This window comes from Pseudomonas sp. AF03-9, assembly GCF_020515815.1.
Lineage (GTDB): Bacteria > Pseudomonadota > Gammaproteobacteria > Pseudomonadales > Pseudomonadaceae > Aquipseudomonas.
In genome coordinates this window covers 1-57,671 of record NZ_JAHPJF010000025.1, presented here as the reverse complement: position 1 = coordinate 57,671, position 57,671 = coordinate 1, and the positions used below count along the sequence as shown (strand labels likewise).

Below are 57,671 nucleotides of genomic sequence, written 5' to 3'. Positions count from 1 at the left end.
CACCACCAGCACGAACAGCACGCAGGTGATGTAGAAGCAGATCATCAGCTGGCCCAGTTGCACCAGGGAACCTACGCCATAGGCACCGATGGTGAACGCCATGGCGCCCAGGGCACCGATTGGCGCGAGCTTCATGATCATGTTGATGATGTTGAACATCACGTGGGCGAAGCGATCGATGAAGTCCAGTACCGGCTTGCCGTAGGCACCCAGGCGGTGCAGGGCGAAACCGAAGATCACCGAGAACATCAGCACTTGCAGGATGTCGCCGTTGGCGAAGGCGCCGACGATGGTGTTCGGGATAACGTTGAGGATAAAGCCAACGATGCTCTGGTCTTTACCGGCAGTCACGTAGGCCGCGACTTTCGAAGCGTCCAGGGTAGCCACGTCGATGTGCATGCCGGCGCCCGGTTGCACAACGTTGACCACGACCAGGCCGATCAGCAGCGCGATGGTCGAAACGATTTCGAAGTACAGCAGCGCGTAGCCGCCAGTCTTGCCGACCGATTTCATGCTTTGCATGCCAGCGATGCCGCTGACAACGGTGCAGAAGATGATCGGGGCGATGACCATTTTGATCAGTTTGATGAACCCGTCACCCAATGGCTTGAGGGCCACGCCGGTATCCGGATAGAAGTGACCGAGCAAAATACCGATAACGATTGCAACGATCACCTGGAAATACAGGGATTTGTAGATTGGCTGACGAGTCGTCATTGCAAAATTCCTCAATCGTCCCGTGTGGCAAAGATCCGCCATTGCCCACGACACTTGAATTGCGAACCCTCCTGCACTGGAGGGATTTGTTGTTTGCGAGGCCTGTCGGAGCGGCCTGCGCTGTAATCTATATCGCAAACGTCGTGCCACTTCTCTGAAAAACCCTGAAGGCCTTTAGACATCAGGGCTGAGGCTTTTCAGGCGCCCTCCAGCGCGCCGAATCAGGTGGCGGATTTCCGCCCACTCGTCCAATCACGTCCTACAATTTGGCGGATATCCGCCTTGTCGCCCTCCCCCCGGGCTGGCTACCATCCGCCATTCCATGGACGAGGCCTTCGCATGCGTGAACGTACCATCGCCAGTCATTACGCCCGAGCAGCCCTCGGCGGTGCGCGCCGGGCGGGTTACGACTATTCGGGCCTGCTGCAACAACTGGGCATCACCCCCGAACTGCTGAGCGAACCGCGCGCCCGCATTGCCCCGGAGCAATTTACCCGGCTGCTGCAAATGCTCTGGCTGGGGCTAGATGACGAATACTTGGGCTTTGCCGAAGGCCCGAGCAAGCGCGGCACCTTCGCCATGATGTGCCACGCGCTGATCCACTGCCGCACCCTGGAGAAGGCGCTGGAACGCGGCTTATTATTTTATAGCCTATTCCCACAGGGCCCGCGCTGGCAGCTGACACGCGAAGGCGACATGGCCCGCTTGAGCCTGGACGACTCACAGCTGTGGGACCCGGATCACTTCCTCAGCGAATGCCTGCTGGTGATCTGGCATCGCCTCGGCAGTTGGCTGATCGGGCAGCGCATCCGACTGAACCAGGCCACCTTCAGCTACCCGAGGCCAGCCCATGCCGGAGAGTACGACCTGCTGTTCCCCTGCCCCCTGGTGTTCGGCGCGCCGCACAGCAGCCTGGTGTTTCCCGCGCGCTACCTGAGCCTGCCGCTGTTGCAGGACGAGCGCACGCTCAAGCACTTCCTCGAACGCTCGCCTGCCGACTTGCTGTCACGCCCGGACGAAGGCGACAGCCTCAGCAGCCAACTGCGCCGCTTGCTCAGCCGCGACCGCACGCCCTGGCCGGACCTGGAAGCGGTTGCCCAGCACCTGCACATCAGCCCGCAGACACTGCGGCGGCACCTGCGCGAAGAGGGCACCAGCTTTCAGGCACTCAAGGATGAGCTGCGGCGGGACATCGCCATCTATCACCTGGGACGGGCGGATTTGTCGTTGCAGCAGATTGCCGAGCAGCTGGGGTTTTCCGAGCCGTCGGCGTTTCACCGGGCGTTCAAGAAGTGGACGGGGGTGACGCCAGGGGCTTACCGGGCGCAGGAGAGTTAGAGGTGTGTTGCTTGTACTGGCGTCTTCGCGAGCAAGCCCGCTCCCACACGTGATTGCATTCCAACGTTAGAACTTGGTCGAATGTGGGAGCGGGCTTGCTCGCGAAGAGGCCAGCATGACCAATAAAGATCAAACAGCCGGAAAGTGGATCTTGAAAGCAGCCCCACCCAACGGCGAATCCCCCAAGGTCAGCCGCGCACCGTAGCTCTCAATGATGTCCTTGACCACCGCCAACCCGATCCCCTGCCCCGGATGCTGGCGGTCCAGCCGCTCACCCCGTTGCAGAATCCGTGCACGCTGATCCGGCGGCACGCCCGGCCCGTCATCCTCAACGCACAACTCGATGCCTTCGAGGCTTTCCACCAGACGGATACGCACTTGGCGTACACACAGGCGGTAGGCGTTTTCCAGCAGGTTGCCGAGCAGTTCAAGCAAGGCGCCCTTCTCGATCGGCACATAGCACTCGTCCGGCAAATCGAAGGACACGCTGACGCGCTTGTCGCGGTAGACCTTGTCCAGGGTGTCGCACAGGCTTTGCAGCACCGGTTCCAGACGGACCTGATGGCGCACCAGGCCGCTTTTGCGCAGGCTGGCGCGCTGCAGTTGGTAGCTGATCTGCTGGCTCATGCGCTCGATCTGCGATTGCAGCACCCAGGCCTGGTCGCGGTCTTCCGGGCGCTGGGCCATGTCTTCGCTCACGCCCTGCAGCACAGCGAGCGGGGTTTTCAGGCTGTGGGCCAGGTCGTCGAGGGAATCGCGGTAGCGCGCCCGCTGCTCGCGCTCGCTGGCCAGCAAGCGGTTGAGGGAACCGGTAAGACGCAGCAGTTCGCGGGGGTGTTCTTCGGAAAGGCTTTCACGGGTGCCGCCTTCGATCTGGTCCAGTTCCTGGCTCAAGCGTCGCAAGGCTTGCAGGCCCCAGGTCAGGCCCAGCCACAATAGCGTGAGCAGCACCAGCAAGGCCGCGCCGAAACCCAGATAGAGGTTTTCGCGCAGGCCTTCGAGGGTCAGCTGGTATTCACGCACCGGTTGCAGGGCGACGATACTGAACGCCGCACTCTTGCCACCGAGCAACTTGACCTCGACGTCATAGACAAAGAACTCCTGGCCATTGGCCTCGCGAATCCGCGCAAACTCATTGCCGCGCCCGTCGTAGCGCGGCTTGTAGTTGATGTTCTCTTCTTTGGTCGCCCGCGAGCGCCACACCAGGTGGCCCTCACGGTCGTAGATATAGCCGAGCAGGCGGCTATCGGTGAGGTTGAAGCGCTCGTCCGGCAACTGCGCCGGCATCAGCAGGCGGTTGTTTTCCACACGGGCGGCGGAAATCAGGGTGGTGACATCCGACGCCAAGCGCTGCTCGATGGAATCCTGCAACGCCAGGCTGAACGCGCCTTGCATCGCCGGCAGCAAACCGAGCATAAACAGCACGGCCAGGGTGGCGGCCGCCAGCATCAGGCGCACGCGCAGCGAGCGAATCAAAGGCAGCGCTCATTGAACAGGTAGCCCAGGCCACGCACGGTGTCGATCGGCTTGAACCCGCCCGGGCCTTCCAGCTTGCGGCGCAGGCGGCCGACCAGCACTTCGATCACGTTCGGATCGCGCTCGTCGTCATCCGGATAGAGTTGTTCCATCAGGCGGTCCTTGGCGACCACTTGCTGATGGTGACGCATGAGGTATTCGAGAATCCGATACTCGTAAGCGGTCAACGCCAACGGCTGTTCATCGAGGGACGCTTGCTTGCGATTGAGGTCCAGCAACAAGGGCCCGGCGACGATGGTCGACTGGGTGAACCCGCTGGAGCGGCGCAGCAAGGCGTTCATCCGCGCTTCCAGCTCTTCGAACTGGAACGGTTTGACCACATAGTCGTCGGCCCCGGCGGCCAGGCCTTCGACCTTGTCCTGCCAGTTGCCACGGGCGGTGAGGATCAGGATCGGGAAGGTCTTGGCCTGGGTACGCAGTTGGCGGATCAGATCCAGGCCGCCCATGCCGGGCAGGCCCAGGTCAATGATCGCCAGGTCATGGTTGAATTGGCCGGTCTGGTACAGCGCTTCTTCGGCATTGGCCACGGCCTCGACCACATGCCCGCTGTCGGTCAGGCGGGTCAACAGGTGATGGCGCAGCAGCGCCTCATCTTCCACCACCAGCAATTTCATAAGGCTCTCCAAGGCAAATCAACTGTCCGACAGAGGGACATCATAGCGGCCCTGCAAGTCTTGCGGGCGCAGTTTAGTGCCATTGTAGTGGCCCGTCAGGTGTGCGTAGCCGGCACGGTAGGCCGGTTGCGCGGCGGTCAAGCCCAGGGCCTGGCCCCACGGCGTAGGCTGGCTGCCCGCATCTTCAAAGCTGACACGCTGGATCAGCGTGCTGGATTTCTTGGTTTTTTCGCTACCGAATGCAGCAAAGGCCGCGTCCGAGGCCTGGGCCCCGGCGGTGGCGCTGAGCATGGTTAACGCCAACATCAGCTTTTTGATCGCAGTCATGGTGCTTACCTCTATGCGTTTGGCTGTAGGGCCAGACTACGCAGGCGCCCCTGAACTCCCCCTGAACAGCGGGCTATCCTCTGGCCCGCCAACTCGGCAGAATACCGCCCATGACTCCTTTACCCGCTTGCTGCACCCCACTCGACGCCCATTGGTCGCTGCCCGAACCCTTGCCGGGCACGGTATTGCTCAGCACTCGCTTCGACCCGACCTTACTGGCCGAGGGCGATTTCCAGCGCAGCGCCGTGCCGCCACCGCCGAGCATCCAGCGCTCAGTGGCCAAGCGCCAGGCCGAGTTCCTTGCCGGCCGCTTGTGCGCCCGTGCCGCGTTGCAGCAGCTGGATCAGCTCGATTGCATCCCGGCCATCGGCGAAGACCGTGCCCCCGTGTGGCCTGGGCACATCAGCGGCTCCATCACCCACAGCACCGGGCATGCCGCAGCGATTGTCGGGCACAAGGCGCAGTGGCGCGGGCTGGGGATGGACCTGGAGAACGTGATGCCGCTGGAGCGCGCCGAACGGCTGGCGGGCGAAATCCTCACCGCCGATGAACTCAAGCGCATGGCGCATGTGCCGCGCGAGCAGGTTGCGTTGCTGGTGACGCTGACGTTTTCGGCCAAGGAGAGCTTGTTCAAGGCGCTGTATCCGATTGTGCAGAAGCGCTTTTATTTTGAACACGCCGAGGTGGTGCAGTGGGATGAGTCAGGGGCTGTGCGGTTACGCTTGCTGACGGACCTGTCCAGCGAGTGGTGTTATGGCAAGGAGTTGGTGGGGCAGTTTGTACTGGCGGATGGGCAGTTGTTGAGCCTGGTGGCGGTCGGCGCCTGATAGACCGCTTTCGCGAGCAAGCCCGCTCCCACATTTGAATGCATTCCCCTACTGGAACTCGGTCGAGTGTGGGAGCGGGCTTGCTCGCGAAAGCGGCCTCAAGGTTTCTCCTGATCCCTGGGCCAACTCAAGCTGAAACAAGCCCCACCCAGGTTGTTGCTCTTGCCGATCAACGCCCGCCCGCCATGCCAGTAGATGATCCGCCGCACGATCGACAACCCCAGCCCATGCCCACCGGAAGCACGGGTGCGGCTGTCATCCAAGCGCAGGAACGGCGTGAAGATGCGCTCCCAGGCGCTTTCCGGCACACCCGGTCCGTCATCCTCCACATCGATGCGGCAACGCACCTGGCCCACCTGGTAACTGATCAGCACCTGCCCCTGGGCGTGACGCATGGCGTTGCTCACCAGGTTTTGCAGGGCGCGGTGCAGGTAGCGCGGCTCGGCGTCGACCCAGGCGTCGTCCCAATGCGCCGAGGACAGGCAAATGCCACGGGCGACCGAGACTTGCGGGCGCAGTGGCGATAATTCGCCGATCACCTGATCGAGCAAGGCGTTGAGGTCGACACGCTGGAAATTCAGCTCCGGCGCGCCCTGTTCCAGGCGGGCATAGGTGAGCATTTCATCGACCAGGCCATCGAGATCCTGGATGTCACTGTCCATGCCCTCCAGGTATTTGTGTCGAGCCTCGGGCGTGGTGGCATCGCCCACCATCTCCAGGCCGAAGCGCAGGCGCGCCACCGGGGTGCGCAGTTCGTGGGACACCGCGCGCACCAGTTCGCGCTGGATCGCCAGCAATTGCTGCAAGTGCTCGGCCATGCCATTAAAGGCGGCAGCCAGGCGCCCCACCGAGTCGGCGCCACGGGCCGGCACGCGCACCTCCAGGCTACCTTTGGCGATCCGTGTGGCGGCGGCTTCCAGGCCGCGCAAGCGGCGCTCCAACTGGCGCACCAATAGATAGACGATCAAACCGATCAGGGTCAGGCCGATCAATGCGATCAGGATCAGCCATTGCGCCGGGTACGGGTTCATCTGATACAGCGGGCCGATTTCCAACACCCACGGCGTACCAACCATGCCGGCGAACACGCGGATCGAATCACCGCCCTTGCCAAGGGCCATCACCGTATCGCCTTCCGATACGCGGCGGCGCTGGTCGTCGTCCATATCGGTCTGGTCAAGGGCCATCAGGTGCATCTCGAAGCCAAAACCCTTGGCTTCCTTTATGTCCGCCAGGCGTTGCGGCTGTTCGGCGACCGGAAAACGCACCAGTTCGTCGGCCAGCAGGTAAATGGTCGCCCGGGCCAATTGCTCGCTGATCTGCTGCACTTCGCCGGTCAGTACCAGGGATTCGCGCTCGCTGACCAGGCGCAACACGCGCGCCGCATGGGGGCCGGTCTGCTGCACCAGCACCTGGCCGCGCTGCAGGCGATTGCGTTGGCTGAGGTCCAACTGCGCGTCGCTGAGGCTGCGCAACTCCAGGGGAATACCGAGCAAGCGCTCCCACACCGCCAGGGCGCGCTGGCGCTCGATGGCGCTCATGGGTTGCAGGTTATCGCCCATCAGGGCGAACGTGCCGTGGGCCAGGCGCTCGCGGTACTGGCCGCTGCGCACTTCGTTGAGCAGGTGCAGGGCGAGTACGCCGAGCAGCGCCACCAGGATCAGCGCCGCGCACATGCCGCCGTAGATGCGCAGGAAGATCGAGTTCACAGCGGCATATCGGCAGCGGCTTCGGGGACGAACAGATAGCCTTTGCTGCGGATGGTCTTGATCAGGCGCGGGTGGATCGGGTCATCGCCTATTTTCGGGCGGATGCGCGAGATACGCACATCTATGGAGCGGTCCTGGCCGTCGTAGCCGATGCCGCGCAGGGCGATAAAGATTTCTTCGCGAGACAGAATGCGCCCGGCATTCGCCACCAATAGCCATAACAGGTCGAATTCGGCGCTGGTCAGCTCGATGCCGCCGTCATGCAGCCAGGCTTCGCGCAGGGCGTTGTCCACCACCAACGGGCCGAATTGCAGGCGGCGCTGGTTTTCGACGATGGCCGCTTCGGCCGGTTCGCTGCGCCGCAGCAGGGCCTGGATGCGCGCCAACAAGAGGCGTGGACGCACGGGTTTGCACACGTAGTCGTCGGCGCCCATGTCCAGGCCGAGCACCTGGTCCATGTCGTCGGTACGCGCGGTGAGCATCAGGATCACGCCGTCGTAGCGCTCACGCACCTTACGGCAGATGCTCAGGCCGTCTTCGCCGGGGAGCATGAGGTCGAGGATCACCAGGTCAGGTTGTTCGGCAACGATACGCGCCGCGGCCAGGGCACCGTCGCTTTCCACCGATACGCGCAGGCCGTTGCTTTCCAGGTAATCACGGGTCAACTCGGCCAATCGCTCATCGTCCTCGACGATCAGTATCTGCCAGGCTTCTTGCTCCACGGGCGGTCCTCGTTGTTATTAGACATTCTTCTTACCCAGGGAGATCTGCATGTGGGAGCGGGCTTGCCCGCGAAAGCGCAGTGTCAGTCACCGAATCTGTTGCTGATACATCGCCTTCGCGGGCAAGCCCGCTCCCACAGTTTGATTTCCATCGGTCATACCCTGTTTGTCATGTTTCAGAGGCATAACAAAAGCCGATTGTAGCCATGCTCACGGCCTGTAGCACAAGGCGGGAAATCCATTCGGTGATCGCGATATTTTGTGATAGGGTTCGCGCCCTTCGAAAACGGCCCAGCTGTTTTAGGTCGGAAATATTTCATGACAAACGGTACAACGCAGCAGTAATGCGGCCTACACACACATTCAGCCTTTCATACACATTTTACCCACAGCGTTATCCACAGGTTACTGCGTTGCCAACCCTTCCGAAACGCATTATCTTGTACCTCGGCGACACAGCAGACCCTATATGTAGGGTTTTTGCGCAAAGCGCCCAACCACACAAGTGGTTCGATATTCAAGGGTTTTATTGCTAGCGCAGTAGGGAACCAACCGATTTTTCAGTAGACCAAACCGCTCACGCGGATGGCAGCTGTTTCCCATCCCCGATATGGAAAACGGTACGGGTGTTGCAGGAAAAGCCTGGCACTCGCAATCAAATATAGAACGCGGAGACAACCCCCCATGCAAACCGACACAACTCGCGAGAACCCGCAAGGCTCCGTGCCGCAGGCCGCTGATTCGAACCAGGATCTGTCCGCCACTGCACCAGGCCAATTGCGCGTGATCAAGCGTAACGGCACTGTCGTTCCTTACACCGATGACAAAATCACCGTCGCCATCACCAAAGCGTTCCTTGCAGTTGAAGGCGGCACCGCTGCTGCCTCGTCGCGCATCCACGACACCGTTGCCCGCCTGACCGAACAAGTCACCGCGACCTTCAAGCGTCGCATGCCGTCGGGCGGCACCATCCATATCGAAGAAATCCAGGACCAGGTCGAACTGGCCCTGATGCGTGCCGGCGAACAGAAAGTCGCCCGCGACTACGTGATCTACCGTGACGCCCGCTCCAAGGAACGCGCTGTCCGCACCCCGGCCGAAGACGCCGCGGTACAAGCTCACCCATCGATCCGCATCACCCTGGCCGACGGCACGTTTGCACCGCTGGACCTGGGCCGCCTGAACACCATCGTGACCGAGGCCTGCGAAGGCCTGGAAGAAGTCGACGGTGACCTGATCCAGCGCGAAACCCTGAAGAACCTGTACGACGGTGTAGCCCTGACCGACGTCAACACCGCCCTGGTGATGACCGCCCGTACCTTGGTTGAACGTGAGCCGAACTACTCGTTCGTGACCGCGCGCCTGCTGATGGACACCCTGCGTGCCGAAGGCCTGGGCTTCCTCGGCGTGGCCGACAGCGCGACCCACCACGAGATGGCCGACCTGTACGCCAAGGCCCTGCCGGCCTACATCGCCAAGGGTATCGAATTCGAATTGCTCAACCCGGTCCTGGCCAGCTTCGACCTGGAAAAACTCGGCAAGGCGATCAACCACGAGCGTGACCAGCAGTTCACCTACCTGGGCCTGCAAACCCTGTACGACCGTTACTTCATCCACAAGGACGGTATCCGCTTCGAACTGCCACAAGTGTTCTTCATGCGCGTGGCCATGGGCCTGGCGATCGAAGAGAAGCACAAAGAAGACCGTGCCATCGAGTTCTACAACCTGCTGTCGTCCTTCGACTACATGTCGTCGACCCCGACCCTGTTCAACGCCGGCACCCTGCGTCCACAGCTGTCCAGTTGCTACCTGACCACCGTGCCGGATGACCTGTCGGGCATCTACCACGCGATCCACGACAACGCCATGTTGTCCAAATTCGCCGGCGGCCTGGGCAACGACTGGACACCGGTGCGTGCGCTGGGTTCGTACATCAAGGGCACCAACGGCAAGTCCCAGGGCGTTGTACCGTTCCTGAAAGTGGTGAACGACACCGCCGTTGCGGTTAACCAGGGCGGCAAGCGCAAAGGCGCTGTGTGTGCCTACCTGGAAACCTGGCACATGGACATTGAAGAGTTCATCGAGCTGCGCAAGAACACCGGTGATGATCGTCGTCGTACCCACGACATGAACACCGCCAACTGGATCCCTGACCTGTTCATGAAGCGTGTCTTCGACGACGGCCAGTGGACCCTGTTCTCGCCATCCGAAGTGCCGGACCTGCACGACCTGACCGGCAAGGCCTTCGAAGAGCGCTACGAGTACTACGAAGCCCTGGCCCAGTACCCAGGCAAGATCAAGCTGTTCAAGACCATCCAGGCCAAAGACCTGTGGCGCAAGATGCTGTCCATGCTGTTCGAAACCGGTCACCCATGGCTGACCTTCAAAGACCCGTGCAACCTGCGCAGCCCGCAGCAGCACGTGGGCGTGGTCCACAGTTCGAACCTGTGCACCGAGATCACCTTGAACACCAACAAGGACGAGATCGCCGTTTGCAACCTGGGCTCGATCAACCTGCCGAACCACATCGTCAACGGCAAGCTGGACACCGCCAAGCTGGAACGTACCGTCAACACCGCAGTGCGCATGCTCGATAACGTGATCGACATCAACTACTACTCGGTGCCACAGGCGCAGAACTCCAACTTCAAGCACCGTCCGGTCGGCCTGGGCATCATGGGCTTCCAGGACGCTTTGTACCTGCAGCACATTCCTTACGGTTCGGATGCTGCGGTCGAGTTCGCCGACAAGTCCATGGAAGCGGTCAGCTACTACGCGATCCAGGCTTCCTGCGACCTGGCCGACGAGCGCGGTGCCTACGAGACGTTCCAGGGTTCGCTGTGGTCCAAAGGCATCCTGCCGCTGGATTCGCAACAGATCCTGATCGAGCAACGTGGCCAGAAGTACATCGACGTTGACCTGAACGAATCCCTGGACTGGGCGCCGGTACGTGCCCGCGTGCAGAAAGGCATTCGTAACTCCAACATCATGGCCATCGCGCCGACCGCGACCATCGCCAACATCACCGGCGTATCGCAGTCGATCGAACCGACCTACCAGAACCTGTATGTGAAATCGAACCTGTCGGGCGAATTCACCGTGATCAACCCGTACCTGGTTCGCGACCTAAAGGCCCGCGGCCTGTGGGACTCGGTGATGATCAACGACCTGAAGTACTACGACGGCTCCGTGCAGCAGATCGAGCGCATCCCGCAAGAACTCAAAGAGCTCTATGCGACCGCTTTCGAAGTGGACACCAAGTGGATCGTTGACGCCGCCAGCCGTCGTCAGAAGTGGATCGACCAGGCCCAGTCCCTGAACCTGTACATCGCCGGCGCATCGGGCAAGAAGCTGGACGTAACCTACCGCATGGCGTGGTACCGTGGCCTGAAAACCACTTACTACCTCCGTGCCCTGGCTGCGACCAGCACCGAGAAGTCGACCATCAACACCGGCAAGCTGAACGCTGTTTCCAGCGGCAACCACGGTGATGATTCGGTGCTCGCTGCCCCTGCCGGCCCGGCACCAGTGCCAAAAGCCTGCGCGATTGACGAGCCAGATTGCGAAGCCTGCCAATAAGCTGAGGCGATCCCGGGCGGAATGCCCGGGATTGATAAACCCGATAAACCCCGACTGCATAGGGTTTATCGGTTTTTTTGTTAAGCGCTGCAGTCAGATCAATGCGTACGCGATTCCTTGCTGAGGTCTGCCTCCTTTTTGCCCCCACAACTCGATGTTCCCCCCAATAACAGCCATTGAGTGCAGGTTGTAGGCCACCACCCCTAGTTGACCATTCGCGAGCTCATTGCTCGATGTTCGACGGTAACGGCCTTTCAAACCAAGGCGGTCTAGCGCCTCATGGGGCATTTCACCGTTGTTCAGGCTTTCCATCGCATGTCGAAAGCTGCGCTTGGCATCGTTGGGATTGTCATCCAGACCATTACCCTCAATCTGCGCGCGCTTGGCACTTGCCGCATACAGAAAGTTGGCGTTGGTCAGCATTTCTGGATCATCCCCCTCAAAGCCCGCATATGCTGCCGCCTCCCGCAATTCACTTTTGGACAACTTAAGGTTGAAGCCATCCTTCATCGTGACGTTATAGCCGTCGCCCGTATCAATGACCTTGTCGAAGATGTCCTGAGGGTTCTTGCCGTACTTCATCATCGCCGCCTTGATAGCTGAAACAGTCACACAGCTTCCATTGCCCCCCTGCCTGAAACCACTCCAGATGTTACCAGCCCCGAACTCTGTACTGGGTTTCTCCCCCGGTGTACCGGTGTTGGTCTTGTAGTCGTAGAAGCCAGCCCCCTTGCTGGGCTTTACATTGGACATCGGCTTCGAGTCACCAAAGTCATTTCGGTTGACACCACCGCCACCGCCACCTCCACCTCCACCTCCACCTCCACCTCCACCGCCACCGCCACCCCCACCGTTATCAATCGGTGGAGGTGGTGATCCGTCGTCTGGAAACAGGTCCGGGAACAACGCCTTCAAGAAAGCGAGCCAAGCCTCAGAAGCATTCTTCTTCAGTTGTTCGATGATCTCTTTGAACTTTTCCTCGCCGAGCTTCTTTCGCAGCTCATTGAGTTTGTCGCGCAAGTCCTGCTCGAGCTGAGTCTTGGACGTCTTCTGGGCGTCCTCCAACTCCTTGAGCAGGTTCGAAACGGTGTCTTTATCGGTATCGACCTTCTGCGTATCGTCGGTCTTGTCCTGGCTTTTTTTAAAACCGCCCGCATTGTTATGGCCGCTTAATCCCCCCCATGACACCTGGGCCGGCACGTTGACTCCAAACATATACCCCTCTCCCCCAGATGAATCCTTGTTGGCTTCATAGGTGGTAAAAAGGGCGTAATCCGTTCCAGCTTAAACCGCGTCAAAAATCGGATCTTCTGACGGGGAAAAGCCAGTGCAATGCAAGAAATACCTGCAAAAAAAAACCCCTCATCGAGGGGTTTTTCTTCACCATTTACAGGTCAGCATCACGTCATCTGAATGATGGTCTGCATGATGGTGCTCTGGGTGGAGATCGTCTTGGCGTTCGCCTGATAGTTGCTCTGGGCCTTGATCAGGTCCACCAGCTCATTGGTCAGGTTGACGTTGGAGTTCTCCAGGGAGTTGGCCACGATCGAACCCAGGGTGCCGGTTTGCGGGGCGTCGTAACCCGGCTGGCCCGATGCGAAGGTCTCTCTCCAGGTGGTGCCGCCCGATGGCTGCAGGCCCTGTTCGTTGTTGAAGCTGGCCAGGGAGATCTGGCCGATGGCCTTGCTCTGCTGGTTGCTGAACGTGGCGAACAGTACGCCGCTGCCGTCGATTTTCAAGCCAGTGATCTGGCCGGTGGCGTAGCCGTCGGTGACCGGCGGGTTACGGTAGCTGGCGGAGTTGTACTGGGTAATGTTGCCCATGTTGACGGCGATCCCGTCAGGGTTGGCTTTAGCACCGTTTTTCTGCCACAAGCCGTTGACCATGCCGCCTGGAACCCAGTCGTCAACGGTCATTGTGGTGCCAGCGACATTCGGCGCAACAATAGTCTTGAGTTTGCCGGCTTCGTCAAAGGTCAGCGTCGACGCGACAGGCGCCGTCACGCCGAATGGGTCGGAACCGCTGATGGCAGTACCGTCAGGGTTGCGGCCGTCGATCAAGGTGTAGGACTTCCAGACGTTGGAGCCCGTCTTGACCATGTACTGCACCATCGAGTGGGCGTTGCCCTGGGTATCGTAAAGCGTGGTGGAGTACTGGGTGTTGAAGCTGTCGGTCTTGGTAGGATCAAACGGGTGTGCCGTCTGGTCGATCGGCAGGTCCGACGAATTCAGGTTACTGGTGGAATCCACCTTGGTGGACGCCTTTGGCGGCAGGCTCGACAGGTTCAGTTGCAGGTCGACCAGGCCACCCTTGACGATCTTGCCATTGTCATCCGCCGCATAGCCTTGCAGGCGCGAGGTGCCAGTGTTGTTGGTGATGTAACCATCTTTGTCGGCACGGAAGGCGCCGCTACGGGTGTATTCCAGCGAGCCGTCGCTGCCCTTCTGTACGAAGAAGCCGCCGCCCTGGATCGCCATGTCCAGCACGCCGCCGCTGTTGTTGACGTCACCCTGGGTGAACTGCTGGGACACCGCCGCCAGGTTCACCCCGTTACCGATGCTGTTCTGGCCGGTACCCAGTTTGGACGCGGCGTAGATGTCCGCGAATTCCGCACGGGACGATTTGAAGCCAGTGGTCGCGACGTTGGCGATGTTGTTGCCGGTCACGTCCAGTTGTTTGTTGGCCGCATAGAGGCCGCTAAGGCCGATGTTAAAAGACATGCTTCTCTCCCTTTCTGCCGTATTTAGCCGGCTCTATGTACCGATAGTCTGAATTTGCGACAGCTTGACGCTGCCCATGCCGCCCGCCAGGTTCAGCAGCATTTCGCCGCCGGTCTTGCTCAGGGTCACGCTGGTGACCGTGGCTGGCAGCGAAGTGCTCAAGGCAACGGCGTCGCCCTTGTCGTTCTTGGTGGTGGCCGCGAAGGTGTAGGTGCCCGCTGGAGCAACCTCGCCCTTTTCGTTCTTGCCATCCCAGATAAAGTCGGAAGTGCCGGCACTCTGGGCGCCCATGTCGATGGTGCGTACCACGTTGCCGTCTTTGTCGGTGATCTTGATGGAGACGTTGCCCACCGCCGAAGTCACCGCGACCGAACCGGTCATGCTCTTGCTCGTATCCACCAGGGCCTTGTCGGTCTGGGTGATGATCGAACGCCCCACCAGCGACGAAGCCTGCAGCGCTTGCGACGAGCTGAAGTTGCTGGAGATCGCATTCACCGAGTCGTTCAGCGTGTTGATGCCTTCCAGGCTGCTGAACTGCGCCAGCTGGGCCACGAACGCGCCGTTGTCCTGAGGCGACAGCGGGTTCTGGTTCTTCAGCTGAGTCACCAGCAATTGCAGGAATGCATCCTTGCCCAGGGACTGGTTGCCCGTGGCAGCGGTGGCAGCGCTCGCAACATTGTTGGTGGCAGTGTTGACCTTCGTGTTGAAAAGGTTCTGCACCGCTGTATTGGTTGATGTTGTATCAACGATAGCCATTATTCGGCGCCCCTTATCACTGACCCAGGGTCAGGACCTTTTGCATCATGGTTTTGGCGGTGTTCATCATTTCCGCGTTGGTCTGGAACGAGCGACTGGCGGAAATCATGTCAGCCATTTCCTCGACCACGTTGACGTTGGGGTAGTACACGTAACCCTTTTCGTTCGCGGCAGGGTGGTTGGGTTCGTAGCGGGCTTCGAGGTTGCTCTGGTCTTCGACCACGCCCAACACCTGCACGCCGGAACCTGCGGCACCCTGCTCCTGGAACAGCGAGTCGCTGCCGCCGTTCTGACCGGCCTGGAACATGGTGGCGAACACTGGGTGGCGGGCGCGGTAGGTCTGGTCAATGCTCGACGACACGGTTTCGGCGTTGGCGATGTTACTGGCGACGGTGTTCAGACGCGTGGTCTGGGCGCTCATGCCACTACCGGCAATATTGAAAACACTGGACAGGGACATGGCTTACTCTCCACGCAGGGCTGACATCAGCCCTTTGAATTTGCTGTTGAGCAGGGTGAAGCTGGCCTGGAAGTTCACCGAGTTCTCGGCGTAGGCCGATTGCTCCAGCTGGGCGTCGACGGTGTTCTGGTCGATCGACGGCTGCATCGGCGTGCGATACAGCAGCGACTCGTCCCCACTGCTCAGGCCTTGCGCTTCGATATGACGGTTGTTGGTCATGTTCAAGGCGAAGGTGCCGTTCTTGTTCTTGTCCTGCTGTGCGGCGAGCACGGCGGAGAAGTCCAGGTCCCGAGCCTTGTAGTTCGGGGTATCGGCGTTGGCAATGTTGTTGGCCAGGACTTCGGCACGCTGGGCGCGGAAGCCCAGGGCTTGTTCGTGGATACCGAGCGCTTTATCGAAGCTGATGCTCATGGCGGAAACCTTTAGGCTGACCTGCTTTTCGTTAACAGGGTTATAGCAAGGTGTGTGCCAATTCTTCGAAGGCCCGTGTTTCAGGGCTTTGCGGGGAAGTTGCCGGGCGGCAATGCCAGAAAAGCGGCAATGGGTTTCCGCGTGGTGCCAGTAAAGCGGCAATGGGGTTTGCCGCTATTGAGAGGATTGCCGCAAAAACAACTGTGGGAGCTGGTTTGTGTGGGAGCTGGCTTGCCTGCGATGCAGACACCTCGGTACTTCAGTGATACAGAGGTGATGCTATCGCAGGCAAGCCAGCTCCCACACAAGCCTGGCTCCCACGTTTTTGATGCTTACTTGGCCTGGTAGATGATCCCAGGGCTGCACTGCACCATCTGGTAGTGATCCGGCAGACCGTTCAACGCCTCGGAAGCACCAAGGAACAAATAGCCGCCACGCTTGAGCGTGCCATGGATGCGCAACAGGATGTCTTTCTTCACTTCGGCCGAGAAGTAGATCAGCACGTTGCGGCAGAACACCATGTCGAACTTGCCCAGGCTGGCGTAGCTGTCGAGCAGGTTGAACGAGCGAAACTCCACCCGGTTCTTGATCGGCGCCTTGACCGCCCAACGTCCTGCCCCTTTCGGCTCGAAGTAACGTTGCAGGCGCTCCTGGGACAAGCCACGGCCCAGCGCCAGGCTGTCGTATTCGCCGGTCTTGCAGTTGGTGAGCATGGTGCCGGACAAGTCGGTGGCGACGATCTGCGCACCGGCCTTGAGCTGGCCCATGTTGGTCCGCTCGAACTCATCGATGGACATCGAGATCGAATACGGTTCCTGCCCCGAGGAGCAGGCCGCCGACCAGATGCGCAAGCGCTGGCCCGGGCTAGCCTTGATGGCCTCCGGAAGCACTTTGCTCTTGAGCACTTCAAACGGGTAGGTATCACGAAACCACAGGGTTTCGTTGGTGGTCATGGCATCGACCACCATTTCCTTGAGCCCGCTGCGCGGCTGGCCCTGGATACGCTGCACCAACTCACCCAGGGATTTGATGCCCTGCTGTTCCATCAGTTTGTTGAGACGGCTGGATACCAGGTACTGCTTGTTTTCACCGAGCAATATGCCACAGGCTTTTTCCAGGAAGACCCGGAACTGTTCGAAATCCAAATTACCCGTAGACAATGATACCGCCTCTTAAATCGTGTGACCGCCAGGGGCAAATGCCCCTAGCCGTGATCTGCTGCCTTGATCCGGTCGACTACCCGGTTTGCCAGGTCATCAGGGCGGAATTTGGCCAGGAAGTCATCGGCACCGACTTTCTTGACCATCGCCTGATTGAATACGCCTGACAATGAAGTATGCAGGATGATATGCAATTTTTGCATGCGTGGATCGTTGCGGATCTCGGCCGTGAGGGTGTATCCGTCCATTTCCGGCATCTCGATGTCGGAAATCATCATCAAGAACTCTTCTTCCGGCTTCTTGCCGTCATCCACCAGCTTGCGCAGGTAATCCAGGGCCTGGCGGCCGTCATTGAGCGCCACCACCTCAACACCGATGGTTTCCAGGCAACGGGTCACCTGTTTGCGCGCCACCGACGAGTCGTCCACCGTCAGCACACGCAGCGAAATTGCCTTGTGTGCGGTTTCAGCGTCGACCACACCCACCGAAATCGATTCCGAGGTCGGCGCCACTTCGGCGAGGATCTTCTCCACGTCGATGATTTCCACCAACTGGTTATCGACCCGCGTCACCGCCGTGAGGTAGTGATCGCGGCCGGTGCCCTTGGGTGGTGGATGGATCTCTTCCCAGTTCATGTTGACGATGCGCTCCACCGAGCGCACCAGGAACCCCTGGGTCTTGGTGTTGTACTCGGTAATGATCACGAACGGGCTTTCGCGGTCCTGCAAACCGGACGAACCAGTGGCGAGGGCCAGGTCAAGAATCGGGATGGTCGCACCACGGATGTTGGCGACGCCACACACCACCGGGCTGGACTTGGGCATGATCGTCAGCTTGGGACATTGCAGCACCTCCCGCACCTTGAATACGTTGATGCCATATAGCTGTTTGCCATCCAGGCGAAAAAGCAACAACTCCAGGCGATTCTGCCCTACCAGCTGTGTGCGCTGGTTTACTGAATCCATTACTCCTGCCATGCCCAGACTCCTACGCTAAAACCTTTGAGGGTGCGACGCGCACCCAACTCTAAACGGCACGAGCTTTGCTAATTATTGGCTATGGATATTAAAACGACAGTTTCCCGACGCCTTCAATTACCACGGTACAGCAGATTGCTCTGCGTCTCGCTGGCATTGTTCGCCCTGGGCCTCAACAGCGCGGCCCGCGCGGACAACGTCACCTTGCCTGATCTACTTATCGGCGTCACTCAGGGGTTTCTTGAGTTCACTGTAGAAGATTATCTGGCAACCACACAGACACCGGGGCGTTATGAAATCCAAGTCAACCCATTGGACCCGCGTTTGCGCATGCCAATGTGCGACAAGGAATTGACAGCCACCCTGGAAAGCCCCGCCCAGCCCATTGGTCGCGTGACGGTCAAAGTGCGCTGCGAAGGCGCGTCACCCTGGACGGTGTTCGTGCCGGCGCAGGTCAAACTGTTCCGCGATGTGGTGGTGGTCGCCCGCCCGCTGAAGCGCACCGGCATCATCGGTCTAGACGATGTTGTACTGCGTGAACGCGACATCAGCCTGATCAGCCAGGGCTACCTCACCTCCGTGGACCAGGCCGTCGGGCAGAAATTGACCCGACCAGTGGTCACCGATCAGGTCATTACCCTGGTGCATCTGGAGCAGGCCGAGGTAATTCGCAAAGGTGATCAGGTGGTTATTTCCGCGAGCAGCGGTGCGTTGCAGGTGAAAATGCCAGGGGAAGCGCTGTCCAACGGCGGCATGAGCGAACAGATACGGGTAAAGAACCTCAACTCCAATCGAGTGATCAAGGGGCGGGTGACAGCCCCGGGGCAAGTCGAAGTGGCTTTATAGATCACTGGTATCGGGCGCCGGCTTTTTCTACACTGTGCGTCAGACGTCAGCGCGCGCAGGTTTATTGTCAATCGAGCCTAAAGTTTGTCCGGGTATGGCCGAAAACATGGCAAGCGTCCAAATACCCAGAGGTTTTTTTATCATGGTCATCGATTTCAGCCGTTTAAACAGTACCCAGGCTTTGCCCGGCTCTACGCGCACCAGCGGTGCCAAGGACAGCGTAGAAGCCAAGTCACAACCGCTGCCCGCCAAGGCAGAACAGGTTGGCGCCAGCCAAAGCGGGGAATCCGTACACCTGAGCAATGAGGCTCAACAGTTGCAGAAGGTCACTGACTCGCTGCGCGATCAGCCGATTGTCAATAAGGCCCGCGTGGCCGAATTGAAACAAGCAATCGCCGATGGCAGCTACAAAGTCGACAGCAACCGTGTAGCCAGCAAGCTGCTTAACTTCGAAGCCGAGCGCTAGGCAAAGGCCTGCGCCGGGCTTTTGGACGCTTAAACCCCAAGGCCAGCCATGCACCACGACGAAAACCTGCTTCAACTGATCATTGATGATCTCGCGCCGACGCAACATTTGCTCGAGCTGCTAAAAGAAGAATCCCTGGCCCTCTATGGCCGGGACATGCCCCTGCTGGAAGAAATCCTGGCACGCAAGCAGTCGTTGATCGTGCTGCTGGAACAACACGGCAAGAAACGCAGTGAAATTCTCCTCAGCCTGGGCCTGCCCGCTGACCACGACGGCCTCGCACAATTGGCCAGTCACTCCTCCGTCGGCGACCAGTTGCTGGCGCAGAGCAAAGAACTCAATCAATTGCTCGCCCAATGCCAGGAAGCCAACCTGCTCAACGGTCAGTCGATCCAACTTCAGCAAGCCACGACCGCCAACCAGTTGCGTATACTCCATGGCGGTGAGCCTCCAGCCTTGTACAACGCCCAAGGCTCCACCTCACGCCTGGTCAAGCCAAGCACCCGCAGCCAAGCCTGATGCCGGTTTACAGCGCGCCCTATCCAAGGCGCGCCACATACTGGCAAAATGCCGGTTCTTGCGTGTAGTCGTATTTTGTCTGGAGATGGAAGAACCGTGTTCAACGCCCTTAATGCGGAAGATGCACCGCAGCCACCCAAGGTACTCACTACGCCCCTGGAAATTGTCGGCACCTTGCGGATGCTGCAAGAAAGCCACGACCCGCTGATCATCACCTTCCACGAACGCAGCCAGCGCTTCCAAAGCTATCTGGTGGACGTCGACCGGGACAAAAAGACCCTGGCACTGGACGAAATGATTCCGCGCGATGGCGAGCGCTTCCTCGAAAGCGGCGAACCGTTTCGCATCGAAGGTTTCCACGAAGGCGTGCGCGTCGCCTGGGAAAGCAACGGCACCTACACCATCAGTGAAAAAGACGGCCACCGTATCTACACCGGCAGCATGCCGGACGAGGTGGTCTACCATCAGCGCCGCAATGCCTTTCGCGCCGCGCTGAAGCTGGCACAACTGGTGAACATCGAGCTGGGCGGCGAGAAACTCAAGGCGCCGGTCAGCGGCAAGCTGCTGGACATCTCCGCCACTGGCTGCAAATTGCGTTTTGAAGGCGACATCTCCGAGCGCCTGCAACTGGGCCAGGTCTATGACCGCTTTATCGCCGCCCTGCCCTTCGGCAGCATGACCACCTCCGTCGAACTGCGTTACCTGCACTTCGAAGAGAAGATCAACACCACCTTCGCTGGCGTGCGCTTCCACAACATGAGTGGCCTGGTACAACGCCAGGTCGAACGGTTTGTGTACCAACTGCAACGTGAAGCACGGCGTTTTGACAAAGACGACGACTTTTAAGCCTTAACACATGCAGCAAAAAAAACGGGCAGATCCTGATGGGATCTGCCCGTTTTTGCATTCAGGGGCGTGCCCTGCTCAAGTCATGGGGATGCTCTTCGGGGCCCAAGGGCTCCGGTGGCCCTTCGAAGGCAGGCTCTTCAACCGCTGGCTGTGCATCGGCTTCAGTCTCGACCTCAGGCTCTTGCGGCGCAGCGGTCTGCATCTGCTCTTGCACCACCTGTTCATCGACCCGTGGGTCCAGCGCCGCCACCAGCGGCGAACTGGACATGCTGTCGGGCATGGCCACGTGATGCAGCGGCGCATCGTCCACCTGATGCAGATTGGTCACCGCCTTCGGCCGGATGCGCCACACCAGGATCAACGCACACAGGCTGAAGAACGCGTACAGCATTTGGCTGCCGAACAGCTTCATCACCACACCGGCCAGCAACGGCCCGATACTGGCACCCACGCCGTAGGTCACCAGCAGCATCGCGGTGAGCGAGACGCGGCGATCACCTTCCACGTGGTCATTGGAGAACGCCACAGCCAGCGGATACAGACAGAACTGCACCAGGGAACACACGAACCCAGCCACGAACAGCACTTCCAACGGCACCTGGGTGAGCACCGCCAACGGCAACGCCGCCACCGCCAGGCACAGCGCGAAACAACGAATCAACAGGGCGCGATCATAGCGATCAGACAACCAGCCCAACGGCCACTGCACCACCAGACCGGCAAAAATGCAGCTACCCATGAACAGACCGACCTGCTCGGTGCTCAAGCCTTGCTGCGAGGCATACAGCGGCGCCAGGCCGTAGAACGAACCGACGATCAACCCCGCGCCCAGCACCGTACTCAGCGACTGCGGCACCCGCTTGATAAAGAAGCGCGGCTCCATCGGCGCCGGATGCAGCGGCGCCGGGTGAATCCGCCGGGTCATCGCCACCGGCACCAGGCACAGGGCAAAGCACAACGCGACCAACATCAGCAATTCGAGGCCGAGCTGGGGGTGCATCACCAGGATCAATTGACCCAGCACCAGCCCCAGGTAGGAGGCGATCATGTAGCCACTGAACACCACACCGCGCTGCTTGGCGTCCGCCTGTTCATTCAGCCAACTCTCGATGACCATGTACTGGCACATCATCCCCAGGCCGACAATGACCCGCAGTACGATCCACGCCGGCAGCCAGTCAATCAGGCCATGCCCCAGCACCGCCGCGCCGACGATCCCGGCACAGGTGGCATACGCGCGGATATGCCCGACCCGGGCAATCAGGCGATGCCCGATCTTGCCGCCCAGCACCAGGCCAAAGTAGTTGGCCGCCATCAGCGCACCGACCCACAGGCTATCCACATGGTCGGCTGCCAGGCGCAAGGCCAGGTAAGTACTGAGCAGGCCGGAGCCGATCAGCATCATCAAAGAGGCGAAATAAAGGGCTCGAAAAGATTTCCAGATCTGGCGCATCGGCGTTCCGAGCGGCTCCTTGCGGTGAGAGACAGGACTATCGGCATGATAGTCCTGGGTGGGCGGGTCCGGACAGGCGGCATATGCTGTTTCCGGGGATTATTTTGCTTAACCGTCAGACGCTGCCCGGCTGGCTGCAAGGTACATAGATCGTGATAAATACACCGCGCACCTGCTGTGAACCCTGAACAGCGTCAAGGTTCGACACATCTTTGAAAAGCACCCACAAAAAAGCCCCGCCAGAACAATCTGTGCGGGGCTTTGGATCTGGTGTCCCAGGGCCGGTTCGAACGGCCAACCTTCCCCTTAGGAGGGGGATGCTCTATCCAATTGAGCTACTGGGACCAATGACCGTCATCTCGCCAAGGGGCGGTGCGACGGACGGCGTGCATGTTAACGGCCGGGTTGGGTTTTGTCATGTCGTCTGTAGGCTTTTTGAGTGTAGGCCGCAGCTTACCGGGGTGGCTGCCGTTTGGTCCCGTGGAACCGGGCACTTGGTGCCATCGTGCAAAATGCATTACCCCAAAATGCCAGCATTGCAAATTGCAATAAAACAGCCCACCAAACTACACTTAAGTCACTGATTTTATTGAATTAAAACCTTGGCACGGGTTCTGCAATACTTCCCTTATAAAACCAACTCGGCCATGCCTGCTGCGGAGAACATGATTATGAACAGCGCCCTTCTGTTAGCTCTCAACACCGCAGCCCTGGCGGCATTGGTGGCCTTCCATTTCCAATCGAACACTAGCGACGACACCGCGCAGCTGCACCAGCCCGTGCCCCATCATTTGCAACAGCGTCCGCAACTGGCCGTGATGGCCGTCAAACCGCAATCCGACATTCACCTGACCCAGGGCACTCAAGCAGCGCCATCCGCCGAACACTGGGTTTTCTGAGGATGCCGCAATGAACAAGTCCGCCTGGCTGTTTCTCTGCCTGACCCTGGCCAGTGCCATCCTGGGACTGAATGCCAGCGCGCGGGACGTGCAATCCAGCGCATTCATCGCCAGCGGCGTGTTTGCCGGCATTCTGTTGCTGACCCTCATCGTGGGTCGCCGGATCAAATTCGACCCCGTACTGCGCTGACTCCCACCTACCTTATGTCGCCTCGTGCTAGTAAATCGGCAGATTGCCACTAGTCTTAAATTCAAGGGCAAAAGGCCACTTTGCTATACGATGTGCGCCCTAAAACCCTTTTGCGGCCGGGCTTTGCGCGATCATTACTGGATGAAATCCTTCGCCGAAAAGTTTTCCAACCAGTCCGCAAAAATGCAAATCAGTGCTGGCATTAAGCCTTTAGGCAGTTCAATATTTGTCATAGAATTGACGCCAAGGAACTGGCAAATCTGAGGCATGATGCGGCCTCTTTGCAATTCAGGTTGAACTTTGGTCGTGAGCCTTGTCTTAACACTCATCGCTTGCGGCCAATTCCAGAAACCGCTCCCCTGAACTAACCGGTTAAATATATGCGCCCATTGAAACAGGCAATTTATTCCAGCCGTACGGCTGACAAGTTCGTCGTACGTCTGCCAGACGGAATGCGGGAACGCATTGCCGAGGTGGCTCGCAATCATCACCGCAGCATGAACTCCGAAATCATCGCGCGCCTGGAGCAAAGCCTTATTCAGGAAGGTGCGTTGGGCGAAGAGTTGAGCATGCGCCTGGACAGCCCCGAGCTGTCACTGCACGAACGCGAACTGCTGCAGCGTTTTCGTCAGCTCTCCCACCGCCAGCAAAATGCTCTCGTCTCGCTTATCGCGCACGACGTTGAGGCGGCCGCAGAAGCCAATTGATCTGCACCTGAAAGCCGAAGCCAGCCATGTGCTGGCTTTTTTTTGCCCGGGATTTGAGAAGAGGATGCAGCAAGGGGGCAGAGCTGCCCCCATCGGGGTTGGATCAAAGCAGGAAGATCGTTGCCAACCCCAGGAAGATGAAGAAGCCACCACTGTCGGTCATCGCGGTGATCATCACACTGGCACCCATCGCAGGGTCACGTCCGAGGCGGGCCAGGGTCATGGGGATCAACACACCCATCAAGGCGGCCAGCAGCAGGTTGAGGGTCATGGCGGCCGTCATCACGACGCCGAGCGACCAACTGCCGTAGAGCAAGTAAGCCACCACACCAATTACCCCACCCCACACAAGACCGTTGATCAAGCCAACCGCCAGCTCCTTGCGCAGCAAGCGCGATGAATTGGCGGTACTCACCTGATCCAGCGCCATGGCACGCACGATCATGGTAATCGTCTGGTTACCCGAGTTGCCGCCGATGCCGGCCACAATCGGCATCAGCGCCGCAAGGGCCACCAACTTCTCGATCGAGCCCTCGAACAACCCAATCACCCGCGACGCAATAAATGCGGTAATCAGGTTAATCGCCAACCACGCCCAACGGTTATGCAGTGAGCGCCAGACCGATGCAAAAATGTCTTCCTCTTCACGCAAACCCGCCATGTTGAGGACTTCGGTCTCACTTTCCTCACGAATCAAGTCGACCATTTCATCGATGGTCAAACGACCAATCAGCTTGCCGTTCTTGTCGACTACCGGCGCCGAGATCAAGTCGTAACGCTCGAACGCCTGGGCAGCCTCGTACGCATCTTCGTCCGGGTGAAAACTCACCGTGTCGCTGGCCATCAGGTCCGCAACTTTCTTGTCCGGATCATTGACCAGCAAACGCTTGATCGGCAGCACACCCTTGAGAATGCCTTCGTAGTCGACCACGAACAGTTTGTCGGTATGGCCAGGCAGCTCTTTCAGCCGGCGCAGGTAGCGCAGAACCACTTCCAGGCTGACGTCTTCGCGGATGGTGACCATCTCGAAGTCCATCAGGGCGCCGACCTGGTCCTCGTCATAGGACAGCGCGGAGCGCACTCGCTCACGTTGCTGGCCGTCGAGGGCCTCCATCAGCTCGTGCACGACGTCACGCGGCAGCTCGGGGGCCAAGTCAGCGAGTTCGTCGGCGTCCATCTCCTTGGCCGCAGCCAGGAGCTCGTGATCGTCCATGTCGGCGATCAGGGTTTCACGGACCGAGTCGGATACTTCGAGAAGGATGTCGCCGTCGCGGTCAGCCTTGACCAACTGCCAGAGGGTCAGTCGATCATCGAGCGGCAAGGCTTCGAGGATGTAAGCGACGTCGGCGGAGTGCAGATCATCGAGCTTGCGTTGCAACTCGACGAGGTTTTGGCGGTGGACCAGATTTTCGACGCGGTCGTGGTTCGGACCTTCCTGGCGATGCGTAAGGTCTTCGACCACACGCTGGCGCTGCAGCAGCTCGATGACTTGAGCCAGGCGATCCTGCAGGCTTTCTTGTGTTTTCTTTACTTCTACTTCGGTCATAGGCGAACTCCACTCCCAGCAGCGGGGCACGCCGGAAGGATCAATCAGTCAATTCATGATTGGTAAAACGGGGTACTGAGTAACTACTGGGTAAGTCCATGGAGGTATTCCACAAGCCCCGGCGGGGCTGACGGGCGCAATGATACACCGCCCGACCGCTTTAAACGTTAAAAAACTGGCAAGAACAAGCGCTTGCGAGCAAAAGCTGAGCAATGGCTGGATCTATGAACTGCGACGACGCTGCCCGAAAGGAAAACACATGACGTAGGAGAAAAGATAAAATCCAGGATCATTCCCACACAAACCCCAGACGGCAAAAAGCCCGCACTAGGCGGGCTTTTTGTTTGTATGGTGCACTCGACAGGATTCGAACCTGTGACCGCTCGGTTCGTAGCCGAGTACTCTATCCAGCTGAGCTACGAGTGCAGATTGTGTTTTTAGACCAGATCACAACTGGTTGGAGCCAAGCCAACTGCATTACTGCAACTGACTCTTAAATGGTGCACTCGACAGGATTCGAACCTGTGACCGCTCGGTTCGTAGCCGAGTACTCTATCCAGCTGAGCTACGAGTGCATTTGTTGCCGCGCATTATAGGCCGTTCAATCTCTATGTAAAGCTATTTTTTCGTTTAATTTCAACAACTTACGAAAAAACCAGATTGCAACGTACTAAACAAATAATGGCGGAGAACGGGGGATTCGAACCCCCGACACCCTTTTGAGGTGTACTCCCTTAGCAGGGGAGCGCCTTCGGCCACTCGGCCAGCTCTCCGCAACACGGGGCGTATATTAACCACGTTCATCCCCGTTTGCAAACATAAAAAACGATAAAAATTAAAGGCTTGGTTCTTCGTCCTTCTCTTTCTTGATCCGCAGGTAGATTTCCTCACGGTGGACCGCTACCTCTTTCGGAGCGTTAACCCCAATACGCACTTGATTGCCTTTGACGCCGAGCACAGTCACGGTGATTTCGCCATCACCAATAATCAGGCTTTCTGCGCAACGACGAGTCAGAATCAGCATACCTTTCTCCTCACGCATTTCAGTTCAGGAACAACAGTCTGCAAAAAAAAGGCGTTCGACCTACAACCCAAAGGCCATGGCCCTACCCGCCTAAGTATTGTCGAGCCCACGCAAAAGAACATGCGCCCTACAAAAAAAGGAAAGGCGCGGTAAACCGCGCCTTCCTGGCATTACCGCATCACTCGCCCTGTCGGGCCGGAGCGTCGAGCTCGAACGCGGTATGCAGCGCGCGGACAGCCAGTTCCAGGTACTTCTCTTCGATCACCACCGAGACCTTGATCTCCGACGTGGAGATCATCTGGATGTTGATGCTTTCCTTGGCCAGGGCGCCAAACATGCGGCTGGCAACGCCGGCATGGGAACGCATACCCACGCCCACGATCGACACCTTGGCAATCTTGGTGTCACCCACCACTTCACGCGCGCCAATCTCGCTGGCAGTGTTTTCCAGGATCTTGAACGCCGCATCGTACTCGTTGCGGTGCACGGTGAAGGTGAAATCGGTGGTGTTATCGTGCGAAACGTTCTGCACGATCATGTCGACTTCTACATTCGCATTGCTGATCGGGCCGAGAATCTTGAAGGCCACACCCGGGGTGTCTGGCACGCCACGGATGGTCAGCTTGGCTTCATCACGGTTGAAAGCGATACCGGAAATGATCGGCTGTTCCATGGATTCCTCTTCATCAATAGTAATGAGGGTGCCCGGACCCTCTTTGAAGCTGTGCAATACGCGCAGCGGAACGTTGTACTTGCCGGCGAATTCCACCGCACGGATCTGCAATACCTTGGAACCGAGGCTGGCCATTTCCAGCATCTCTTCAAAGGTGATCTTGTCCAGGCGCTGGGCCACGGACACCACACGTGGGTCAGTGGTATAGACGCCATCCACATCGGTGTAGATCTGGCACTCGTCAGCCTTGAGAGCCGCTGCCAGCGCCACGCCGGTGGTGTCCGAACCGCCACGCCCGAGGGTGGTGATGTTGCCGTGCTCGTCCACACCCTGGAAGCCGGCTACAACTACCACGCGCCCTGCTTTCAGATCAGCACGAATTTTCTGATCGTCAATCTGCAGGATGCGCGCCTTGGTGTGTGCGCTATCGGTGAGGATGCGCACCTGGCTGCCAGTGTAGGACACCGCCGGCACACCGCGCTTGTTCAGCGCCATGGCCAGCAACGCGATGGTCACCTGCTCGCCGGTAGACACGATCACATCCAGCTCACGCGGCAGCGGCGCTTGATCACCGCTGATAGCCTTGGCCAGGTCGATCAGGCGATTGGTCTCGCCACTCATGGCCGACAGCACCACCACCAGGTCGTCGCCGGCATCGCGGAATTTCTTAACCTTGTCGGCCACCTGCTCGATTCGTTCGACGGAGCCGACCGAGGTGCCTCCAAATTTCTGTACGATCAAAGCCATTTCTAAGCCGCCTCAGCCCGTAAAGGGGCGCCCAATAAACAAATCTTCCAGCACCGGAGCGAGCCCATGACTAGACCATGGGCTCAATCATGGCGCCTTAAATACCCGCCTCGACAAACGGCACGGTCAGGGCCAGGGCCGCGTCCAGGGCACCGGCGTCTACACCACCGCCTTGCGCCATGTCCGGACGACCACCCCCCTTCCCGCCCACTGCCGCAGCGGCTTGTTTCATCAAATCACCGGCCTTGAGTTGGCCAGTCAGGTCCTTGGTTACACCGGCAACCAGAACGACCTTATCCTCATGGACACCGCCGAGCAGGATCACTGCGCGGCCGAGCTTGTTCTTCAACTGATCGACCAAGGCCAACAGCGCCTTGCCGTCCTGACCGTCCAGGCGCGCGGCCAGGACTTTCACGTCCTTGACGTCCACCGCAGAAGCCGACAGATCGTCGCCCGCCGCACTGGCTGCCTTGGCCTGCAACTGCTCCAGCTGTTTCTCCAGGGCGCGGTTGCGCTCCAGCACGGCGGACAGCTTGTCGATCAGGTTGTCGCGGCTGCCCTTGACCAGGCTGGCCGCTTCCTTGAGTTGTTCTTCGGCCGCATTGAGGTAGGCCAGAGCCGCAGCACCGGTCACTGCCTCGATACGCCGTACACCGGACGCCACGCCACCTTCGCTGATGATTTTCAGCAGGGCGATGTCGCCGGTGCGGTTGGCGTGGATACCGCCACACAGTTCCACCGAGAAATCACCGCCCATGCTCAGCACACGCACGCTGTCGCCGTACTTCTCGCCGAACAGCGCCATGGCGCCCTTGGCCTTGGCGGTCTCGATATCGGTTTCTTCGGTTTGCACCGGGGTGTTCTTGCGGATCTCGGCGTTGACGATGTCTTCCAGGGCCTTGATCTGCTCCGGCTTGATCGCTTCGAAGTGACTGAAGTCGAAACGCAGGCGCTGGCTATCGACCAACGAACCCTTCTGCTGAACGTGATCGCCCAGCACCTGACGCAGTGCAGCGTGCAACAAGTGAGTGGCCGAGTGGTTCAGCGCCGTGGCGTGGCGCACGTTGGCGTCGACCTGAGTGTCAACCGGCGCACCAACGGTCAGGTTGCCCAACACCAACTTGCCGTGATGCAGGAACGCACCGCCAGTCTTGGTGGTGTCGCGCACTTCAAACCGACCGGACGTCGAACTGAGGAAACCACAGTCACCAACCTGGCCACCGGACTCGGCGTAGAACGGCGTCTGGTCCAGGACGACTACCGCCTCCTCGCCTTCGTTCAACACGTCGACCGACTTGCCGTCTTTATAGATGGCAACGATCTTGGCCGAGCCCACGGTAGCGCTATAGCCGGTGAACTCGGTCGGCACATCAACCTTGACCAAGGTGTTGTAGTCCAGGCCAAAGGAACTGGCGGAGCGTGCACGCACACGCTGGGCTTCCATCTCGCGCTCAAAACCGGCTTCGTCGATGGTCAGTTCACGCTCACGGGCGATGTCGGCAGTCAGGTCCATCGGGAAGCCGTAGGTGTCATACAGCTTGAACACCACGTCGCCCGGCACCACGGTGCCTTTGAGCCCGGCCAGATCTTGCTCGAGGATTTTCAGGCCGTGCTCGAGAGTCTTGGAGAACTGCTCTTCTTCAGCCTTGAGCACGCGCTCGATGTTGCCTTGCTGCTGCTTGAGCTCCGGGAAGGCATCGCCCATCTCGGCAACCAGTGCGGCGACGATCTTGTAGAAGAAGCTGCCAGTGGCGCCCAGCTTGTTACCGTGGCGGCAGGCGCGGCGGATGATGCGGCGCAGCACATATCCACGGCCTTCGTTCGACGGCAGCACGCCATCGGCGATCAGGAAGCCGCAGGAACGGATGTGATCGGACACCACCTTGAGCGAAGACTGGTTGTCATTGGCACAGCCAATGGCCGCCGCCGAGGCGCTCAGCAGGTTGGTGAACAGGTCGATTTCGTAGTTGGAATGCACGTGCTGCATCACCGCACTGATCCGCTCCAGGCCCATGCCGGTGTCGACCGACGGCGCTGGCAACGGATGCAACACGCCATCGGCGGTGCGGTTGAACTGCATGAACACGTTGTTCCAGATCTCGATGTAACGGTCGCCGTCTTCTTCCGGCGAGCCCGGCGGGCCACCCCAGATGTCGGCGCCGTGGTCGTAGAAGATCTCGGTGCAAGGGCCGCACGGGCCGGTATCGCCCATGGTCCAGAAGTTATCGGAAGCGTACGGCGCGCCTTTGTTGTCGCCGATACGGATCATGCGCTCTTCAGGCACGCCGATTTGCTGGGTCCAGATGTCATACGCTTCGTCGTCCGTCGCGTAGACGGTGACCCAGAGTTTTTCCTTCGGCAGCTTCAGCACGCCGGTCAGGAAGGTCCAGGCGAAGGTGATCGCATCTTTCTTGAAATAGTCGCCAAAGCTGAAGTTGCCCAGCATTTCGAAGAACGTGTGGTGACGCGCGGTGTAACCGACGTTTTCCAGGTCACTGTTCTTGCCGCCGGCGCGTACGCACTTCTGGCTGCTGGTGGCGCGGGTGTAGGCGCGCTTTTCCTGGCCCAGGAAGCAGTCCTTGAACTGGTTCATCCCCGCGTTGGTGAACAGCAGGGTTGGGTCATTGCCTGGGATCAAGGAGCTGGAGGCTACACGGGTGTGGCCTTGCTCTTCGAAGAAGCGAAGGAAGGCTTCACGGATTTCTGCGCTTTTCATTAGGTTCTTCCACGGAGGCTGCGGCCAAAGGCCAGTGCGCAACATCATCAGACGGAGCGACGGCAAAGGGCCGCATTATATCGGCCCTTTGCCGGTGGTACAGCGTGTTTATACGATTGAAAGGTTCAATTGGACGGTCTGCAGGCTCATTTGCGCGAAAATTCGACGAATGTCGCCAGCACCTGCTCGATCTGCGCGCGGCTCACATCCAAATGGGTGACCAGGCGCAGGCGCGGTGCGGCGCTCAACTTGATCCCGCGCTCGGCCGCGAACGCCTTCAGTGCCTGGGCCTGGTCGCCGACCTGCACGTAGACCATGTTGGTCTGCACCGGCTCCACTTCATAGCCAGCCTTGCGCAACTCGTCCCCCAGCCATTGGGCGTTGGCGTGGTCGTCGGCCAGGCGCTGTACCTGATGATCCAATGCATACAGCCCCGCCGCCGCCAGTGAGCCGGCCTGGCGCATGCCGCCGCCAACCATCTTGCGCAGGCGTCGCGCCTTGGCGATCAACGCCTTCGAACCGCAGAGCACCGAGCCAATCGGCGCGCCGAGGCCTTTGGACAGGCACACCGAAACCGAATCGAAATGCTGGGCGATTTCCCGCGCATCCACCCCCAGCTTGACCGCTGCGTTATAGATCCGCGCACCGTCCAGGTGCAGCGCCAGGCCATGTTCACGGGTGAACGCCCGCGCCTTGGCCAGGTACGCCAGCGGCAAAACCTTGCCCTGCATGGTGTTTTCCAGCGCCAGCAGGCGAGTGCGGGCGAAGTGGAAGTCGTCCGGCTTGATCGCCGCCAGCACCTCGTGCAAATCCAGCGAACCGTCCGCCTGCACTTCCAGCGGTTGCGGCTGGATCGAACCGAGCACCGCCGCGCCACCGCCTTCGTATTTGTAGGTGTGGGCTTGCTGGCCGACGATGTACTCCTCGCCGCGCTCACAATGGGCCATCAACGCCAGCAGGTTGCTCATGGTGCCGGTGGGCACGAACAACGCCGCTTCAAAGCCCAGGCGCTTGGCCATTTCGGCTTCCAGATGGTTGACGCTGGGGTCTTCGCCGTACACGTCATCGCCGCTGGCGGCAGTGGCCATCGCGTCTCGCATGCCGGGGGTGGGTTGGGTCACGGTGTCGCTGCGCAGGTCGATCACAGACATGAAACGGGCCTCTAAGGGTTGGGTAAGTCCTTTTGAAGGTCATTACTGCGGGCAACGCCACAGAATATCAAGCCCCAGGCCTATTCAATCGAATACCAACCAAACAAACCGATATAGCCTATCGATACGACAGCCGTGCAGTTTTTGAAAAACCATGATAAAAACTCTCCGCCGCCAGGGTTCTGGCGGCAACGTTCTCAGGGCGGGGTGCAATTCCCCACCGGCGGTAATTACACGCAATGTGTATAGCCCGCGAGCGCTTGGCGCCTCGAACTGCTCACGCGGGACGGCGCCAAGGTCAGCAGACCCGGTGTGATCCCGGGGCCGACGGTCATAGTCCGGATGAAGAGAGAACGGGATTGGCACCTAAGGGCCGCTCGTCTTGCGTACCCTTAAATCCCATTCGATTCATAACGCCCTGTTTTTTTCTTAAACAGGAGTCAGAACATGCAACCCACCGCAATCGACAGCAAAAGCAAAAACCATCACGGCGAGCGCGTCGCGTTTATCCAGGCCTGCTGGCACAAGGATATTGTCGACCAATCGCGCAAAGGCTTCCTCGCCGAAATGATCGCCCAGGGCTACCAGGAATCGGACATCGATTTCTTCGAAGTCGGCGGCGCCTTTGAGATGCCCCTGCACGCCAAACTGCTGGCCAAGACCGGCCGCTACGCCGGTATCGTCGCCGCCGCGCTGGTGGTGGACGGTGGCATCTACCGCCACGAGTTCGTGGCCCAGTCGGTGGTCAGCGGCCTGATGCAGGTGCAGCTGGAAACCGAAGTGCCGGTGTTCTCGGTGTCGCTTACGCCGCATCACTTCCACGCCGGCAGCGAGCACCACACGTTCTTCTACGAGCACTTCGTGCACAAGGGTCAGGAAGCTGCGCGTACCTGCGCCGATACTCTGCACAAAGTGCGCGCGATCCGTCGCAGCGAGCAGAAACTGGCGGTCTGAAACGTTTTCCAGCCGAATACAAGACGCCCCGGCAAGTGCACTTGCCGGGGCGTCTTGTATTCGGCCCTGTATATCTACCTCCTCGATACTGCGTACTCGCGGTTAAGTAAGGTCCACCCCCTTACTCAACACCGGAGAAAACGCAGCATGCTTCCAGACCGAAATACCGATGGCGCCTATGTCATCGACGCAAACACACTGACCCAAAACCCTCGCCAAGAACCCACCAACGAACGCCCAGGCGGCCCCGGGTTCGTCGAGGTACATGAACTGATCGCAGATGAAAACGTGCGCATCGAGCGCAAACTGTTCAGGGATGAAGGCGTCGACCAGCTGTGTATCACCACCTTCGACAGGAATGACACGATCAACCTCTTCGCCGCCGCACCCGCTGTCGACGGCTTACTGACGCTGACCGCACAGGTCAACCAGCCACGCTACGAGATCACCCTCGACTCGCGCAGCCAAACCCTGGTCCTCGACACTCAGGGCGGCGACGACCGGATCCACATTGACGATAACGTGTCAGTGCCGGTGTTTGTCTTCAGCGGCGAAGGCAACGACCGCATCCTCAGTGCGGCAAGAACCGCCAGCCTGTATACCGGCCCCGGTGATGACTTCATCTGGGCCCTCAACGGGCGCTGCCATATCGAGGCCGGCGCAGGTGATGACGACGTGCACGGTTACCAGGACATCCATATGACGGTATACGGCGGGCCCGGCAACGACACCATCAGCGGCGGCACCGGTTCAACCTACATTGATGGCGGCGACGGCGATGACCACATCGTGGGCGGCCAGGGGCACAACATCCTCAATGGTGCCAGAGGCAACGACCGGATCGAGGCCGGGCCTGGCAGCAACGTCATCTACACCGGCGAAGGCCAGGATGATGTCACCCGGCTCAAAGCCAATGACATCACTTACTACAGCTGGAAAAGCAGCCTGACGATAGATCACTCCCTGTTGCTCCACCCCGAGCACCTCGACCAGTTCCCACCCGGCGAGCTGGCTGCCCATACTGTCCATATCGAACCCAAGGAGCTGGCTCATTGCGGCGTAGCCATACAAGGCAGCGCGCAATTCGTCGAGCGGGTCAACGACGACCTGCGGATGCTGCTCGGCTCACCCACCGGCCAACGGCTGATGGCCGAGCTCGAAGGCGCGGCACTGGCGAGCGGGCGTCCCGTCACGATCCATGAGTTTTACCCCAAGCCTAATGGCCAGTTCATTCCAGACCCCGCAAGCGCTGCGTTGCCATTCATCGAGAATGACCAGCCCGGGCGGCCGTCCTACGGTGGAAGGATCTGGTACAACACCACCGACGTGCAGCCCGGCACGCCCAGTATCATCAATCTGTTCCACGAGCTATGCCACGCCTACAACCACGTCACGGGCACCCTGTTGCATGGCACCAGCCTGGACGGTATTGACGGCACCAAGCCTCGATTTCCCGTGAACAACCCTGAGTTGCAAGCCGTTGGTCTGCCAACAGCTGCACAGCCGTTCGACTTTGATCGAGACCCAAGCACCCCACCCACCACGACCAACCCCCCAGCGTTTACCGAGAACGGGCTACGCATGGAACTTGGGCTCCCGCCGCGCAGGCAATACCTGAATGACTAAACCAGGTCTTGCGCGGTAGTCGGCACGATCAGGATCCCCGCGCGCAAGCCGTTTTTCACTTTCGGGTTGGGAAAGATGATGCGCGCGCCCTCCTCCTCGATCACCCAGCGGGTCTTGGCGACGTCTTCGGCGAGCAGGTAGCCCTTGTCCAACGGCGAGAAGTTTTCCACGTCCGCCGGCAAGTGCAGCAGGAATGCATCGCTGTGCTTGATGACTTCGCGCGACACGGCAAACAGTTGCAGGCCATCCAGGCTGTCGTCGGCAGGCTCGGTGCCTTCGATGATCTGCTTGAGGCGCGCCTCCAGGCGCGACACGTCCACCCCCTGGTTCTGCCCGAACGGCCGCGCCTTGCCCAACTCCAGGGTGAAGGCTTCGGCGTCGAGCTGCTCGTAGGTAAAGGCGGTGAAGGTGATCGAAGTCTTGTTCTGCAACAGCACAGCTTCCATGCCGGCGGCGCGCAGACGCGCCAGCTCTCGGCGCGAATGCTGGCGCCCGGCCTTCCACGGGTACAGCGCAAACTGCTCGATCTTCGAGCCACGAATCGCGGTATGCAGGTCGTAATGCAGGCGCGCACGGCCCGGCTGGCTGAAGAAGCTGCGGGCCAATTGCTCCAGCTCGGCGGCGCGCATGGCCTCCGGGCCGATGTTTTGTTCGTGCCGGCCGTTGAACAGCCGGTTGACGTCCAATTCCAGATAACGCTCACCGCGGCGCATGGCCTCGGGGTTGCCGAACAGGAACAGAATACGGTTGCGGGGTTTGATCTCCCCACGGGCGATGCCATGCAACAGGCGGTCGAGCAGTTCGATCGGCGCAGTTTCGTTGCCATGGATCCCGGACGACAGCAGCAGGTCGCTGCCGTTGTCCTGGGCCTGCGGTGGGCGCACTTCAAGCGCGCCCTCGCTGAGCCAGCGCATCTGCACGCCGCCGACAGTCAGTTGAATTTTTTGCGCCGGTTCGCGACCGGCGAGGGTCAGTTCAAGCAGTTTGCCGAGGGCGAGCATAGAGCGCTTCCTTAGTGGTTGCAGCCTGGGCCGTGGACGTGATCGTCGTCATCACCTTCGACGTCGGCCGGTTCCATTTCCAGTTGCAGGCTCATCAGGTTGGTGGCCAATGGGCGCATCAGCAGGTTGGCGTACTCGGCGTCGCCTTCTTCCACGTCCACGCCGATCAGCAGTTGGCCGCGGCCGTCGTGCTGGATCCAGATTTCCTTGCCCTGCCACACCACGGCGACGCGGGTGCAGGAAGTTTCCAGCTGGGTGCCGTCGGTGTCTTCAAGAATCAGTTTCAGGGTGTCGGTGGTCATAAATAGTTCTCAGCCAAAGGTCGTAATAGAAGGTGGCGTTAATTGATCTGGAAAGGATAAACGCTGCCCAGTTTAAGGATTTGCGTCAGTTCATCCAGTGCCGTCCGGCATTCAAGCAGCAATTGCGGGTCAGCCAGGTCGGTTTCGCGCAGGCTGTCGCGGTAGTGCTTGCCGACCCATTGGGTCAGGGTGTCGTACAACGGCGCGGTCATGATAACCCCTGGGTTCACCGCTGCCAGCTCGGTTTCGTTCAACGCCACGCGCAAACGCAGGCACGCCGGGCCACCGCCGTTCTGCATGCTTTGCTTGAGGTCGAACACCTTCACTTCGCGGATCAGCCCACCGGAGGCGGTCAGGCCTTGCAGGTAATTCCACACACGTTCGTTGACGCGGCATTCTTCCGGCACGATCAGCAGCATCGAGCCGTCAGGGCGAGTCAGCAGCTGGCTGTTGAACAGGTAGGAGCGCACCGCGTCCTCGACACTGACCAGGGCGCGCGGCACGCACACTGACTGGAAGTTGCCGCCCAGCTTGCCCAACTTGCCGTGCAATTCAGCGAGCATCTGTTCGGTATTGAGGAACGCGTCCTCGTGATAGAACAGCACTTCGCCGTTGCCCACCGCGATCACGTCGTTGTGGAACACACCGGCATCGATCACCGCCGGGTTCTGCTGGGCGTAGACCACGCCTGCATCCTTCAGACCGTGCAGGCGCGCAACGGCCTGGGATGCTTCCAGTGTCTGGCGCGCCGGATACTTCTGCGGCGCCGGAAAACGGCTGTCAAACGCACTGCGACCGAACACAAAGAACTCGACGCCGGCCTCGCCATATTCACGGCAGAAACGCGTGTGGTTGGCGGCGCCTTCGTCGCCGAACTGCGCTACCGCCGGCAACGCGGCGTGGTGGGCGAAGTGCTTCTGATCGGCAAACATCGCCCCCAGCACGCGGCTGGTGGTCGGGTGCTCGATGCTGCGGTGGTATTTGCAGTTGAGGTTGGCGGCGGTGAAATGCACGCGGCCATCCGCGGTGTCGGCACTCGGGCTGACCGTGGCGGCGTTGGCCACCCACATGCTCGATGCCGAGCAGCTTGCCACCAACAGAGGCATCGCATCCTTGGCGGCTTGCTGGATGACCTGTGCGTCGCTGCCGCTGAAGCCTAAGTTGCGCAAAGCTGCCACATCAGGACGCTCCTGGGGCGCCAGCACGCCTTGCACAAAGCCCATGTCCATCAGGGCCTTCATTTTCTGCAAGCCCTGCAACGCCGCTTCCTTGGGGTTGGAATGCTGTTGGCTGTTGCTCTGGGACGCGACGTTGCCGAAGGACAAACCGCCGTAGTTATGGGTCGGCCCCACTAGACCGTCAAAATTGACTTCATAGGATTTCATCGGCGAGGCTCCACGAACATCTGTTTTTATAGGCAATCTTCAACACAACTGAGATCAAATGTGGGAGCGGGCTTGCTCGCGAACGCGGTGAGTCAGGCACCTGATGCATCAACTGACAGACTGCTTTCGCGAGCAAGCCCGCTCCCTCATTTAGATCAGTGTTATCCCAGGAGTCAGGGTTGCTGGGACAACCAATGATGGAGTTTCCAGCGACGCCACCGGATATGCACAATAATCCGCCGCGTAATACGCACTGGCGCGATGGTTGCCCGACGCCCCTACCCCACCGAACGGCGCGGTACTCGCCGCGCCGGTCAGTTGTTTGTTCCAGTTGACGATCCCGGCGCGGCTTTCCAGCCAGAACTGCTGGTAACGCGCTTCGGAGTCCGACAACAAACCCGCGGCCAGGCCGTACCGGGTGTTGTTGGCCTCGGCAATCGCCGCCGCGAAATCAGCGTAGCGAATCACCTGCAACAGCGGGCCGAACAGTTCTTCGTCTTCGCGCTCGGTCACACCGGTCACGTCGATGATGCCGGGCGTCAACAGCGCGGCCTGAGCCTGCGGCTGGGTCATTTCCAGCAACGCCACGGCGCCGTTGGCCAGCATCAGTTCCTGGGCCTCCATCAACGCCTTGGCCGCTGCCAGGGAAATCACCGAGCCCATGAACGGCGCGGGTTGCTGGTCGAATGCCCCCACTTCAATCGTCGAACTCACAGCGACCAGCCGCGCCAGCAGCGCATCGCCCCACGCGCCTTGCGGCACCAGCAGGCGCCGGGCACAGGTGCAGCGCTGGCCAGCCGAGATAAACGCCGACTGGATAATGGTGTAGACCGCCGCATCCACGTCGGCCACTTCGTCGACCACCAGCGGGTTGTTGCCGCCCATTTCCAGCGCCAGGATCTTGTCCGGGCGCCCGGAGAATTGCTGGTGCAGATGATTGCCGGTGCGGCTGGAGCCGGTGAAGAACAACCCGTCGATCCCCGGGTTGGCCGCCAAGGCGATCCCGGTTTCCCGCGCGCCTTGCAGCAGGTTCAACACGCCCGCCGGCAACCCGGCTTCGATCCAGCACTGCACGGTCAGCTCGGCGACCTTGGGGGTCAGCTCGCTGGGTTTGAACAGTACGGTATTGCCCGCCAGCAACGCCGGGACGATATGCCCGTTAGGCAAGTGGCCGGGGAAGTTATACGGGCCAAACACCGCCACCACACCGTGGGGTTTGTGGCGCAACACCGCAGTGGCGTCGCCCAGGGGGCCGCTCTTCTCGCCGGTGCGCTCGCGGTAGCTTTGCACCGAGATCGCGATCTTGTTGGCCATGCTGGTGACTTCGGTGGCCGACTCCCACAGCGGCTTGCCAGTTTCCTCACCGATGCAACGGGCGATTTCATCAGCGCGTTTCTTCAGGGTAGCCGCGAAGGCTTCCAGTACACCGATGCGCTCTTCCAGCGGGCGCCGGGCCCAGGCCGGGAACGCCTGGCGCGCAGCCTGCACGGCAGACTCGACCTGCTCGGCAGTGGCGCCGTTGCCGGCCCACAGCACCTGCTGGGTCACGGGGTTGCGCGATTCAAACAGTTCACCCTGGCCAGCCAGCCAGCTACCTGCGATATACAGCGAATTCATTATTTCGACTCCCGAGCAGCAGACAACGGTACGGCACGCACTTGATCACCCACCACCAGCTGCAGGCGCTTGGCGGTCTGCGGATCGACCACCAGCGTACCGGCCGCCAGACGGGCCGGAGCGGCGGTGATGCGGCACTCCTCGCGCTTGCGGTTATGGATCAGGAACGGCGTGGCATCCTCCCCCGGCGTGCCAATCGCCAGCACCAGGGCCTGGCTGTCGCGCACCGCACGGATCTTGCTGGTCTCGCACTCCACCGCCGGGCCTGCGTCGAAGATGTCGACGTAGCCTTGGTAGCTGAAACCTTCACTCTTGAGCATGCTCAGCGCCGGTTCGGTGTCCGGGTGGACCTTGCCGATCACGTTGCGCGCATCCTCGGAAAGGAAGCAGCTGTACAGCGGAAATTTCGGCATCAGTTCGGCGATAAAGGCTTTGTTGCCGACCCCGGTGAGGTAATCGGCCTGGCTGAATTCCATCTTGAAGAAGTGTCGCCCCAGGCTTTCCCAGAACGGCGAACGCCCGGCGTCATTGGACACCCCGCGCATCTCGGCGATGATCTTGTTGCCGAACAGTTGCGGGAACTCGGCGATAAACAGCATGCGCGCCTTGGCCAGCATGCGACCGTTGAGGCCGGTGCGGTAATCGGCGTGCAGGAACAACGAGCACAGCTCGGAATTGCCGGTGAGGTCGTTGGCCAGGAACAGCGTCGGGATCTCACGGTAGATATTCAGCTCCTGGGAGGCGCTGACCGTCAGGCCGACCCGGAAGTTGTACCAGGGCTCACGCAGGCCGACGGCGCCAGCAATGGCGGAAATACCCACCACGCGGCCTTCGTCGTTTTCCAGCACGAACAGGTAGTCGGCATCGCCGCGCCCGGCGTCGCCGCGAAAGGTTTTTTCAGCCCAGCCCACGCGGTGGGTCAGGCGCTCTTCGTTGGCCGGCAAGGTGGTGAGGCCGGTGCCGGTGCTGCGCGCCAGATCAATCAGGGCCGGTAAGTCGCTGCTGCGTACGGGACGAACGATCATGCTATCTCCTCAGACGGGCCGCTCTGTTCGAGCCACCCGCGAAACTCTGCTTTTAAACCGCGACCAGGCGCACGCTCGCGCCTTCGCCGACGCCCAACGCTTCGGCCGCTGCCAGGTCCAGGGTGACTGGCTTGCCCGGTGCGTAGTCCAGTTCCAGCATCACCGCGCGGTAATCCTGCAACTGCGCATTGCTCACCAGGTACTGGCGACCGACCCCCTTGACCATCTCGCCGATCTTCACCGGCACCACGCGGCTCTGGGCAATCGAACGAATGCCCGAAACCCGCGCGTGCAACGTCGGGCCACCGTCGAAGATGTCGATGTAATGGTCGGTCTCGAAGCCTTCGCGCATCAGGATGTCGAAGGTGATCTGCGCACGCGGGTGCACCTGGCCCATGGCTTCCTGGGCTTCGTCCGGCAACAGCGGCACATAGATCGGGTAATGGGGCATCAGCTCGGCGAGAAAGGTGCGGCTTTTCAGCCCGCACAAGCGCTCGGCGGCGGCGTAGTTGAGGTCGAAGAAGTTGCGACCGATGGCGTCCCAGAACGGCGAGTCACCGTTCTCGTCGCTGTAGCCGACGATTTCGGTCACCACCGAGTCGGCAAAGCGCTCGGGGTGGCTGGCGACGAACAGCAGGCGGCCACGGGAATTGAGTTCCGACCACGGCGAACCGACCAGCTCGGGCACCACGTAGAAACTGGTGAGCAGGCTGTTGCCGGTGAGGTCGTGGCATTGGGAAAGCACGTGGATCTTGTTGTGGATCTTCAGCTCGCGGGAGGCGTGCACAAAGGTCTCGTTACGAAAACTGTAGAAAGGTTCCGAGTAACCGGCCGAGGCGACGATGGCTGAGCAACCGGCGAGCCTGCCGGTCTCGGTGTCTTCGAGCACGAAGAAATAGCTTTCTTCACCGTTGAAACTGACCTCGGCCGCGAACGACGCTTCACTGGCGGCGATCTTGTCGCTGAGGCGCTCGACGTCATCCGGAAGGGAGGTGACACCAATCGGGCTGTCCGCAGCCAGACGCTGTACCTCGCCCAGATCAGCCATTTGCGCGGGGCGCATCACCAGCATGGTGTCACTCCTTAACTCGAAAAACTTGCAGGAAAAAATGCCGGACACAGTCTTGAAACCCGTGAGGTCAAGTGTGGGAGCGGGCTTGCTCGCGAAAGCGGTGTGTCATTCAACATTTGAGGTGACTGAACCACTGCATTCGCGAGCAAGCCCGCTCCCACATTTGACCTTCACAGCTCCAACCAAGGAGTCCGGCATACAAAATTTGTGTTCGGTGCCCGCATCGCCGGTCACCGAACCGTGTATCAGCCTTGCGTCAACGTCTTCACAGCACGCTCAAAACGGTCCAGACCTTCCTTGATGTCCGCCTCTTCCACCACCAGGCTTGGGGCAAAACGCACCACGTCCGGGCCGGCTTGCAGGATCATCAGGTTTTCTTTCTCGGCCGCGTTGAACACGTCCTTGGCCTTGCCCTTGAACGCGTCGCTCAACACGCAGCCGAGCAGCAGGCCCATGCCGCGCACTTCGGTGAAGATGCCGTATTGCTTGCCGATCTGCTCCAGGCGCGCCTTGAACAGGTCGTGCTTGGCGTTCACGCCAGCCAGCACTTGCGGGGTGTTGATCACGTCGATCACCGCCTCGCCCACCGCACATGCCAGCGGGTTGCCGCCGTAGGTGGTGCCGTGGGTGCCCACGACCAGGTGTTTGGCCAGCGCTTCGGTGGTGAGCATCGCCGCGATCGGGAAACCACCGCCCAGGCTCTTGGCGCTGGTCAGGATGTCCGGGGTCACGCCGTAGTGCTGGTAGGCGAACAGCTTGCCGGTGCGGCCCATGCCGGTTTGCACTTCGTCGAACACCAACAGAGCGTCGTGCGCGTCGCACAGCTCACGGGCACCTTGCAGGTAGGCCAGTTCGGCCGGCAGCACGCCGCCTTCGCCCTGGATCGGCTCCAGCACCACGGCGCAGGTCTTGTCCGAAACGGCGGCTTTCAGCGAGGCCAGGTCGTTGTAGGGAACGTGGGTGATGCCGGTGATTTTTGGACCGAAACCATCGGAGTACTTGGACTGGCCACCGACGTTGACAGTGAACAGGGTGCGGCCGTGGAAGCTGTTCAGCGCGGCGATGATCTCGTACTTCTCAGTGCCGAAACGGTCGAACGCGACGCGACGGGCCAGCTTGAACGCGGCCTCGTTGGCTTCGGCGCCGGAGTTGCAGAAGAACACACGCTCGGCAAAGGTGGCGTCGATCAGCTTGTGGGCCAGGCGCAGCGCCGGCTCGTTGGTGAAGACGTTGGAGACGTGCCACAGCTTGTTGGCCTGCTCGGTCAGTGCACCGACCAGCGCCGGATGGGCATGACCCAATACGTTGACCGCGATACCGCCGGCAAAGTCGATCAGCTCGCGACCCGCCTGGTCCCATACACGGGAACCTTCGCCACGCACGGGGATGAATGCGGCAGGTGCGTAATTGGGCACCATGACCTGGTCGAAATCGGCACGTTGCACCGGGGCTTGCTCAACGGACATCGGAGTCTCCTGAAGAGGAACGCCTGCCTGGAACTGGCGGGCGATGCAGGGATTGTAAGGACAGTTTTCAGTGCAGCCTTGTCGCCAAGCGACAACTTCTTATAGCGCCAACCCGCGTTTTCAGCGGGTTTACGCCAATGCGACAAATAGCGTCGCAAAGGCGCAGTTTAAACTGCCCGGCGGTTTTACGGCAGGACCAATACACGCCCCGCCCCCTAACTATCTAAGCTCCTGGGCCGCAGTGCCGCTGATCTACTAGCCGTTTTCATGACCCAAGAGATCAAGCTCATGACGACCGCTTCCCCTCCTGCCACCCTGGCCCAGAGTACCCGCCACCCGGACAGCCATTACGCACCGCTGCTCGGTGCGTTCCCACAGTGGCTCGGGCAAGCCAGCACCCGCACCCGCAGCGACCTGAAAAACGCCCAACCGCAACACGCCGTGGCGCTGGCGAACGCGCCCACGCCATTAAAAACCGCGCTCAGCCAACACACTGCCGAGCTCTGGACCGCCCGCAACAACCTTGACCAGGCCCTCGCACACGTACAGGGCGCCAGGGCCTTCGCCAAGCCGATCCTCGAAGACGCTCTGCTCACTCGCTTCAGCCTGAACCTGGATGCCGAAGCGATCTTCGTGCGCCTTTACATTCCCCAGCACGTGCCCTGGTTTCCCTCGTTGACCTCAGGCGGGGCGCGGGCCTGGACCGTGTCACTGCTGGACGCGGCCCTGCATAACTTCGACGCCCAGGAAATGCGCCCGCAGGCATACGAGGCGGGCTCGACCTTTATCACCCGGCCCTCCGACGACGGACAGTTCGACACCTTGCCCGCGATCAAACAGGCCCTGTCGATTGCCGCCTTCACCAGGCTGTGCCGCGAACTGGATATCGGCGCCCGCTATGCCACCTACCTGCGCGAGGCGCTGGGCATGACAGAGCCCGTCGCCCGCGCCGTGCTGCAGCACAAAGTCAACATCCACCAAAAGGCCGCCCTGCGCGCAGCCCTGCAAGTGGCGCGGGTACAGGGCGACATCCAGGCCGATTACGCCAGGGCGATTGAAGACCTGATCGCCGGGCGCACTGGCGTGACGATCGGCGGCCGTCCCATAGTGTGCCATGCCCTGAGCATGATGGACGCCCCACTCACCGGCATCCTGCTGTTCGCCCCCGACCCGGAGCACGCCCGCACGGTACAGCGCGTGGTGGCCTATGTGCCGGACGACCCGCAGCACCCCATCAAGGAATATGCATCGTCGCGCGCCTTCCAGCAGACCCTGGCCGAGCAGCTGCGTGACGAGCAGTACCAGGGTTTTTTCAGCCGTTTCGTGGCCCACGCGCAACGCGGGGTGTTTTTTGCCGACCTCAAACAGCGGTTGGCACGGATCACCTGGCACCCTCCCAAGCCGGGCGATGGCCAGGCGCCGTGGCGCGAGGAGCCCATCGCTGCGCCCACGCTGCAAGTGGCTGCCACAGCGATTTCAGGCGACGTCTGGCAACACCTGTATCAGCAGACGCTAAACAAGCTGCTCAATGACGCCCGCACCTTGGCCGTGCCCACCGCCGATGCCGATCGAAATGCACGCTGGGCGTTGTGGGACTCGTTTGTCAGCGTCGCCTCATCGGTGCTCAACGCCGTGCTGCTGGTGGTGGCGCCCTTCATCCCGGGCCTGGGTGAACTGATGCTGGGCTACATGGCCTATCAACTGCTGGATGAGGTTTTTGAAGGCATCGTCGATTGGGCGCAAGGCCTGGACAAGCAGGCGTTCGGCCACCTGATGAATATCCTCGAATCCTTGGTGCAGGCGGGTATTTTTGTCGCCGGCAGCACCTTGGGCGTGACCGAACTGCGCAAGCTGCTGCCACAGAACGTGTTGACGTTCATCGACCGTTTCAAGCCCGTCACCCTCGCCAATGGCAAGACCCGCTACTGGAAACCCGACCTCAAGCCCTACCAACAGGCCATAAACGTGCCGCCGCGCCTGGGGCATGACGGGCTGGGGCTGCTGAAGGTGCGTGACGAGGCCATCCTGCCCCTGGCAGGCCAGCACTATGCCGTGGAGCAGACGCCCGGTACCGGGCGCTATGTGATCAAACACCCCAGCCGCCCCGACGCCTACCGCCCGACCCTCACCCATAACGGCGCCGGCGCCTGGCACAGCGAGCTGGAGCAGCCGATGCAATGGGACTCCTCGACCTTGCTGCAGCGCCTGGGTCACCGCGCGCATGACCTCAGCGACGCCGACCGTGCGCTGGCCCTGCAACTGAGCGGCGTGGATGAAGCCGCCCTGCGCAGGATGCACGTCAGGGGCGACCCGCTTCCCCCATTGCTCAGCGACACCTTGAGCCGGATGCGCATCAACCGCGCCATTGAGCAACTGATCGAGCAACTGCGCAGTGACGACCCGGCGGTGTACCACGCGATCGATCCACAGGATCAGTTGCAACTGCTGACCAGCTACGGCTATTGGCCAACCTCCAAAGCCCTGCATTTTCTGGATGCCGAAGGTAACGTGGCGTGGCGCTTCGGTGAAAGCGACCGGCCCGTGGTGCAGATCCACGAAGCGCAGTTGAAGAACGGCAACTTGCTCAAGATCGTGCTGGAGGCCCTGAGCCCGCAAGAGATCCGCGCATCGTTCGGCGAACGGGCCAGCGATCCGCAATTGAGCCTGGATACCCGCGCGAAAAACCTGCGCCGCGTGCTGGCCGACATTGCCGAACGGCAACGCGCGCAACTGTTCGACTCGCGCTACACGCTCCCGCAACCCGCCCCGTCTGCCGCTGCCCAGCGCCTGATCGACACCGCACCTGGGTTGCCGGTGAATGTCGCCGAGCACCTGCTGGAGCACGCCACCGGCAGCGAGCTGCACACGCTGGACCAGCAACGCACGCCGCCGCGCCTGGCGCAACTGGCCATGACCGCCATGCGGGAGGTTCGCCTCAATCGCGCCTATGAAGGCCAGCACCTGGATGCAACAGCGGGTATCGACAGCGATCGCCTGGCGCTCAACTCGCTGAAACTGATGCCGCGCTGGTCGCCTCGGGTGCGCCTGGTGGCCCGCTATCAATCGCCGCACGGGCCGGTCTGGAACAGCGTCGGCCCCGCCGATGCCACCATCGTGCGCACCCTGGTACGTACCGACGATGGCCGCTATGTGCCCTATGACGACCGGGGTGCGCTGTTTGGCGAAACCGACCTGTACAGCGCCATCCTTAAAGCCTTGCCCGATGCGCAACGCGACACGCTGGGCATCCAGGTCACCGACGGCCCGGAACTCAAACGCCGCTTGCGCCAACGGCCGCTGCCCCGGGATGAGTTGCGCGTAGTACTCAGCAATGGCGCGCCCAAAGCGCCGTCACTCGAAACCCTGCGCCTGCTGGGTAACAACGGCGGCTATCCCGCTCAACCGCCCGCCTCCGACCAACCCCTGACGCTGCAACAACGGGCCGAGCTGCTGTACCCACGGCTCGACCGCGACCGCATCCCCGCGCTGCTCGAGCAGTGGGAACGCCAACCCGGCGGTGCGGCCAACCAGTTGGCGGCCCTGGCTGAGGAACATCGCCAACTGCAGCAAGAGCTGGCGGCCTGGCAAACCGCGCCCCCTACCCACCACCCTGAAACCGGCGAGCCGCTCACCCCCCGCCAACGCCGTTATGAACGGCGCAACCGGCAACTGATGGCCCGGCAACTCGAACAGGCCTGGCTGCGTGAAACCGATGTCGACCAGTACTTCGACGACCCCGCACGCAACGGCCATACCCTGCGTCTGGACATACCGATCATGGGCGAGCTGCCCAACCTGAGCGCCCATTTCGACCACGTGTCGCTGCTGTCCCTGATCGGCACGCGCACGACCCGTGGCGCCCAGGCGTTTTTGAGTCGCTTCCAGCGCGTGCGTCACCTGGAAGTGCGCCACACGCCCCTGGGCAGATTACCGGCGCAAGTACACACCTGGCCGAACCTCAACACCCTCAGCCTGAGCGACTGCAACATAGTGCTCACAGCTGCCAACCAGGTTGAGCTCGCCTCGATGAGCCGCCTGCAAACCCTCGCGCTGGATCACAACCCGCTGGGCCTGGTGCCGGATGTGCAAGCCCTGCACAACCTGATAGCCCTGGACCTGACCCGCACCGGCATCGATCGCGTGCCCGCGGGCCTACTCAACCGGCCTGAGCTGGAGGCGGCCATCCTGAGCGACAACCGCATCAGCGAGCTGCCTGAAGCGATCTACAATCAGCCTGCCACCTCCAGCTACCGATTGGACCTCTCGAACAACCCCCTTTCCGGCTCGACCCTGCAACGGGTCAAGGCTTACTTCCAGGTCCACCGCACCTGCTGGGAGGCCGACGCCCACCCCACCGATATCCGCGATGCGCAGCGGCTGTACCCGACACTGGACCGCCCGGCAATCAACCGCTTGATTTTTACCCTGCCGGGCAATATCGAACAGGGGCGGATCGAACTGGCACGCTTGGCCGGTGAACTGGACAGGCTGCAACAACAGCTCAGCACCTGGCGCCAGGCACCCGGGCAACCGGCCCTGGAACAGGCCCGGCGCAGTGCCTTGAGCCAGCGCCTGGAAGACAGCTGGAGGCGGATCACGACTCAGGAGACACGCATGCTCCAGTCCCTGGTCATCGATCAACCCCTGGTCGGCGAGCTGCCGACGCTCAGCGCGCGCTTCGACCATGTGCGTTCTCTGGTGATTCACGGTAATGGCCGCGCACTGGAGCCCGCGGCGTTTCTCGACAGTTTCCCTGCGCTGGACATCGAAAACGCCCCACTCAGGCAGATCCCCGCCGCGATCCTTTCACGGCCCAACCTGACGTTTCTCGGCCTGCCCCGGTGCAACATCACACTGTCAGCGCCCGCCGCAACCGCCCTGCAAGGCATGCAACACCTGGAATACCTGGACCTGAGCCACAACCCCCTGGGCCGTACGCCAGACTTTCATCAACTACCGAGGCTGTCCAACGTATTGCTGGCCAACACCGGCCTGCGCGCAGTGCCCGCCAGCCTGGTCAACGGCGTGCCGCGCAGCACGGTGAACTTGAGCAATAACGCCATCGAGACGCTGCCCGAAGAACTGTTCAACTTGTCGGCGCAGGTCAGCCGCGCCTATGACCTGTCCGGCAACCCGCTATCGCCCGCGGCGCTCGAACAGGTCAAACGCTACAGCCAGGCCTGGCGAGAAAACTTCAATGCCCAGGCCCCCGAGGCCGATCGGGAGCGCCTGTTGCGCCTGTACCCGACCTTTACCGAGGCCGAAGCCGACCGCTTCATTTTCAGGCTCCCCGGCACCATGGACGCCGTGTCCCCCACCCTCGGCCGCCTGGAAGCCGAATACGCCCAACTGACGACAGACCTGCAACAGTGGATGCTGGATGTACCGCAACGCCACCCCATACTGGATACGCCGCTGGACGAAGCGGAACGGGCGCGTGAGCAACTGCTGCGCAATGATTTCAAGACCCTGCTGCAACAGGCGTGGCGCCGCGAAGGAGCCGAAGACGAAGAGAGCCTGAATGATGAACTCACCCATGCGCTGGTGTTGGACACTCCCATCCTCGGTGACCTGCCGCAACTGAGCGCACGCTTCGACCATGTGTCCTGGTTCCAATACACCGGCGACGGCACGACCACCGGGCTCGACGGCACCTTGGGCTGTTTCCCGAACCTGCAATCGCTGGTCGTGACCCAGTGTCATCTGCCAGCGTTGCCGCAATCGCTGTTCAGCCTGCGCAAACTGACAAGCCTGGGACTGTCCCACTGCCAACTCAGGCTCAGCGCTTCCGACAGCGCGGCCATCGGCGACTTGGCGGACATCGAGTTTCTGGACTTGAGCGAGAACCCGCTGACACTGGCACCCGATGTCAGCCGGTTGAGCCAGTTGACTTCACTGCACCTGCGCAACACCCGGATCCGCGAGTTGCCTCGCGGCGTGTTTCAACTCAGCGCGCTGGACACACTGGACGTGAGCCAGAACCAGATCAGCCACATCCCCCCCGACCTGCTGGAGATGATCCCCACGTTCCTGGAGGACTGCGACCTGAGTGACAACCCTTGGTCGGCGCAAAGTATTGGCAGGCTGCGCAGCTACTACCAGCGCACCGGCATAGATTTCCGGGTGCCCGAGGCGAGCGTGGATGAGCAGGGCAACCCGTTGTCGCCACCGACGCCCCAGACAGAGGAGGAATAAGCATCTAGCCGCGTTCGGCGGGCACCGACGACAGCTCGAACGGGCTGCTGCTGCGCCGCTGGTTGCGGTCTTCACGCGGGGTGGCGCCGAAGAAATTGCGGTAGGCGCTGGAGAAGTGCGGCCCCGAGGAGAAGCCGCACGACAGGCCAATCTGGATGATCGACTTGCTGGTTTGCATGAGCATCTGGCGCGCCTTGTTCAGGCGCAGTTCCAGGTAATACTGGCTGGGAACGCGGTTGAGGTATTGCTTGAAGATGCGCTCGAGTTGTCGTCGCGACACGCACACGTGCTGGGCGATTTCGTCGGTGGTCAGCGGCTCTTCGATATTCGCTTCCATCAACAGCACGGCCTGGGTCAGCTTCGGGTGGCTGGAACCCAGGCGGTTCTGCAACGGAATGCGCTGGCGTTCACCGCCTTCGCGGATGCGCTCCACCACCAGTTCTTCGGAGACCGCACCGGCCAGTTCGGCCCCGTGATCGCGGGCCAGCACCGCCAGCAGCAGGTCGAGTACCGACATGCCACCGCAGGCGGTGAGACGGTCGCGGTCCCAGTCGAACAGGTGGCTGGTGGCGATGACCTTGGGGAAACGCTCGGCGAAATCGTCCTGCCAGCGCCAGTGCACGGCGGCACGGTAGCCGTCGAGCAGGCCGAGCTGGGCCAGCGGGTAGACACCGGCCGACAAGCCACCGATCACGCATCCGGCGCGCACCAGTTGCTTGAGCGCGCTGCTCAGTTGCGAGGCGATGGCGGTGGGCGGCTCGTCCGCCAGCAGGAACAGTTTCTGGAAACCTTCCAGCTTGCCGCCCCACGGCTCGCCCGGCAGTTGCCAGGCGCCATCGGAGGCCGGCTCGGCGAGCAGGAACGACAGTTCGTAGACCACGTCCGGATGCACCCGCTGAGCAACGCGCAAGGCCTCCTCAGCCAGCGCAAGCGTGAGTGCTTTTGTGCTGGGCCAAATCAGGAAACCAATGCGATGGGCGGTCATGTAGGGCTATCCGAAGCGAGTAACAGTAATGAAGACAGGGGCTAATGCTAGCCGGTAAACCAACACAAATCTTAAAAACGGTGAAGAACCAATGTGGGAGCGGGCTTGCTCGCGAAAGCGGTGTTTCAGTTGATACAGGTATATCTGATGTACCGCTTTCGCGAGCAAGCCCGCTCCCACAGGGGATTTGAGCTAGCCTCAAGATTTCCGATCATGCACTACTTCAGTGCACAAAAGCAGCCTTGATTATTTCAAGCTACCGGACAAGAACTGCTGCAAACGCTCGGACTGCGGGTTCACCAGTACTTCACGCGGGTTGCCACGTTCTTCGACGATACCTTTGTGCAAAAACACCAACTGGTTCGACACTTCACGGGCAAAGCCCATTTCGTGCGTCACCACCACCATGGTGCGGCCTTCCTGGGCCAGGTCCTGCATCACCTTGAGCACTTCACCGACCAGTTCCGGGTCGAGGGCCGAAGTGGGTTCGTCGAACAACATCACCTCAGGTTCCATCGCCAGGGCACGGGCAATCGCCACACGTTGCTGCTCGCCGCCGGACATGTGGCCGGGGAACGCATCCTTGCGATGGCCCACGCCGACCTTGGCCAGGTAATGCTCGGCCTTTTCACGGGCGTCTTTCTTCGACATGCCGAGCACGTGCACCGGCGCTTCCATGACATTTTCCAACGCGGTCATGTGCGACCACAGGTTGAAATGCTGGAACACCATCGACAGGCGCGAACGCATGCGCTGCAGCTGTTTCGGATCGGCGGCCTTGAGGGCGCCGTCCTTGTTGGCCACCAGTTTCAGCTCTTCGTTATTGAGCAGGATCTTGCCGGCGTGGGGTTGCTCCAGCAGGTTGATGCAGCGCAAAAAGGTACTTTTGCCCGAACCGCTGGAACCGATGATGCTGATCACGTCACCGGCCGCGGCGGCCAGGGACACGCCTTTGAGCACTTCATGACTGCCATAGCGTTTATGCAGGTCTTGGACTTCAAGTTTGTACATGCGGTCGGTTCTCACAAAAACAGTGGGTCAGTCATTCAGCAAATTGCCATGGCGCAGGGCTTCGCGCCCCGCGACCTTGGCCAGCCAAAAACCTGCTTGGGCATAACGCAGCCGCTCAACGGCAAACAGCACCCCGGACGTGCCGGCGCAAACAATGCTGACCTGGTCGGACAAGGGATCAATCACTTCAAAAATCTCATCACCGGCCTCGACCCATTCACCCGGCTTGCGCAGGAAGCTGATCACGCCGGGATGGGGCGCGAACAGCATCTCGGTGCCTTCGAACGGCATGCCTTCACAGGCATCGAATTGTGCCGCCGGCCATTGGCCCTTGATCAGGCCTTGCTCGGCGAGGAACGCCAGAATGCCTTCGGCGTGGAAAATCGCCTCGTCGCGCCCGGTGTCGGATTGGCCACCCAACTCCAGCGTAGTCGCCAGGCACGCCAACGGGATCTGCGCGTCTGGAAACGCCTTGGACAAACGCAACCAGGGCGTCGAGCAGGCTTCATCGAACGAACTGCCACCGGAGTCTTCCGCCAACAGGCCGACCTTCACATTCAGGTGCGCGGCCAGCGAACGCCACTGCGGCCAATGCTGGGGCAACGCATACAGGTGCAACGCGGCTTCGCAGTCGCAATGCAGGTCGAGCACCACGTCAGCGTCGCAGGCGTGGCGCAACAGCACCCGCTGCATGCCTTGCAGCTGGCTCGCCGGCTCAGGCAAGGCGTCGAGAGTGTCAATCATGGCCTGTCGGATCAGGCGCACGTTGGCGTGAGGATCGTCCCCCAGCTTGCCTTCCAGCAGCGCGGCAACCGGCTCGTCCAACGCGACGAAATCGCGGTTGAAGTTCTTGCCGCTGCCGACCTCGAAACGCCCCTGGTGTGCGCCTTGCAGCAGCTGGCCGAGGCCCATCGGGTTGGCCACCGGGACCAGCTCGATGACGCCGTTGAGGGCGCCCTGCTCTTCCAGCTCGGTGAGACGCTTTTTCAGTTCCCAGGCGGTGCGCATGCCGGGCAATTCATCGGCGTGCAGGCTGGCCTGGATATAGGCCTTGCGCTCGCCGCTGCCGAAGCGGAACACGCTCAGTTGGCGCTCGCAGCCCAAATGCCCCCAGGGCAACAGGTGATCGATACGTTCCATATCAGTGCTTCCTTGGAGCCAGGTAGCTCAGCCAACGGCGCTCGGCCAACTTGAACAGGCGCACCAGGATGAAGGTCAGGCACAGGTAGAACACGCCGGCGGTGATGTAGGCTTCGAACGGCAGGTAGAACTGCGCATTCACCGTGCGCGCGGCACCGGTGATGTCGATCAGGGTGACGATCGAGGCCAGGCTGGTGGTCTGCAACATCATGATTACTTCGTTGCTGTACTGCGGTAGTGCGCGGCGCAGGGCCGACGGCAGCAGGATGCGGCGATACAGCTTGTAGCGCGACATGCCCATGGCCTTGGCCGCTTCGATCTCGCCATTGGGCGTGGCCTTGAGGCTACCGGCAATGATCTCGGCGGTGTAGGCGCTGGTGTTGATCGCAAACGCCAGGCACGCACAGAACGTGGCGCTGGACAGCAGCGGCCACAGGAAGCTCTCGCGCACCACTTCGAACTGGGCCAGGCCGTAGTAGATCAGGAACAGCTGCACCAGCATCGGCGTACCGCGGATCACATAGGTGTAGAGCCAGGCCGCACCGTTGACCACCGGCTGCTTGGACACACGCATCAAGCCCAGGGGCAAGGCGGCGAGCAGGCCGAAGAACAACGAGATGGCGAGCAGTTTCAGGGTGGTCAGCAGGCCGCCAAGGTACAGCGGCATGGCCTCCCAGATGACGTTGTAGTCGAAGATCATAGATCAGCCGCCCTTACGCCTACCGAGTAGCGCTTCTCAAGATGACGCAGGGCCAGCAACGACACGCTGGTGATCACCAGGTACATCGCCGCCACTGCGAGGAAGAAGGTAAAAGGCTCGCGGGTGGCGTCTGCTGCCTGCTTGGCCTTGAACATCATGTCTTGCAAACCCACCACCGAGATCAGCGCGGTGGCCTTGGTGAGGACCAGCCAGTTGTTGGTGAAGCCAGGGATCGCCAGCCGGATCATCTGCGGCACCATCACCCGGAAAAACACCTGGAAACTGCTCATGCCATACGCCAGGCCGGCCTCGGCCTGGCCCTTGGGAATAGCCATGAAGGCGCCGCGGAAGGTTTCCGACAGGTAGGCGCCAAAGATGAAACCCAGGGTGCCGATGCCGGCGGCCAAGGGGTTCAAGTCGATATAGTCGTCGTAGCCGAGCATCGGCGCGACGCGGTTGAGCAGGTCCTGGCCGCCGTAGAAAATCAGCAGGATCAGCACCAGGTCAGGGATCCCGCGGATCACCGTGGAGTACAAGTCACCCAGCCAGGCCAACCAGCGCACCGGCGACAGGCGTAACGCGACCCCGATCAGACCCAGAACAATGGCCAAGGCCATGGACGACAAGGCGAGCTGAAGCGTCAACCATGCGCCATCGAGGATGACGGCCCCGTAGCCTTTCAACATGATTCAGGTCCTCGAAAAGGGGGATGAAAAAATGGCGCAAACCTCAGGAATTCTGTTGCTTGCGCCATTTCGGACTGACAGCTGCGAGTATTTACTGGGCTTCTGGGCCGTAAATATCGAAGTTGAAGTACTTTTTCTCGATTTCTTTGTATTTGCCGTTGGCACGGATCGCGGTGATGGCAGCGTTGATGCGGTCCAGGTTTTCCTTGTCGCCTTTGCGGACCGCGATGCCGATACCGTCGCCGAAGTATTTGGCGTCGGTGAAGGATGGGCCGGTGAAGGCGTAGCCTTTGCCAGCGTCGGTCTTCAGGAAACCGTCTTCCAGCAGGGTGGCGTCGGCCACGGTACCGTCAAGACGACCGGCAGCCACGTCCAGGTAGATTTCGTTCTGGGTGCTGTAAGGAACGATGGTGGCGCCTTTGGGAGCCAGCACTTCCTTGGCGAAACGGTCGTGGATCGAACCGCGCTGCACGCCGATCTTCTTGTCTTTGAGCTCAGCCAGGCTGTCGCTGACCGCTACGCCGTCCTTCATCACCAGGCGCGCCGGGCTCAGGTAGTAGCGTTTGGTGAAGTCCACGGACTTCTTGCGATCTTCGGTGATGGACATGGACGACAGGATCGCGTCGATCTTGCGTACTTTGAGCGCCGGGATCAGGCCGTCGAACTCTTGCTCGACCCAGGTGCACTTGACCTTCATCTCTTCGCACAGGGCGTTGCCGATGTCGTAGTCAAAACCCACGATGCTGCCATCCGGCGCCTTCGAGGCAAACGGAGGGTAGGCCGCTTCGATACCAATTTTCAGAGGCTTCTCATCAGCGAAAGCCTGCATGGACAGCACGGACAGCGCCAGGGCGCCCAACAGCACGAGTTTCTTCATCTTGGGACTCCATCGGTATAGGGCAAAACAGCAGTATGAGCCATGGCCCACGATGCGACATAAGGGAAACCGAATTGCGGTGCTGCGTCCTACACCAGTTACACACCGGAGACGACGAGCGAGTGATCGGCATTCTAACGACAGGCCGGAAGCCGATATTTCCTCAATGCGACAACAATTTACAGAAGCACCGAGAAAGCGGTTCCAGCACATTGACAGCCTCTGAATTTTATGCAGAGACAAAAGACATTAAACCTATTGATACTGCAAATTGCGGGCCTATTATTCGCAAACCCTTCTGGCACGGCAAGTCTGGCGTTTAATCTTATTGAGATGGGTGTCTGCAATGGGGCTTTTCGGTGCGCAGGCGTAGCGCTTTGCCTCATGTTTGGGCGCAGGGTTACACATTTAGGGCCGCCGGTAACATTCAGAAACGTCCTACGAGAGAAACCGATATTTATTGGCTTGATGGTTATGCAGGCTCGTCATACCACCACCGCCCTCGCTATGAAATGCAATCCAAATGTGGGAGCGGGCTTGCTCGCGAATGCAGAGTGTCAGTCGCTGGAGATGTTGAATGACCCACCGCATTCGCGAGCAAGCCCGCTCCCACCGGGGATCTCCACAGTTTGCAAGGTCCCACAAAAAAGCCCCATCCGGCTTACACCGAATAGGGCTCTGTACCACCAACCCGCCTTACGCGACGTTCATGGTCTTGTGCGTTTCAATCAAATGCGCCACCACGCCTGGGTCCGCCAGGGTGGAAATATCCCCCAGCCCGTCGTACTCGGCCGTGGCAATCTTGCGCAGAATGCGGCGCATGATTTTCCCCGAACGCGTCTTCGGCAAGCCCGGCGCCCACTGGATCACGTCCGGCGAAGCAATCGGCCCGATCTCTTTACGCACCCAGTTCTTCAATTCCAGGCGCAGCGCTTCGTTCGGCTCTTCGCCATTCTTGAGGGTGACATACACATAGATGCCCTGGCCCTTGATGTCATGCGGCACACCGACCACCGCCGCTTCGGCGACTTTCGGGTGGGCCACCATGGCACTTTCGATCTCGGCGGTGCCCATGCGGTGGCCAGACACGTTCAACACGTCATCCACGCGCCCGGTGATCCACCAGTAGCCGTCTTCATCGCGACGCGCGCCGTCGCCGGTGAAGTACATGCCACGGAAGGTCTTGAAGTAGGTGTCGACGAACCGGTCATGGTCGCCGTACAGCGTCCGCGCCTGGCCTGGCCACGAATCGAGGATCACCAGGTTGCCTTCGGCAGCGCCTTCGATGATGTTGCCCAGGTTGTCCACCAACGCCGGCACCACGCCAAAGAACGGCCGCGCCGCTGAACCCGGCTTGAGCGCATGGGCGCCCGGCAGCGGGCTCATCAACGTCGCGCCGGTTTCGGTTTGCCACCAGGTGTCGACGATCGGGCAACGGGATTGTCCGACGTTCTTGTAGTACCAGTCCCACGCTTCAGGGTTAATCGGCTCACCCACCGACCCCAGCAGACGCAGGCTGCTGCCATCCACGCCCTCGCAAGCAGCAGTGCCGGACGCCATCATCGCGCGGATAGCGGTCGGCGCGGTGTAGAGGATATTGACCTTGTGCTTGTCGACGATCTTGCCGACGCGGGTGATGTCCGGGTAGTTGGGCACGCCTTCGAACAGCAGCGTGGTCGCGCCATTGGCCAGCGGGCCGTAGACGATATAGGTGTGGCCGGTAACCCAACCGACGTCGGCGGTGCACCAGTAGATTTCACCCGGGCGGTAGTCGAACACGCGCTCGTGGGTCAGGGCCGCGTAGAGCAGATAGCCGCCGGTGGTGTGCTGCACGCCCTTGGGCTTGCCGGTGGAGCCGGAGGTATAAAGGATGAAGAGGGCCTCTTCGGCGCCCATCTCTTTGGGTGCGCAGACGGTGCCGGCCACTTTCATCAGGTCTTCGTACCAGATGTCGCGATGCTGGTTCCACTTGATGTTGCCACTGGTGCGCTTGCACACGATGACTTTCTGGATGCTGCTGGTTTCCGGGTTGGTCAGGGCGTCGTCGACGTTGGCCTTCAACGGAATCTTCTTACCGGCGCGGATACCTTCGTCGGCGGTGATCACCACCTTCGACTTACAGTCGATGATGCGACCGGCCAAGGCTTCCGGCGAGAAACCGCCAAACACCACGGAGTGGATCGCACCGATACGGGCACACGCCAGCATGGCGACCACGGCTTCGGGGATCATCGGCATATAGATAGTCACCACGTCGCCGCGATGCACATCCTGGCCGCGCAGGGCGTTGGCGAACTTGCAGACTTCTTCATGCAGCTCGCGATAGGTGATGGTGCGGCTTTCGGAAGGATCGTCGCCCTCCCAGATGATCGCAGCCTGGTCGCCACGCTCGGCGAGGTGACGGTCCAGGCAGTTGTAGGAAACGTTCAGGGTGCCATCGGCAAACCACTTGATGTCGACATGGTGATCGTCGAACGAGGTCTGCTTCACCGCGGTGAAAGGCTTGACCCAGTCAAGGCGCTTGGCTTGCTCACGCCAGAAACCATCGGGGTTGACCACCGACTGCTGGTACATGGCCTTGTAGGTCGCCTCGTCGGTCAGCGTGTTGGCTGCTACTTCGGGGCGAACGGGGTACAGGGAAGCCGCACTCATCTTTCTTACCTCGGTGACAATAGTTGTTTTTGTATGCCCTGTTTTAGCCGGGGCTGCCCCATAGAACCATTCGACGATGGTAGTAACAAGCCCCTACATTTTGCCCTGCTATGTGCTTTGGCGGCTCTGGCCCGCGGCCCGTGGCGTTTTGCGCCTTGATGAAAAAAGCTTTACCCGTGGATTGTTACAAAAACCGCCAATAGTGTTTATCAAAAGCACGGGTATATGAATATAACCCGCGAGCCTAGAATCACTTCCGCCAACAGAGGCACTGTGATTAACAACGCAACAGCCCCCACGAAGGCAACGTTAATCCGAACCAAACAACCCTAAGTTACACACGTGGCCTCACAAAGGCCCCGTGACCCACTTCGACCTCAATAAGGTAAACACAGAAATGAAAGCTCTAGTAGTTATGGCCCTCAGCAGCTTGTGCGCCACCGCCGCCCTGGCCGACGAAGCCCCGACTGACGTAGCTGACCGCAATGCCCCGATTGTCGAGGACTACACTTACAGCACCCATCTGGACGTTGCCAAAGTACTGTCCATGAGCGCGATTCCAGAAGTCTGCGAAGTTGTACCGGTGAAGATGGAATATGAAGATTCACAAGGTCAGCGCCATATTCTTAATTACCATGTAATGGGCAATGGCTGCTCTAACGGATAACAACTTCGTTAGTGCAAGTTGAACCTGATCGTACTCGCCGCAAGAAATCGTTCTTGCGGCCAAAAAACCTCCCCCTCCTCCCCGCGCTGCGCCCCCTCGAAAAAAAACCTGCCGCTCGTCCCTCCAGCCAACCCCAGCAAACCCGTGCCTTGGCTTGAAAAGCAGGCTTTTTGTCTGCGATCCGTGACCATCCGCCACAACACAAAGCCGATTTTTTCCCTATAATGCGCGGGTAAATCGGGCCTGCAATATCCCTTTACACTGGGATGAAGAGCCAGACCTGAGGCCCCGCTGGAGCAAACACCTGCGCTCCGCCCCTCAAGCCTCGAGCAGACCACCCGTAACCCTGATTCCGTTTAATGCCTGCGCGAGCTGTTGCAACAAACGATTCCTTAAGATCCACCGCGGCCTCTGGGCCGTGTGAACACCCAACCATCCGGTTTCACACGGGCACCTTTGAGCCCTCACGCAGGAGACGACACGTCATGCTGAGCTGGGACGAATTCGACAAAGAAGAAGAAGGCGAAGTAGCCACCAAAGGTGCCAACGCCGGCCACGCCACCGAAGCCAACATGGACCGCCTCGACGGTGCCGGCGCTGCCGCTGCCGTGGAAGCCCGCGCCGTCACCGCCAACGACTCCGCTGCCATCGTGCGCGCCAAAGCTGCGCTG

The 57,671-nt window shown here is 60.5% G+C and carries 47 protein-coding genes, 4 tRNA genes, 1 pseudogene and 1 riboswitch (1 of these 53 running past the window's edge); of the genes and pseudogenes, 15 read left to right on the top strand and 37 right to left on the bottom strand.

Going from position 1 to position 57,671, the window contains the following annotated elements:
- A protein-coding gene (locus LIY36_RS25145) for a dicarboxylate/amino acid:cation symporter (RefSeq protein ID WP_226457553.1) crosses the window boundary here: on the bottom strand, window positions 1-717 show its 5' portion. The gene continues 615 nt to the left of window position 1, outside the view; the window shows 717 of its 1,332 coding nt (coding positions 1-717); the start codon lies at window positions 715-717; its stop codon lies beyond the left edge, outside the window.
- Between the two features lie 339 nt (window positions 718-1,056).
- On the opposite strand from LIY36_RS25145, the gene LIY36_RS25140 reads away from it, so the two are divergent.
- Window positions 1,057-2,055, top strand: coding sequence for an AraC family transcriptional regulator (locus LIY36_RS25140; protein ID WP_226457552.1), 999 nt, complete (start codon window positions 1,057-1,059; stop codon window positions 2,053-2,055).
- A gap of 129 nt (window positions 2,056-2,184) precedes the next feature.
- Here LIY36_RS25140 and LIY36_RS25135 read toward each other — a convergent pair whose 3' ends face one another.
- The 3 genes from LIY36_RS25135 to LIY36_RS25125 are packed head-to-tail and all read right to left on the bottom strand — an operon-like array spanning window position 2,185 to window position 4,532.
- Entirely contained in the window at window positions 2,185-3,531 is a 1,347-nt protein-coding gene (locus tag LIY36_RS25135; protein ID WP_192300667.1) for an ATP-binding protein, read from the bottom strand.
- Window positions 3,528-4,205: a response regulator transcription factor gene (locus LIY36_RS25130; protein WP_192300666.1), complete on the bottom strand. Its 678-nt coding sequence runs from the start codon at window positions 4,203-4,205 to the stop codon at window positions 3,528-3,530. The genes LIY36_RS25135 and LIY36_RS25130 overlap by 4 nt, the downstream gene beginning before the upstream one ends.
- Before the next feature lie 18 nt (window positions 4,206-4,223).
- Window positions 4,224-4,532, bottom strand: coding sequence for a hypothetical protein (locus tag LIY36_RS25125; RefSeq protein ID WP_192300665.1), 309 nt, complete (start codon window positions 4,530-4,532; stop codon window positions 4,224-4,226).
- Window positions 4,533-4,642: 110 nt separating this feature from the next.
- Between LIY36_RS25125 and LIY36_RS25120 the strand changes: the two genes are divergently transcribed.
- On the top strand, window positions 4,643-5,359 hold the full coding sequence (locus LIY36_RS25120; RefSeq protein WP_226457551.1) for a 4'-phosphopantetheinyl transferase family protein: 717 nt from the start codon (window positions 4,643-4,645) through the stop codon (window positions 5,357-5,359).
- Between the two features lie 98 nt (window positions 5,360-5,457).
- Here the strand turns inward: LIY36_RS25120 and LIY36_RS25115 are convergent, their stop codons facing one another.
- Window positions 5,458-7,068 (bottom strand): ATP-binding protein, encoded by a 1,611-nt coding sequence (locus tag LIY36_RS25115; RefSeq protein WP_226457550.1) that lies wholly within the window; start codon window positions 7,066-7,068, stop codon window positions 5,458-5,460.
- On the bottom strand, window positions 7,065-7,790 hold the full coding sequence (locus LIY36_RS25110; RefSeq protein ID WP_192300662.1) for a response regulator: 726 nt from the start codon (window positions 7,788-7,790) through the stop codon (window positions 7,065-7,067). Before LIY36_RS25110 ends, LIY36_RS25115 begins: the two co-directional genes overlap by 4 nt.
- Window positions 7,791-8,474: 684 nt before the next feature.
- On the opposite strand from LIY36_RS25110, the gene LIY36_RS25105 reads away from it, so the two are divergent.
- Window positions 8,475-11,369 (top strand): ribonucleoside-diphosphate reductase subunit alpha, encoded by a 2,895-nt coding sequence (locus tag LIY36_RS25105; protein WP_226457549.1) that lies wholly within the window; start codon window positions 8,475-8,477, stop codon window positions 11,367-11,369.
- Between the two features lie 93 nt (window positions 11,370-11,462).
- Here the strand turns inward: LIY36_RS25105 and LIY36_RS25100 are convergent, their stop codons facing one another.
- The 7 genes from LIY36_RS25100 to LIY36_RS25070 form a co-directional block, all read right to left on the bottom strand.
- A complete protein-coding gene (locus tag LIY36_RS25100; protein WP_226457548.1) occupies window positions 11,463-12,584 on the bottom strand; it encodes a hypothetical protein in 1,122 nt (373 codons plus the stop codon).
- 185 nt (window positions 12,585-12,769) lie between these two features.
- Complete coding sequence (gene flgE, locus LIY36_RS25095) at window positions 12,770-14,089, bottom strand: flagellar hook protein FlgE (protein ID WP_192300660.1); 1,320 nt, start codon at window positions 14,087-14,089, stop codon at window positions 12,770-12,772.
- 33 nt (window positions 14,090-14,122) lie between these two features.
- Window positions 14,123-14,845, bottom strand: a complete 723-nt coding sequence (gene flgD / locus LIY36_RS25090; protein ID WP_192300659.1) for a flagellar hook assembly protein FlgD — start codon at window positions 14,843-14,845, stop codon at window positions 14,123-14,125.
- A 16-nt stretch (window positions 14,846-14,861) separates the two neighbouring features.
- Window positions 14,862-15,305, bottom strand: a complete 444-nt coding sequence (flgC, locus tag LIY36_RS25085; protein WP_192300658.1) for a flagellar basal body rod protein FlgC — start codon at window positions 15,303-15,305, stop codon at window positions 14,862-14,864.
- Between the two features lie 3 nt (window positions 15,306-15,308).
- Window positions 15,309-15,716, bottom strand: a complete 408-nt coding sequence (gene flgB, locus LIY36_RS25080) for a flagellar basal body rod protein FlgB (RefSeq protein WP_159936855.1) — start codon at window positions 15,714-15,716, stop codon at window positions 15,309-15,311.
- 332 nt (window positions 15,717-16,048) lie between these two features.
- Window positions 16,049-16,876 (bottom strand): protein-glutamate O-methyltransferase CheR, encoded by an 828-nt coding sequence (gene cheR / locus LIY36_RS25075; protein ID WP_060756330.1) that lies wholly within the window; start codon window positions 16,874-16,876, stop codon window positions 16,049-16,051.
- A gap of 44 nt (window positions 16,877-16,920) precedes the next feature.
- Entirely contained in the window at window positions 16,921-17,853 is a 933-nt protein-coding gene (locus tag LIY36_RS25070) for a chemotaxis protein CheV (protein ID WP_192300657.1), read from the bottom strand.
- Between the two features lie 81 nt (window positions 17,854-17,934).
- On the opposite strand from LIY36_RS25070, the gene flgA reads away from it, so the two are divergent.
- The 4 genes from flgA to LIY36_RS25050 all read left to right on the top strand — a co-directional run bounded on the left by flgA (window position 17,935) and on the right by LIY36_RS25050 (window position 20,530).
- On the top strand, window positions 17,935-18,699 hold the full coding sequence (gene flgA / locus LIY36_RS25065; RefSeq protein WP_226457547.1) for a flagellar basal body P-ring formation chaperone FlgA: 765 nt from the start codon (window positions 17,935-17,937) through the stop codon (window positions 18,697-18,699).
- A 142-nt stretch (window positions 18,700-18,841) separates the two neighbouring features.
- Window positions 18,842-19,165, top strand: coding sequence for a flagellar biosynthesis anti-sigma factor FlgM (flgM, locus tag LIY36_RS25060; protein WP_226457568.1), 324 nt, complete (start codon window positions 18,842-18,844; stop codon window positions 19,163-19,165).
- A gap of 48 nt (window positions 19,166-19,213) precedes the next feature.
- Window positions 19,214-19,684, top strand: coding sequence for a flagella synthesis protein FlgN (locus LIY36_RS25055; RefSeq protein ID WP_192300655.1), 471 nt, complete (start codon window positions 19,214-19,216; stop codon window positions 19,682-19,684).
- A 96-nt stretch (window positions 19,685-19,780) separates the two neighbouring features.
- Window positions 19,781-20,530, top strand: coding sequence for a flagellar brake protein (locus LIY36_RS25050; protein WP_192300654.1), 750 nt, complete (start codon window positions 19,781-19,783; stop codon window positions 20,528-20,530).
- A gap of 61 nt (window positions 20,531-20,591) precedes the next feature.
- Here the strand turns inward: LIY36_RS25050 and LIY36_RS25045 are convergent, their stop codons facing one another.
- Together LIY36_RS25045 and LIY36_RS25040 are read right to left on the bottom strand one after the other, a co-directional pair.
- The gene (locus LIY36_RS25045) at window positions 20,592-21,986 is read right to left on the bottom strand and encodes an MFS transporter (protein WP_226457546.1); all 1,395 of its coding nucleotides are present in this window, start codon (window positions 21,984-21,986) and stop codon (window positions 20,592-20,594) included.
- A 268-nt stretch (window positions 21,987-22,254) separates the two neighbouring features.
- A tRNA-Arg gene (locus LIY36_RS25040) sits at window positions 22,255-22,331 on the bottom strand.
- A 326-nt stretch (window positions 22,332-22,657) separates the two neighbouring features.
- On the opposite strand from LIY36_RS25040, the gene LIY36_RS25035 reads away from it, so the two are divergent.
- The 3 genes from LIY36_RS25035 (at window position 22,658) to LIY36_RS25025 (ending at window position 23,782) form a co-directional block, all read left to right on the top strand.
- Window positions 22,658-22,885, top strand: a complete 228-nt coding sequence (locus LIY36_RS25035; protein ID WP_226457545.1) for a hypothetical protein — start codon at window positions 22,658-22,660, stop codon at window positions 22,883-22,885.
- Between the two features lie 10 nt (window positions 22,886-22,895).
- Window positions 22,896-23,075: a PA3371 family protein gene (locus LIY36_RS25030; protein WP_226457544.1), complete on the top strand. Its 180-nt coding sequence runs from the start codon at window positions 22,896-22,898 to the stop codon at window positions 23,073-23,075.
- Between the two features lie 380 nt (window positions 23,076-23,455).
- On the top strand, window positions 23,456-23,782 hold the full coding sequence (locus LIY36_RS25025; RefSeq protein ID WP_003193592.1) for an Arc family DNA-binding protein: 327 nt from the start codon (window positions 23,456-23,458) through the stop codon (window positions 23,780-23,782).
- Between the two features lie 103 nt (window positions 23,783-23,885).
- Here the strand turns inward: LIY36_RS25025 and mgtE are convergent, their stop codons facing one another.
- From mgtE to ltaE, 8 genes are all read right to left on the bottom strand, one after another.
- Window positions 23,886-25,328: a magnesium transporter gene (mgtE, locus tag LIY36_RS25020; protein WP_192300650.1), complete on the bottom strand. Its 1,443-nt coding sequence runs from the start codon at window positions 25,326-25,328 to the stop codon at window positions 23,886-23,888.
- 349 nt (window positions 25,329-25,677) lie between these two features.
- Window positions 25,678-25,754: transfer RNA gene (locus LIY36_RS25015), tRNA-Arg, on the bottom strand.
- Between the two features lie 72 nt (window positions 25,755-25,826).
- Window positions 25,827-25,903 (bottom strand) — tRNA-Arg (locus LIY36_RS25010).
- A 107-nt stretch (window positions 25,904-26,010) separates the two neighbouring features.
- Window positions 26,011-26,101, bottom strand: a tRNA-Ser gene (locus LIY36_RS25005).
- Window positions 26,102-26,163: 62 nt separating this feature from the next.
- Window positions 26,164-26,352 carry a carbon storage regulator CsrA gene (csrA, locus tag LIY36_RS25000; protein ID WP_003175645.1) on the bottom strand — a complete coding sequence of 63 codons (189 nt, stop codon included), beginning with the start codon at window positions 26,350-26,352 and terminating at the stop codon, window positions 26,164-26,166.
- Window positions 26,353-26,530: 178 nt separating this feature from the next.
- A complete protein-coding gene (locus LIY36_RS24995) occupies window positions 26,531-27,772 on the bottom strand; it encodes an aspartate kinase (protein WP_192300649.1) in 1,242 nt (413 codons plus the stop codon).
- 97 nt (window positions 27,773-27,869) lie between these two features.
- On the bottom strand, window positions 27,870-30,488 hold the full coding sequence (gene alaS / locus LIY36_RS24990) for an alanine--tRNA ligase (protein WP_226457543.1): 2,619 nt from the start codon (window positions 30,486-30,488) through the stop codon (window positions 27,870-27,872).
- Between the two features lie 146 nt (window positions 30,489-30,634).
- Window positions 30,635-31,639, bottom strand: a complete 1,005-nt coding sequence (gene ltaE / locus LIY36_RS24985; RefSeq protein WP_226457542.1) for a low-specificity L-threonine aldolase — start codon at window positions 31,637-31,639, stop codon at window positions 30,635-30,637.
- 189 nt (window positions 31,640-31,828) lie between these two features.
- A riboswitch (FMN riboswitch) is annotated at window positions 31,829-31,998 on the top strand.
- Between the two features lie 88 nt (window positions 31,999-32,086).
- Here ltaE and LIY36_RS24980 point away from each other — a divergent pair.
- Window positions 32,087-32,593 carry a 6,7-dimethyl-8-ribityllumazine synthase gene (locus LIY36_RS24980; protein WP_056861672.1) on the top strand — a complete coding sequence of 169 codons (507 nt, stop codon included), beginning with the start codon at window positions 32,087-32,089 and terminating at the stop codon, window positions 32,591-32,593.
- Window positions 32,594-32,740: 147 nt separating this feature from the next.
- On the top strand, window positions 32,741-34,219 hold the full coding sequence (locus tag LIY36_RS24975; protein ID WP_226457541.1) for a M91 family zinc metallopeptidase: 1,479 nt from the start codon (window positions 32,741-32,743) through the stop codon (window positions 34,217-34,219).
- On the opposite strand, the gene astE is transcribed toward LIY36_RS24975, so the two are convergent.
- The 7 genes from astE to LIY36_RS24940 all read right to left on the bottom strand — a co-directional run bounded on the left by astE (window position 34,216) and on the right by LIY36_RS24940 (window position 42,087).
- Window positions 34,216-35,220, bottom strand: coding sequence for a succinylglutamate desuccinylase (gene astE, locus LIY36_RS24970; RefSeq protein WP_226457540.1), 1,005 nt, complete (start codon window positions 35,218-35,220; stop codon window positions 34,216-34,218). The genes LIY36_RS24975 and astE overlap by 4 nt on opposite strands.
- 11 nt (window positions 35,221-35,231) lie before the next feature.
- Complete coding sequence (locus LIY36_RS24965; RefSeq protein WP_003214319.1) at window positions 35,232-35,522, bottom strand: hypothetical protein; 291 nt, start codon at window positions 35,520-35,522, stop codon at window positions 35,232-35,234.
- Window positions 35,523-35,560: 38 nt separating this feature from the next.
- Window positions 35,561-36,907 (bottom strand): N-succinylarginine dihydrolase, encoded by a 1,347-nt coding sequence (gene astB / locus LIY36_RS24960; protein WP_226457539.1) that lies wholly within the window; start codon window positions 36,905-36,907, stop codon window positions 35,561-35,563.
- A gap of 150 nt (window positions 36,908-37,057) precedes the next feature.
- Complete coding sequence (gene astD, locus LIY36_RS24955; protein WP_226457567.1) at window positions 37,058-38,527, bottom strand: succinylglutamate-semialdehyde dehydrogenase; 1,470 nt, start codon at window positions 38,525-38,527, stop codon at window positions 37,058-37,060.
- The gene (gene astA, locus LIY36_RS24950) at window positions 38,524-39,549 is read right to left on the bottom strand and encodes an arginine N-succinyltransferase (protein ID WP_192300643.1); all 1,026 of its coding nucleotides are present in this window, start codon (window positions 39,547-39,549) and stop codon (window positions 38,524-38,526) included. Before astA ends, astD begins: the two co-directional genes overlap by 4 nt.
- Before the next feature lie 52 nt (window positions 39,550-39,601).
- Window positions 39,602-40,621: an arginine/ornithine succinyltransferase subunit alpha gene (gene aruF, locus LIY36_RS24945; protein ID WP_226457538.1), complete on the bottom strand. Its 1,020-nt coding sequence runs from the start codon at window positions 40,619-40,621 to the stop codon at window positions 39,602-39,604.
- A gap of 245 nt (window positions 40,622-40,866) precedes the next feature.
- Complete coding sequence (locus LIY36_RS24940) at window positions 40,867-42,087, bottom strand: aspartate aminotransferase family protein (RefSeq protein WP_226457537.1); 1,221 nt, start codon at window positions 42,085-42,087, stop codon at window positions 40,867-40,869.
- A 288-nt stretch (window positions 42,088-42,375) separates the two neighbouring features.
- On the opposite strand from LIY36_RS24940, the gene LIY36_RS24935 reads away from it, so the two are divergent.
- Complete coding sequence (locus LIY36_RS24935) at window positions 42,376-48,282, top strand: dermonecrotic toxin domain-containing protein (RefSeq protein WP_226457536.1); 5,907 nt, start codon at window positions 42,376-42,378, stop codon at window positions 48,280-48,282.
- Between the two features lie 4 nt (window positions 48,283-48,286).
- On the opposite strand, the gene argR is transcribed toward LIY36_RS24935, so the two are convergent.
- The 7 genes from argR to acs form a co-directional block, all read right to left on the bottom strand.
- A complete protein-coding gene (gene argR, locus LIY36_RS24930; RefSeq protein ID WP_192300640.1) occupies window positions 48,287-49,267 on the bottom strand; it encodes a transcriptional regulator ArgR in 981 nt (326 codons plus the stop codon).
- Window positions 49,268-49,513: 246 nt separating this feature from the next.
- The gene (locus LIY36_RS24925; protein WP_090400457.1) at window positions 49,514-50,278 is read right to left on the bottom strand and encodes an ABC transporter ATP-binding protein; all 765 of its coding nucleotides are present in this window, start codon (window positions 50,276-50,278) and stop codon (window positions 49,514-49,516) included.
- Window positions 50,279-50,305: 27 nt separating this feature from the next.
- A complete protein-coding gene (locus LIY36_RS24920; RefSeq protein WP_226457535.1) occupies window positions 50,306-51,418 on the bottom strand; it encodes a M14 family metallopeptidase in 1,113 nt (370 codons plus the stop codon).
- Window position 51,419: 1 nt separating this feature from the next.
- A complete protein-coding gene (locus LIY36_RS24915) occupies window positions 51,420-52,118 on the bottom strand; it encodes an ABC transporter permease (RefSeq protein ID WP_061449306.1) in 699 nt (232 codons plus the stop codon).
- Window positions 52,115-52,804 (bottom strand): ABC transporter permease, encoded by a 690-nt coding sequence (locus LIY36_RS24910; protein ID WP_010208305.1) that lies wholly within the window; start codon window positions 52,802-52,804, stop codon window positions 52,115-52,117. Before LIY36_RS24910 ends, LIY36_RS24915 begins: the two co-directional genes overlap by 4 nt.
- 91 nt (window positions 52,805-52,895) lie before the next feature.
- Window positions 52,896-53,681 (bottom strand): ABC transporter substrate-binding protein, encoded by a 786-nt coding sequence (locus tag LIY36_RS24905; RefSeq protein ID WP_226457534.1) that lies wholly within the window; start codon window positions 53,679-53,681, stop codon window positions 52,896-52,898.
- Between the two features lie 696 nt (window positions 53,682-54,377).
- Complete coding sequence (gene acs / locus LIY36_RS24900) at window positions 54,378-56,333, bottom strand: acetate--CoA ligase (RefSeq protein WP_192300637.1); 1,956 nt, start codon at window positions 56,331-56,333, stop codon at window positions 54,378-54,380.
- A gap of 397 nt (window positions 56,334-56,730) precedes the next feature.
- Here acs and LIY36_RS24895 point away from each other — a divergent pair, with 397 nt between their 5' ends.
- A complete protein-coding gene (locus LIY36_RS24895; protein WP_192300705.1) occupies window positions 56,731-57,000 on the top strand; it encodes a DUF2790 domain-containing protein in 270 nt (89 codons plus the stop codon).
- Window positions 57,001-57,485: 485 nt separating this feature from the next.
- Window positions 57,486-57,671, top strand: a pseudogene (locus LIY36_RS24890) (ribonucleotide-diphosphate reductase subunit beta); the annotation flags it as partial.

What these genes read in the sequence shown, in the direction of transcription:
- LIY36_RS25140 (WP_226457552.1), top strand. Translation starts at nt 1,057, where the DNA reads ATGCGTGAACGTACCATCGCCAGTCATTACGCCCGAGCAGCCCTCGGC.
- LIY36_RS25130 (WP_192300666.1), bottom strand. Translation starts at nt 4,205, where the DNA reads ATGAAATTGCTGGTGGTGGAAGATGAGGCGCTGCTGCGCCATCACCTG.
- LIY36_RS25125 (WP_192300665.1), bottom strand. Translation starts at nt 4,532, where the DNA reads ATGACTGCGATCAAAAAGCTGATGTTGGCGTTAACCATGCTCAGCGCC.
- LIY36_RS25120 (WP_226457551.1), top strand. Translation starts at nt 4,643, where the DNA reads ATGACTCCTTTACCCGCTTGCTGCACCCCACTCGACGCCCATTGGTCG.
- LIY36_RS25105 (WP_226457549.1), top strand. Translation starts at nt 8,475, where the DNA reads ATGCAAACCGACACAACTCGCGAGAACCCGCAAGGCTCCGTGCCGCAG.
- LIY36_RS25100 (WP_226457548.1), bottom strand. Translation starts at nt 12,584, where the DNA reads ATGTTTGGAGTCAACGTGCCGGCCCAGGTGTCATGGGGGGGATTAAGC.
- flgE (WP_192300660.1), bottom strand. Translation starts at nt 14,089, where the DNA reads ATGTCTTTTAACATCGGCCTTAGCGGCCTCTATGCGGCCAACAAACAA.
- flgD (WP_192300659.1), bottom strand. Translation starts at nt 14,845, where the DNA reads ATGGCTATCGTTGATACAACATCAACCAATACAGCGGTGCAGAACCTT.
- flgC (WP_192300658.1), bottom strand. Translation starts at nt 15,305, where the DNA reads ATGTCCCTGTCCAGTGTTTTCAATATTGCCGGTAGTGGCATGAGCGCC.
- flgB (WP_159936855.1), bottom strand. Translation starts at nt 15,716, where the DNA reads ATGAGCATCAGCTTCGATAAAGCGCTCGGTATCCACGAACAAGCCCTG.
- LIY36_RS25070 (WP_192300657.1), bottom strand. Translation starts at nt 17,853, where the DNA reads ATGGCAGGAGTAATGGATTCAGTAAACCAGCGCACACAGCTGGTAGGG.
- flgA (WP_226457547.1), top strand. Translation starts at nt 17,935, where the DNA reads ATGGATATTAAAACGACAGTTTCCCGACGCCTTCAATTACCACGGTAC.
- flgM (WP_226457568.1), top strand. Translation starts at nt 18,842, where the DNA reads ATGGTCATCGATTTCAGCCGTTTAAACAGTACCCAGGCTTTGCCCGGC.
- LIY36_RS25055 (WP_192300655.1), top strand. Translation starts at nt 19,214, where the DNA reads ATGCACCACGACGAAAACCTGCTTCAACTGATCATTGATGATCTCGCG.
- LIY36_RS25045 (WP_226457546.1), bottom strand. Translation starts at nt 21,986, where the DNA reads ATGCGCCAGATCTGGAAATCTTTTCGAGCCCTTTATTTCGCCTCTTTG.
- LIY36_RS25035 (WP_226457545.1), top strand. Translation starts at nt 22,658, where the DNA reads ATGAACAGCGCCCTTCTGTTAGCTCTCAACACCGCAGCCCTGGCGGCA.
- LIY36_RS25030 (WP_226457544.1), top strand. Translation starts at nt 22,896, where the DNA reads ATGAACAAGTCCGCCTGGCTGTTTCTCTGCCTGACCCTGGCCAGTGCC.
- LIY36_RS25025 (WP_003193592.1), top strand. Translation starts at nt 23,456, where the DNA reads ATGCGCCCATTGAAACAGGCAATTTATTCCAGCCGTACGGCTGACAAG.
- mgtE (WP_192300650.1), bottom strand. Translation starts at nt 25,328, where the DNA reads ATGACCGAAGTAGAAGTAAAGAAAACACAAGAAAGCCTGCAGGATCGC.
- csrA (WP_003175645.1), bottom strand. Translation starts at nt 26,352, where the DNA reads ATGCTGATTCTGACTCGTCGTTGCGCAGAAAGCCTGATTATTGGTGAT.
- LIY36_RS24995 (WP_192300649.1), bottom strand. Translation starts at nt 27,772, where the DNA reads ATGGCTTTGATCGTACAGAAATTTGGAGGCACCTCGGTCGGCTCCGTC.
- alaS (WP_226457543.1), bottom strand. Translation starts at nt 30,488, where the DNA reads ATGAAAAGCGCAGAAATCCGTGAAGCCTTCCTTCGCTTCTTCGAAGAG.
- ltaE (WP_226457542.1), bottom strand. Translation starts at nt 31,639, where the DNA reads ATGTCTGTGATCGACCTGCGCAGCGACACCGTGACCCAACCCACCCCC.
- LIY36_RS24980 (WP_056861672.1), top strand. Translation starts at nt 32,087, where the DNA reads ATGCAACCCACCGCAATCGACAGCAAAAGCAAAAACCATCACGGCGAG.
- LIY36_RS24975 (WP_226457541.1), top strand. Translation starts at nt 32,741, where the DNA reads ATGCTTCCAGACCGAAATACCGATGGCGCCTATGTCATCGACGCAAAC.
- astE (WP_226457540.1), bottom strand. Translation starts at nt 35,220, where the DNA reads ATGCTCGCCCTCGGCAAACTGCTTGAACTGACCCTCGCCGGTCGCGAA.
- LIY36_RS24965 (WP_003214319.1), bottom strand. Translation starts at nt 35,522, where the DNA reads ATGACCACCGACACCCTGAAACTGATTCTTGAAGACACCGACGGCACC.
- astB (WP_226457539.1), bottom strand. Translation starts at nt 36,907, where the DNA reads ATGAAATCCTATGAAGTCAATTTTGACGGTCTAGTGGGGCCGACCCAT.
- astA (WP_192300643.1), bottom strand. Translation starts at nt 39,549, where the DNA reads ATGATCGTTCGTCCCGTACGCAGCAGCGACTTACCGGCCCTGATTGAT.
- aruF (WP_226457538.1), bottom strand. Translation starts at nt 40,621, where the DNA reads ATGCTGGTGATGCGCCCCGCGCAAATGGCTGATCTGGGCGAGGTACAG.
- LIY36_RS24940 (WP_226457537.1), bottom strand. Translation starts at nt 42,087, where the DNA reads ATGTCCGTTGAGCAAGCCCCGGTGCAACGTGCCGATTTCGACCAGGTC.
- LIY36_RS24935 (WP_226457536.1), top strand. Translation starts at nt 42,376, where the DNA reads ATGACGACCGCTTCCCCTCCTGCCACCCTGGCCCAGAGTACCCGCCAC.
- argR (WP_192300640.1), bottom strand. Translation starts at nt 49,267, where the DNA reads ATGACCGCCCATCGCATTGGTTTCCTGATTTGGCCCAGCACAAAAGCA.
- LIY36_RS24925 (WP_090400457.1), bottom strand. Translation starts at nt 50,278, where the DNA reads ATGTACAAACTTGAAGTCCAAGACCTGCATAAACGCTATGGCAGTCAT.
- LIY36_RS24920 (WP_226457535.1), bottom strand. Translation starts at nt 51,418, where the DNA reads ATGGAACGTATCGATCACCTGTTGCCCTGGGGGCATTTGGGCTGCGAG.
- LIY36_RS24915 (WP_061449306.1), bottom strand. Translation starts at nt 52,118, where the DNA reads ATGATCTTCGACTACAACGTCATCTGGGAGGCCATGCCGCTGTACCTT.
- LIY36_RS24910 (WP_010208305.1), bottom strand. Translation starts at nt 52,804, where the DNA reads ATGTTGAAAGGCTACGGGGCCGTCATCCTCGATGGCGCATGGTTGACG.
- LIY36_RS24905 (WP_226457534.1), bottom strand. Translation starts at nt 53,681, where the DNA reads ATGAAGAAACTCGTGCTGTTGGGCGCCCTGGCGCTGTCCGTGCTGTCC.
- acs (WP_192300637.1), bottom strand. Translation starts at nt 56,333, where the DNA reads ATGAGTGCGGCTTCCCTGTACCCCGTTCGCCCCGAAGTAGCAGCCAAC.
- LIY36_RS24895 (WP_192300705.1), top strand. Translation starts at nt 56,731, where the DNA reads ATGAAAGCTCTAGTAGTTATGGCCCTCAGCAGCTTGTGCGCCACCGCC.